Origin of the sequence: Paenibacillus solisilvae, assembly GCF_042656405.1 — a bacterium.
GTDB lineage: Bacteria > Bacillota > Bacilli > Paenibacillales > Paenibacillaceae > Paenibacillus_Z > Paenibacillus_Z solisilvae.
This window is the reverse complement of sequence record NZ_JBHSOW010000081.1, coordinates 1-57,671: the sequence shown is the minus strand read 5'-3', so window position 1 is coordinate 57,671 and position 57,671 is coordinate 1. Positions and strand designations below refer to the sequence as shown.

The following is a 57,671-nucleotide window of genomic DNA, read 5'->3' as shown; positions in this document are numbered from 1 at the left end:
GATGGAATCGAAGCCCTCGGCTATGAGCGCCGCGATGTCTGCCAGAATTTGCGCATCACGCTTCTCCCCGCCGTCCAGTTTCGTCAGAAGGGGCTTTTGGCCCCCCCTTTCAAACGGTTCAATTTCTTCTCCGCCTGGAAGCATCGATTTCGTAAATTCAACAATCTCCCTGGTTGAACGATAACTGCGTACCAGGCAGACTAGGCTTGTTTCGGCTTCGCCGAAAAGGCGGAACAGCGGCGAATCGGATGCGGCCAAACTTGTAGCCTGCATGTAGATCGCTTGCCCGAAATCGCCGAGCACCGTCATCCGGGCACGGGGAAACAGCTTTTTTAGATATTCATATTGAAACGACGAATAATCCTGACCCTCATCAACAAAGACATAACGGATTTCCGTGTTCGTCCGGACGCCTTCGATCAGTTCTTTTACATACAAATACGGAGTCGCATCCTCGTGGAACAACTCGTTCCGGAGCAGCGTTTCCTTGGTTTGCCTGCATATTTCAGGCCACAGCAGAGGGATGACGGCCCCATTCGTTTTCTCCCGATAAGCGGCTCCGCCCTCAAACAATTGGCCATATATGCCTTTGACATCTACAAACGAGAATTTCTTCACACCTTTCCTTAGCGGTTTAAAGCTTTCATTCACGATCCTTCGGCGGAGCAGATCTTCCTCCCTCACGGCGAAGTCAAAATCGCCTTCGTCTCCCCGGCGCTTGTTGCTCATTTTCTCGCGAACTGCGGCGTAATGTTCCGCAAGGTCTAATAATTCCTTCTCTTTATGCAGCATTCCGAAGACTTCCACGTACTGCTCGGTGTCGAGATAATTTAACTCTTCCTGTACCCAAGGCGCTTCCCGTTCCATGCGTTCCAGCGAAGCCAGTTCATTCAGCAGCCATTCCTGCAAGAGAACGACACGATTGAGCAACGGCAGGGAACGGTCATAACCGTAAAATTTCGCTCTCATTCGCTCCGCGGTAATCAAATCGCGGTCCCGAATCCGAATACCGTTGAATCGCATGCCTTCCCGTCCCAGCCACATTCCATAGTTCTGCAGGGCTTGCAGGAAAGCCTCGGAAGCTTTATACTCGATCCCCTGAAGACGAGCCTCATACCCCGGCACTCCTTGTGCGGTCAGTACATATTCGATCTGATCAAAGGGATCCTCTGGCCGTAACGAGGAACCTAGCCAATAGTCGAGATATTCTTGAAAAGTCGTCTGCTGCATATTCTCTTCACCGAGCTCCGGAAGGACGGTGGAGATATAACTGGTAAACATCGGATTCGGTGAGAAAAGAACGATCTGATCAGCCCTGATCGTCTGGCGGTGTTTGTACAGCAAGTACGCCACCCGCTGCAATGCCGCGGAAGTCTTACCGCTGCCGGCCGCCCCTTGTACGATAAGCATCCAGCTTTTGTCATTGCGGATGATGGCGTTTTGTTCCTTCTGGATGGTTGCCACGATACTCTTCATTTGCGAGTCCGCACCTTTGCCGAGCACTTGCTGCAGCAATTCGTCTCCGATCGTTTCGCTCGCGTCAAACATGTTGCGGATTTGCCCGTTTTGAATCTGAAACTGCCGTTTGAGCTCCATCGTCCCTTCGATTCGTCCGGCCGGCGTGACATAAGACGCCAGGCCGGGGGAGTAGTCGTAGTACAGGCTCGCGATTGGCGTACGCCAGTCATAGATCAGAAAGCTCAATCCGTCTTCGTCGACGAAGGAAGATACGCCGATATAGATCTGCTCGCTGAGGTCCAGGCCATCCTCCTGAAAGTCGATGCGTCCGAAATAAGGAGAAGGGAGCAGACGGTTCATGCTTTTCCATTGCTGCGTCAACAGCTTGTGGCCGCGCTCCCGTTCGGCCAATACCGCGGACTGCTGGTTAATCGTGTAAAAGGTCTCTTCGAAATCTTCGTGCGTGCTTGTGTTGATCGTAACTTCTTCCCAAAACCGCTTGCGGATGTCCGTAGCCTGATCGCGCAGCCCGGCAACCTCCGGCTCCAGTTCGGCGATTCTCGCCTGCAGCTTGTTCCTGACCCGTTCCAGCCTTTTCTCTCACTAATTATAGCCTCACAAAAACCGCAATCGTTTTCATTTCTGTAATGAAACTGTAATGTTTCCTTCATGTTCCTTTCATATTACATGCCTATAATGGAAACATGACCCCCCTTTATTATATATTTTCTCTTGTGCCTGCGGATATTGCCGCAGGCCTCTTTGTTTTTAAGGGCTGCTTTACAGCGCCCCGTCAGACTAAGCTTGCGCCTTGGCTAATTTCTCTGTTAAGAACGGGATGACCCTTCCCCAGAAAGCGGGGTCCTGCTCCGACTGGCTATGCCCGTTTCCTTCCACGAATAAAGCATCCACCCGCCCTTGCAAAGCAAGCTCTCTCAGATCGCCGCAAGGAATATAGGGATCTTCCTTGGCATGAATCATCAGCATCGGAACCTGCCGACCCTCTTCATTGGCCGTCAACACAAGCGGAATCTGTGCTTCTTTGTATTCGTCTCTGCTGATTCCAGCTCTCAGCAGCCAGATCGCAGGTATGAGATACCCTAGTGGAAAAAACGGAATGTTCTTGCGCTTGAGCTCCGCCTTCAGCATCGTTTCAAAGCGAATCGGCATGGAGTCCGTTACGACTGCCCGAACGGGAAGACCGCGCCCTATTGCGAGCACCGTCCCAAAACCGCCAAGGGAATGGCCGAGCACCGCAATTCGATTGCTGTCGATATCCGGCAATGTCCGGACAACCGCTACGGCTGCTTCTATATCTGCGCGAAACATTAATGCCGATGGCGCTTTGATCGGATCACTGTCGCCATGGCTTCGGGCATCATACATAAATACAGTGAAACCCGCCTCAAGCAGCGGCTTCGTATAACGAAGAACTCTGGAGCGGTTAGATCCCCAACCATGTGCAACAATTACTAACGGCTGCTTCGCCGGCTTCTCTGCAGGATCATTCCGCTCCAAATTATCAGTTACGGAGTAAACTGCCGGATGCAGCAGCCACCCCTGCAGTACAGATCCGCCGTTCTCAAAGGTTATCGTTTCATAGGCTCCCTCAGGCAGCACATTATTCTCTCGAAGTCTGGGCTGCTGACTCTTTGCTCCAATTGTCCATATGAGCCAAATAAGAAGCGCGGCTATCGCCGCGCTTATCGTTCCTGCTATAATCATTCAATCACCGCCTAGAGTGATTTTGCCGCTTCTGCGAATTGGCGGGCTTTATCCGTCAATAGATCGAATCGGCCGGTTCGCACCCAATCCAAATTCACGAGCTTACTTCCCATGCCGACTGCACATGCGCCTGCTTTAAAGTAATCCGCGATATTATCGAGGTCCACGCCCCCTGTTGCCATCATCGGGATTTTATCGAGCGGCGCCCGAATTTCCGCTAAGTATTTCCAGCCTAATGTCCCCATCGGGAACACCTTAACCGCTTCTGCACCTGACTTCCAGGCACGTACGATTTCAGTTGGCGTCATGACGCCGGGCCAGACAGAAACCCCTTTTTTCAATCCGTAATCGACGACAGCTTCATCAAGGTTAGGCGATATGAGAAATTCCGATCCTGCATCAACCGCTTCTTTGGCCATATCCAGATCTAGCACGGTTCCCGCTCCGATTGCAGCTTGATCCCCGTATTTCTCACGCCAGCGGCTGATCATTCCGGCTGCGCCTTCGGTATTCATTGTAATTTCCATCATTGTTATCCCGCCGGCAAGCAGCGCTTCTGCTGCCTTGTCTGCGTATTGATCTTCAATATTACGAAAAATAGCAACTACCTTTTCTTCCTTTAGTCTTTCCAGCATTTTACTCACTTAAGCAACCTCCCGTCGAATAGTGGTACCAACGTCTATTTTAGTCTGAATCTGGCGATGGAATCAATCTGTATTCTCCCAGTACTCCCGCAGCAGCTTCAAGAATACATTGGGAAACGCCAATTCATTCATTTGTTCCGGGCCGATCCAACGATAATTCAAGGGCAATTCCTGCTCAGCAGCAACGGCAGCAGCGCCAAGCTTAAGCCCTGCCGCGTCACTTGGTTCGTATAAAGCGCGCTGTTCAAGAAACGCCGTTACTCCTGCCACGCCGCCGGCTGCTGTCAAATGAGAATTATCAGCTGCGGTGAAGGCACCAAACTCCGACTTGAACACCTGGAGATCCCATACAATATGGCTAAACACATGCTCGGCTTCTCCCCGCCACCCTGTAGGCCTCACAAGAACGCCATCCTCTGCCGACAATGTCCGGCATAGAAAATCCGCCTGTAGGGCATGCTGTTCCAGCAGTCCGCCGCTTTGCTCTTCAATCACAGCACTCGCGGCTGTTCCTGCATCAGCAGCTTTTCGGCCTCGACCGCTGCGCGGCGGCTTAACAGCACCGCCGGCTCCAGGCTGGGGAGCCAGTACATGCGGAAGCTCCCACATCTTGGCCAGCAGGCCGCTCTGCGGACGCTGCCTAACGAGCACTTTACCGGCATCCTTGCCCTTCCCGATAATAAGTGCAGCAAGCCGTGTCTCCGGACGGGGCGGCTTTGCCTTCGTCTTAATGGGCAGCGTATGCTCCATTCCTGCCCTTCTTCCCTCACAATGCACCATAACCGGGCAGGTCAAGCAGCCTGGGGACTTCGGCGTACATACAAGAGCCCCAAGCTCCATTAAAGCCTGGTTGAAATCGCCTGCCGAACCTTCAGGGATAAGTGATGCCGCAAGCTTCTCGATCTTCACGCGAGTCGCAGGCTTGGCGATATCGTCTTCAAGAAGAAAGTAACGGGAGAGAACCCGCATCACGTTCCCATCCACCGCAGGCTCAGGCCGGTTGAAGGCAATGCTCATAATCGCACCTGATGTATAGGGACCTACTCCTCTGAGCGCCGCAACAGATTCCTTGTCATCAGGAACAATTCCATCATGCCGGCTCAAAACCTCCTGCGCACCGGCCTGCAAGTTTCGTGCCCTTGAATAGTAACCCAGACCTTCCCAGCACTTTAGCACTTCAGCCTCAGGCGCCGTTGCCAAGTCCGTAATCGTCGGGAACTTGTCCATGAACCGCTCATAATAGGGAATAACCGTGTCTACCCGCGTCTGCTGGAGCATGACCTCCGACACCCAAATCCGGTAGGGGTCTCTGTTCATCCGCCACGGAAGAATGCGTTTGTTGGCAAGATACCAGCTCAGCAGCTCATGACTAAAATATAGTGCGGCTGTCGTCGTCATCTACAGGAACACCTCTTTCTTCTAAAAACTGACCGCGGTAGGAGCTTCGGAATATTTGCCGGTATCTGCTGGGCGACAGCCCGGTAACCTGCTTGAATAAACGAGATAAATAATGATTTTTCATACCCACCTTCATCGCCACGCTGCTAATCTGATCCGATGTTTCTTCCAGCAGCCTCTTCGCCCGCTCCAGCCGTCTGATATTTACATAATGAATAGGCGAACAGCCAACGAAATTCTTAAAGAAGCCGATAAAATAATTCGGATGCAAATAAACAAGCCGGGCCAGCTCTTCAACTCCGATGTTTTCTGCCAGATGTACATCGATATACTCGAGTACACGATCTATTTTTTCCAAGGTTTCATTATCTACCAGAGCCTGCTCGCTTAAATCGCAATGCTCCAGATAACAGGCTATAATATCAAGTAGTGCGGACCGCATACGGAGCTCTCTTGTTATTCCTCTCGAATGGTAGGCTTCAATTAGTTTGGTAAATAAACCTATCATTTGATCTTTATTCTCAGGAATAACACATATTGGTAATTTGAACAATTCGAAAACCTGCATATCACCAAGCGAAGCGCGAAAATGACACCAAAAAATTCCGATAGACCGCTCACTGTTACCAAATGTCTGAGGCGTACCCGGAGGCAGCAGCACGAGATGGCCGGCCCGCACGTCGAAGATCCGGTCGTTTAAAATGATTTGTCCTTCTCCTTGATAGACATACCACAAACGATAATAATCAATAGAATCCTCGACGACCAGGCCTGGCTTCGTATTTGAAAACGCCGCCATAGACACTTCTGCGCGAAAGCTGTGAAAATAATTCTGGATGATTGTCTGATAGGTAGTTTTCATTGCATCTCCAAATCTGATAAAGTAATTATTTCTGATAAATTAATAATTATATTATACGGACAAACAAACCAAAATGATATGTCAGTGCCTGGTTGCAATGGGTTCCAGCTTCATTTTATACTTGATTTCATCAAGGTTTCCATGTAGTTATTTGATATATTGGGAGGATTTGCTTGTGACTGACAATCTACCGGCAGCCCGTGTGCCCCTTTATGCTTTGACCTCGATCTTGCTTGCCCTCTTCTTGTCAGCCTGCGGGAATTCCTCCTCTGAGCTGGCTGGCCCTTCTGAAACGATTCATGTATACAAAGCCAACTGCATCTCCTGTCACGGCAGCGATCTTCAAGGAAAAATGGGTCCCTCCACCGATCTGACGCAGGTTGGCAGCCGATTATCAAAGGAACAAATTACCAATCAAATTCATAACGGCGGAGAGCTCATGCCCGCCTTTAAAGGCAAGCTGACTGCACAGCAAATCAAAGAGCTGGCACAATGGCTCAGCGCCAAGAAATAACTTCCGGTCAGCATAAAAAACCCGTTTTCACGAACGGGTTCTGCCAACAATATTGAGCCGTCCCAGATGTACAATCCGCCTCTAGCCCCGTCTGGACCTGATTGTTCGTGCCGATGATGGCTGTGATTCATGAGATATCGGGCCCGCATAAGTCCATCTCGACTCCCCCATATCCGGGTTCAGGGGGAACAGCTCTCCCTTCAGAAGCGGGAGGCCTCCGCCCCATATATCATTGAAAATCCCGTCAAAAGGAACAAACTGACCGCTGGCAAACCTCCTTCGGCCACCAACACTCTCCCTTAATTCTCTCATTCCTGATCAACTCCCTTTACCCATGGTTTATTCCAATTATGGGCAAATGGTGACAGCTCTAATCCCGCTTTCTAATTGTCGATCCGTTCAACCACAACAAATGCCGAAGCAAGGGAATGGTCATGCGTAATCGTTACATGGATAACCGTTCCGTTCATACTGTAACCAAGACGTTCCCAAGCATCCTCGCTCAGCCTGCAAACCGGCTTTCCGGCTTGATCACGGATAACCTCAATATCGTGAAAAGCCAGCCTGCTTCCCAATCCGCAGCCGAAAGCTTTGGATACTGCTTCCTTGACAGCGAATCGCCCTGCCACGAACTCGATCCGCCTGCTTCCGTTTACAGCAGCAGCCATATGCTGCTCCGCAGCCGTCAGAATGCGCGTAATGAAGCGGGGACCCGCCTTGCCATCAAGCAGCTTTTTTACTCTTTCCAAAGACGTAATGTCATGTCCGATTCCGACAATCATTCATTTCACCAGCCTATTCCGCTTTAGTAAAACCAAAATTTTCAAATACAGACTGCCCCTCATCGCTTGTCATATAATCCAGCAGCGCCCCGGCTTTATCCTGTTGTTTGGAAGCCGACACAACGGCTCCCGGATATATAATAGGATCATGCGAATGCTCATCAACCTGAAGCACTGTCTTCACCTTGTCTGAGGTTTGAGCATCCGTCTTATAGACGAACCCGGCATCCGCATTACCCGTCTCTACATAGGTAAGCACTTGCCTTACGTCTTTGCCATATACAATCTTGTTTTGGAGCATATCCCATATCCCTTCATCCGTCAACGACTGCTTCGTGTAATCACCTGCTGGAACAGTCTCCGGGGTTCCGACGGCTATACGCTTATAACCGGACTCCGTTAATGCCTTCAGGTCCGCTGGCATCCTGCCTGTCTTCGGAACAATGAGAACCAGCTCGTTTCGGACGATTGGAACACTTGGTAAGACAAGCTTCCTGCTGAATAAGGATTCCATCTGTTTCATACCGGCAGAAAGGAATAGATCGACTGGAGCTCCCTGCTCAATTTGCTGCTCGAGCGTGCCGGAAGAACCATAATTAAAGGTGATATGTACGTCAGGATGAATCCGCTCATAGTTCTCTTCAAGCTTGGTTAATGCGCTCTTCATACTAACGGCAGCCGAAACCGTAATCTCCGCTGAGGCCGCTTCCTTGTTATCGCCGCAGGCCGAGCTTAACATTCCGAATGCTGCTATCGATAGAAGCACAATAATTCTCTTGGCATACATGCTTGCTTTCATTGCACCCTCCCCTATTCATTCCTTGCAAACGTAAAGAAGCTTTATATAAAGATACACCCTCCGCTGCTGCCGGATAGCAGTTTTTGGAGGGTGTATCGAAACGGTCATTTAGAACATGCCATTTATTAAATACCTGGAATCGGTTCGCGTTTATGCGCCGTCTTCACGTACTGCTTCTCCAGCTTCTCACGGGCAGCTTCACTTACTGCCTTCCCTTCAAGATAAGAGCTGTTCTCGTCATACGTAATGCCCAGCTCATCCTCATCAGTCTGTCCTTCCCATAAGCCGGCAGTTGGCGCCTTATGAAGAACACTGTCCGGTACCCCTAGGCTTGCAGCGAGCTGACGAACTTGGCGTTTGTTCAGCGTACTAAGCGGCGTGATGTCCACCGCACCGTCGCCCCATTTGGTATAGAAACCTGTGATTGCCTCAGAGGCATGATCCGTACCCACTACAAGCAGGTTAAGCTCAAATGCCAGCGCGTACTGCGTAACCATGCGGGTGCGGGCTTTCACATTTCCTTTACCGCCTCGGCTGATATGACGTGAAATGCCGATCGATTTCAAGCTGTGCTCGACTTCAATTGCGATTTCGTCAACAGCTTCTTGAATATTGGTCTCTACACGATGTGTTAAGTTGAATGCATCAGCTACCGCATAGCTGTCCGAAATATCCACCTGCTCGCCGTAAGGCTGGAAAACACCCAGTGTCATGTAAGGCTGGCCGGTCTCAGCGCTAAGCTCATCCGTTGCTTTCTTACATAATCCGGCAGCTACTGCGCTGTCAATCCCGCCGCTGATGGCGATCAACAATCCCGTCGTACCAGATTTGCGAACATACTCCTTGAGAAAATCAACCCTTCTGCGAATTTCCGCTTCCGGGTCAATCTCAGGCTGAACGCCAAGAATTTGAATAATATCCTGCTGCAAGCTCATCCAATCACCTCTTATCTTATCGGCAAAACCGTTCGAAAGCAGAAGTGAGATCTGCTGCGATATCAGCTGCCGAACGATTCTCAATTTGGTGGCGCTCGATAAAATGAACTAGTTCTCCATCCTTCATGAGTGCAATCGACGGTGATGATGGCGGATATGGAGCAAAGTATTCACGCGCTTTAGCTGTTGCTTCTTTGTCTTGACCGGCAAAAACCGTAAATAGATGATCCGGTGTAAGATCATTCTGCAAAGCTTGAGCAACGCCCGGACGACATTGACCTGCGGCACATCCGCATACGGAGTTCACAACAACAAGCGCTGTTCCTTTCGCGCCCGGAAGCTTTGCTTCCACTTCCTCCGGTGTGCGCAGCTCTTCGATACCAAGACGTGTTAAATCGTCACGCATCGGCTGAACCATATCAAGCATGTATCGTTCGAAAGACATTGACATTTTATAACCTCCCAAAAGTTTTTGTGCAGCTTCGTGCCATGATCCGAGTATTTCGGATCATTAAACAAAAAACCGCATCGTAAGCATAAATGGTAATTAAAAACATCGTATTTATAATTATTATTATAACGCTACGTGAATTTGAAAGCAAAAGAAAAAGCAACCTAGGCTCTCGCTTCGATTGCTTTTCTCAAAGCCTTAGGATTGCTTCTTCTCAGAGGCATCTTCACCAGCTCGATAGGCGCTGTTTTTATCGGGATGCTGGAAAATTCCTGCCTGTGGCTCAATCTCCTTCTCAAAGAAATCCCGATTCTCACTGGTGAGAAATCCGATATCCTTAAAGGGATGAACCCATTCGTCACCCGCCATAATGGCAGGGTCCGTATCCTCGGTCCACTGACTAAGCGGAGAGTCCGGGGATTCATACTGGTGGTCGCCAATTACAATTCCGCTGCTGTTCACAAACGGCGCAGCGGGACCTCTTCCCGTTCGAAATTTCGGTAGAAAATTAATTTCATAAGGATCGAGCTCGGGATCATCCGGGCTTGAATAGGGTTCTCGGCTCATCGATTTCCTCCTAACCGGAAACTTGGCTGGCGGCAGTCTTCGGGCAGTACTTAAATTGAAGGACGATTCGGGCCGTCCAGCTTCTTATCAAAGCCTTCCGATTCCGGGGCCTTATCTGCCTGCTTCGACCGGTTGTTGAAAGCACTTTGCTTGGATGACGACTTTGAACGTGCCGATTGCTGATTCTGTTCCATAATGGGCACCTCCTTCTTAGGCGTAGTATGCGCCGGGAAGAGTTCTGCTATCCATTTCTTGCTTGGAGCAGGGCACCCAGACCAGCCAGGGCAATGAAGATCCATTGGAGCCGGGTAAGTCCTAATATTAACAGCGGAACCGCACTTGGAGGGTAAACGGTGAACAAGCTGACAAGCAGCCCGCCATAGCCTAGACCAAGGGCGCAAAGCTGCGACGATTTACCGCTGCCAGGAACCGCCGCTTCAGGTGTGCGAATCAGCACGATATAGATGACAATAACCAAGCTGGCATAAGGCAGTAAATAGGGGGTTTGCCATAAGAGCTCCCATACGAAGCAGCCTGGCAGAACCGCATAAGGAAGGATATCGAGTAATTGAACCATAGGAATCCTGCGTCTTCGGATTAGGATCAATAGATAAATTACAGCTGCAAGAAGTAAGGCCGCTGCATCCGAAGCGCTTCCGCGCAGCAGAATTAATGAGCTTGGCCGATTCCAAAGCAAAGACGGATCATCGATTAGAAAAGCCAGCTTCCAGCCAATGAGCGAAATTAGACACATATTCGTAAGCGCTGCCATCCAGAATAGCCTGAGCTCGGATTCAAGAGCAATGCGCCAGAACCAAACCCGCAGTGCGCAAAGTCCGGCAGCAACCGATAAAATCGCGGTTAACAGTGCGCCATCCAAACGAAGAGAACCAACCGGAAGCATCTCAGGCACGCTCTCCCCTCCATTCGGAGGAGGCTGCCGCTTCATGCTCAGCACTATGCTGGAGGGAGAATGCCACAATAAAAGTCGTTCCTTTCCCTTCTATGGACTCTACGCTGATTTGTCCGCCGTGGCGCTCTACAATACTGAGGCAAAGCGGCAGCCCGAGACCGGTTCCGCGCATTTTTGTCGTATAGAAAGGTTCGAACAAATGCTCCTGCTTCTCTTGAGGTATTCCGCAGCCGTTATCGATTACGCGCAGTTCCACGCGGCCTGGAAACACCTTCGTCCGAATCCGGAGAATCCCGTTCTGATCCATAGCTTCCATTCCGTTACGCGCTAAGTTAAGAAGCAGCTGCTTCATTTCTTTCTCATTGAGCATGAGTAAAGGAATATCTTCGGACAGCTCAAGCTCGATCAATTGGCCGCGCATGTTGGCATCTGACCATAGAAGCGGAAGGATTTCGTTGACAATATCATGCAGGGAACTGCTTTCCTTCTCGATCAGCCTGTTCTGGGCGAGTGATAGAAAGTCGTTAATAATGCTGTTCGCCCGGTCCAGCTCATCCATGACGATTCGGAAATATTCCTGCTGATGATCCGGACTTCGCTCGCGCATCAATTGAACAAATCCCCGTATGACAGCCATCGGGTTTCTGATCTCATGGGTGATGCTTGCCGCCATTTGTCCAACCATACTAAGTCTCTCCATCTTACCCATTTCGTCACGAAGACGGTTAAGCTCCGTAATATCGTGCGCAATAATGGCAGCACCGGTTATGGTGTTATTCTCCATGTCTCGAATGCAAAACCCTGTTTTCAGCAAAATCTTCCCTTGCTCCTGCACGATCTCCGTTGATGTTTTGTGACCGTTCAAGGCCTGCTGCAACAGCCGGCCGACCACATCTTTATCGATATTCTCGTACATGGTCATAAAAGGCTGGCCGATCAGCTCTTGACGGCTTCGTCCGCCAATTTTATTTTGTAAAATATGTATAGCCATTTCATTAATATGTGTAATAATTCCACTTTCATTGACAAAAATAACACATAGAGGAGTTTCTTCAATAAACTGCTGCAGCTTCTGGACTTCAACCCTATATTTATCGGATACGTTCTTCAGCTGACGGGGGAGAGCTTGACGCTCCATATAGTCTTCAATCAATGAAACACTAGCCCACATCGTTACCAAATATAATAAGAGATGCAGGGTAAACTGATAATAATCGTTCAATGAGAGCTTAATGCCTTCTGAGATAACGAGTGCAATAAAGGAACAGGCTATTATAATAAGAGACAGAGAGGTTAATAACAAAGCGACTCTTTTTCTGCGTTCTCGAGAAGTCTGCATAAACAATCTCGAAGCCATATAGGTAACCGGTAGACAGAGCACAGCAAAACCAATGATCCCCACCCAATCCGAGACGCTTCCAGCCCAAACCAGCTGGTAGAAAAGATAGACGGCGCTCACCGCCAGAAAAACAGTAACGCCTCCATACAGAGAGCCGGTTAATAATGGAATAAACCGGAAGTCAAGATTGAATCCATGAAAATCCGAGCTTGCCGCAACAGCCAGAATGGCAGCGCCCCCGCACAGAAAACTGATTACAATAGAGATAAATCGTTTTGACTTTGCGTGGTCAAACCATAGTTGAAAGGTAAATACAGGCAACAAAGCAACGATCATTTGGAACAGCAGCTGCTTCCACACAAATATCCGATCTCCCTCCTTGCTTCATCGCCATCCTATTTCACCAAATTATTTCCTTATCATTCCGATTAAAACATAGGACTATAAAATTTACAATCACTGAAATTATTGGATGATTGATATACTAATATTCCTAATAGTGTTTATATCGGCCAAAATGATATGATGAGGTAATGACACAGAAAAGGAAGATCGCAATTGAAATATGATGTTATCGTTATCGGCGGCGGGTCCGCCGGTCTAATGGCCAGTATCGCAGCCAGCGAAAGCGGCAATCAAGTGCTGCTCATCGATAAAGGAGACAAGCTCGGCCGCAAGCTGGGGATCTCCGGCGGCGGTCGGTGCAATGTAACCAACAATAAAGAACTGGATGACTTAATTAAACATATCCCCGGTAACGGGCGGTTTCTGCACAGTGCATTCTCCACCTTCAGCAATCGGGATATTGTTCATTTCTTCGAGAATCTCGGCATTGCGCTTAAAGAAGAAGATAATGGGCGCATGTTCCCTGTCTCAGATAAAGCCAAGACCGTTGTGGATGCTTTGGTGAGCCAAATCAAACGTCAAGGTGTCGCCATAAGGACCAACAGCCCCATTCAAGAGATTCTCTATGTGGAAGGGCAGGTATCCGGCGTAGTCCTCCGGTCAGGGGAAATGATTCCTGCCAAGCGGGTAATCGTTGCCTCCGGCGGGAAATCCGTTCCCCAAACGGGATCAACAGGTGATGGATATGCATGGGCGGAGAAAGCGGGCCATACCATCACAGAGCTGTTTCCAACCGAGGTCCCGCTTACTTCGAATGAGCCTTTCATTCAAAGCAAAGAGCTCCAAGGGCTCTCCCTGCGGGATGTCTCGCTGTCCGTATGGAACCCAAAGGATAAGAAAATCATCGAGCATCAGGGGGATATGCTGTTCACGCATTTCGGTATATCCGGCCCTATCGCGCTGCGGTGCAGCCAATTCGTTGTGAAGGCGCTGAAACAGTTCCAAGCCGGGAACATCATCGTATCGATTGACCTGCTGCCGGATCGAAGCTTGGATCAGGTCTATACCGAATCCTTGCGCCTTGCTGAGGATGAGCCGAAGAAAGCAATTAAGAATGTTATGAAGGGTTATATTCCTGAGCGGCTCATTCCCATACTGCTGAGCAAAGCTGAGCTCTCTGAGAATCTGACTTACGATAATATCCCTCGGCAAAACTGGATGAAGCTGGCCGGCTTGATCAAACGTTTTCCGATTCGCGTTTATGGGACACTTTCGATTGAGGATGCATTTGTTACTGGCGGCGGCGTCAGTCTGAAGGAGATCAATCCGAAGACCATGGAATCCAGGCTCATGAGCGGGCTATATTTCTGCGGCGAAATTCTGGACGTGCACGGTTACACAGGGGGCTACAATATTACAGCCGCCTTCTCAACCGGCTACACTGCCGGTCGGCATGCGGTGTCATCTTTAGAATAAGCGGACGCTGTAAGCTTCCCTTAAGGGCGCTTAAGAGCTTGACGATTCGCTTTTTCGAATAAGCTCTTGAAGCATATTTTCCATTCGTTTCAGCTGCGACTGCATCTCCACATTTTCCTGCTCAGCCTGATAATTGATGGCAAAATCGATCATCGCTTCATGCTTATCCCGCGCTGCTTGGCGGTTCTGACTCATTAGAATGATCGGGGCTTGAAAGCCGGCAAGAAAGGAAAGCACCAGGTTCAGCAGAATGAACGGAGGCGCATCAAAATGAGGAAGCGCCGGGACGCAGTTCCATATTACCCAGAAGGCTAGAATTAAGAAAAACATGACAATGAAATTCCAGCTCCCGCCAAAGCTCGCTATTTTGTCGGCAAGCATATCAGGCCAGGTGCTTTTCTCTTTCTGTTCCATGTTAAGACGGGCTTTAATATTTCCTTTATACTCATGAATAAGCTTCTCTACCCGCTTCATGGTCTCTAGGTTCTTGTCGCCGGCCTCCTGCTCTTCATTGTCCAGCGTATCAATAATGGATATATCCACGTCGACATCGACATCCGTTACTTGCCGCTCCTTATTCGTATCCAGCATGTTAACCCCTCCTTATCTACCCATTAAACGCAGGGCGCTTAGAAGGAAACAATAGACGCAAAAAGGGGCCGTGCTCGTCAAAACTTGACTGCACCGCCCCTTTATTCAACCTGCAATTAAACCTTTACGTATGAACATCGCCGGAAAAGTAGCCATAGGTTCCATCATCCGGATCAAACTCTTCCCGTTCTTCCGCCGCGATCAAATCTTCATTCACGACATGCGCAGGGATCTGAATGGCATCAAGATCGTATGCATCGTTCGTAATGACAGTGTCCGTAATCGGCGATTGCATCGCAAGCTGTCCGCCATGAGCCTGTGCAATCTCCAGCGCAGAGGTCAAATCGCTGCCCTGCAGATGAATATGCACCTCCTGCCCCTGCCTGATAACCGGCTCATAGCCGAGCTCTTCCAAGGTCTGTGCAGCCATTGCTGCCATGTTCTCATCGCCAAATTGAAATAATAGCGAGGTTTCATCCTGCATGGGGGTACATTCCTCTCCAACTAAAATGTTCCATTCCCGTATAGAATACCCCTCGCTTCACAGCCTCATTCATTGAACTTCTTTTCCATGCGCGGTGAGTTCGATACGCCATTGCCCCCAGTCGATCGGGTGTGCAGTCTGAAAGTTTGGAAGCGGGTTCTCACCATGAATGACAATCAGCGGGCGGGGTTCGGCAGCCATATGCTTCAGTACGGACCAGAATGTTAAATCCCCCATACCCAGCATCGGAAGCTGGCGCGCAACGTTCTGAAATAGAACGTCGATCGTTGTTGAAGCTGTTACCTCCTGTAAAGTTGTTCGTTCCACAATGCCGATTCCGCCATTCGAGCTTTGCGGTATTCTCTGCAGATGAAACATCATCGCTTTGGCCATGACCGGCACCGTTTCCGCATCGGGGCCGGCAAGCCACAAGCGCAGTCCCTGCTGATCTGCCTTCTTTACTTCTGCCGCTGCAGAGAAAGCTTCCCATGCATGAGCCCCCGCGGCCAGCTGCTTCTCATTAATTACACTGCGGAGCGGCCAAAGCGATGCCAGCTGCTTCGCAGTAAGCTGGCCAAGACCGCGAAAATCCTCGATGCCGGGAAAGTCCTCCGCTATGATCCATGAGAGCTTCGGAGGAATGTTCGTCCGCTTCGAGCAGCAGGCAAACCAATACAGCAAGGCAGCCAGTATGGTCTGATCAAACAGATCGTATTCAAACCACAGCACGATCTCGAGCTCATCCTGAACCGCCTGCTCTAATTGAGCCAGCTGCTCACCGGATTCCCGGATATAGAAGGCGCTTGGAATCCCAAGTTCCGCCTCAAGCCAGGCGCTCCGCTCCTTAATGGCTGCCGGAAGATACCATTCTCCGGCTGCCGGACCATCAAGCCATGTCTCCCGCCATGGAAGGATCAGTCCTTCCATTCCACTCTCGCGAAGCAGATTAGCAGCGCTGTCTCCATTCGTTACATGCAGCATCATGATTCATTTCCTCCTTTTTTCTTGGGCTTCAAGAGCATGAACGCAGATTGAAACTTATTAACCGCTATCCATATCAGCACAGCAGGTGCTGCTGAGAGCGCGCCCCCTATACCGTAGCTTTGCAAGCCGCTGATTATACTCAGCAATGCAACACTCGGGACGACCAGCCAGAAGCGTACCCGTTCAGCCGATTGTCTCATGGCAGTGTCCGTAAAGCGAAACTGGGCGACATAGGTCTCAGCCATGATATCCCGCCAATGCGACTGCACCCAAGCCGACAGCAGGAGAGGAAGAATAAGAACAAGAAAGGGCTTCAGCCCGCCGGGTGATAACATAAGCGCGAGTGCCGATACGCCCACGAAGCTAAACCATAAGCGGATTAAACTAAACCTCCGGATAAAAGCTTTCATAATCATCTCCGACAGGATGGTTTCCGCATCAAACCGCTTGAATATCCGGTTGGAGCTGCGCAGCACCAGCGGGCGGTTCAAACGGATGCGCGGCTTCCGTTCCATAACACCCCGGAGCAGAAGCTGCGTGCTTGCGAGCCTGGCCTTATGCTCCTCCTGCACATCCGAATCAAAGGTATCGCCGGCCCTCAGTTTAATCCGCATGAAAACAAGGAGGACCACAACACCTATCAGCATCGGAAGCAGCAGCCCGATCCAGTCCAAACCGACAAGAACAATCGGAATGAAATAAGTCACGGCAAGCAGCGCCATAGCAGTCAGCTTAACCGCCCATTTGCGGAATCCGTGGAACCGGGCATCTATTAAATTCCGCCATATTGCGCCGATTAAAGCCCATATCCAAGTATAGACGAACATACTGACGATAGACGGAGCCGCCAAATGGTTAATGGAGACCAGGAAGGGAAGCAGCAGCACATATACTAGTGCGGTAATTAATGCCAGTATGAATGCCGTATACCCGGCTCCCCGAAGTACTAAACCACGTCCCCACTTCCCCTTCTGAAGCAGAATCAATACATCCGCCTCTTCCGCAAAGGTTCGCAGCCTTCCTAAGAAAATCACGATAAGCGGCACCCTCTCCCCTGCCCATATCGGCAGATCAACGAGCCATTGCGGAGGATGCTGCCAGATATCAATGTACAAGCCTCCCCCGATCCATAAACCGGGGATCATGACGTACAGCCATACCGTCCAGTCCAGCGCTGTGCGCCACACCTTCCACTGCTCCCGCCAAAATCGCAGCAATCTTCGGCGGAAGAGCTTCGCAATTGTCCAATTTCCTGCAGCTTGAGATTCCATTGAACTCCCCCCCTTATGTCAACGCATAGAAGCAGTCAGTGAGCGGCGAGTCAGGCTTGCAGCCGGCCAGCTCCCGGACCTGCTCAAGCGTTCCCTGGGCAACGACCGATCCGCCATTAATTAGAATGATGCGGTCACATATTCGTTCGGCTGTATCAAGCACATGCGTACACATAAGCACGCCTGCCCCGCGGCGTCGTTCTGCCTGCAGCAGCTCGAGAAAATCCCGCGTAGCGCGTGGATCGAGACCGACGAAAGGCTCGTCCACGACATAAACGTCAGGCTGCAACAGGAATCCGATGATAAGCATCATTTTTTGCTGCATGCCTTTGGAGAACCCCGTCGGAAGCTTATGCCGCTCATCCGAAAGCCGAAACCGGTCCAGCATCAGCTCCGCCCGCCGGAGGAAGGTTTGCTCATCCAGCTCGTAGGCCGAGGCCGCAAGCTGCAGATGTTCCCAGAGCGTCATATATTCATACAGCACAGGCTGTTCAGGCACATACGCATAACGCTTCTGGTCACCTGTGAACGCAACATTGCCCTCCACATGACGGATCAATCCGAGCAGCGACTTAATCGTCGTACTCTTCCCGGCGCCGTTAGGTCCGATTAGACCGACAAGCTCGCCAGCCTCTATTGAAAAAGAGACATCGCGGATGACAGGGGAGCTTGCTTCATACCCTGCCTTCCGGATGTCTACCTGTAATACGCTCATCATTATTCCTCCACCCGGCATAAGCCTGCTATCTGCTCATGTATACGAATGTCGGGTTGGTAAAGTTGCCTGTCCTTGAAATTATTCAACATGAAAACGTTGAACAGACGCTTGAAGCTCTCCCGCAATTCGCCTAAGCTCACCTGAGGATAGACGAATTTGAATGAAGCGTAGGCTTATGCTTCTTTATTGACATAATCCGACATATATTTAACAGATGAACAAATTCTCATAATTTTCTGTAGAATTTTTGTCTTTGTTGTAGCAGATACTTCCAATTTCGCTTCCTTCATTCAATTTGAGATGATATAATTGATCAAAGATGAATATTTATGAATGGAGTTGCATGAACTTGTATGATTTTTTCACGTTTTCTCCACAACCCATTGTCATAATTTCAAATCAGCACAAAGAATGGTTAGTGAAAGACATCAATTCCGCCTTCCTAACTTTAAGCGGTTATATGAAGGATGATTTAATTGGCAAATCAGCCTCAATCTTATCGCACAGCTCTCCCTTCTGTCAGGTATTAACCCGTTTGGCTGCCCTGCAGAAAGCCAAAACCGAGGACAGCACGCTGGAATGCGAGATTTCTACCCGCTCCGGCCAATGCTTGACGGTATCTCTGCAGATGAGCCGAATTCGGTCGGTCAGCGGCGATCATCTTTTTGCGGTCGTAATTGTAGATATTTCGGAAAAAGCATGGATTGAGAACATTATTTTAGACCAAAAGGTCGAAGCTTCCATGCTGCTTACTGCAGATGGTGTGATCAAATCGATTAATCGCTATTATTCACCGGTTCGATTCAACGTCTCCCGATTGCTGGAAGGATCGGTAGCCGACTTCCTCCTACAGAAAGACAAATTCAGAATTTACCGTTTTTTTGAAACATTGAAAGCAAATAAAACCGAAGGGCAGACATCCTTTACACTTACCCTCTTCGGAGATCAGTTCACATCAACCGTTATCGCCAAACCTTTCTATCGATCAGATGGAAACTTAAAATGCTATGCCATTGTATTTACCAAACTCGCTCTAATCGATCCTTTCGAAGACCCTTCCTTCAAACTGCGTTTATTAATGACAGAGAAAAAGATATCCGTAACACAGCTTGCTCACACCACAGACATCTCCTTGACAACTATATCTAAAATCCGCAACGGAAAAATAAAAAAGCCTCAACGTATAACCGCCGATTTAATCGCCGGGAAACTGGGAGTCGTACCAGGAGAAATTTGGAGTTGCTTCAGATAATCACTTTAATAAATTAAAGCATAAAACGGTTAAAGTTTAACCTTTTAAACAGGTAAAGCTTAAAACGGCTAAAGCTACCATCCTGCTGCAGCTCCATTCATTTCGCTGGCAACCTGCCCTGAGCGAACCGGTGGATGAAGCAAGATGTTCTGCTGAGGCCGTTTTCTTGTGTCATTTATCTCTGCAGCCAGCATCAATGTTTCCGCCCTATGCTGAATAAACAAAAAACCGCTTCTTTCGCAGATACGAAAGAAGCGGCCAAAGCCAGTACATATGATTGCGCTCGAATTTCAAACTTAATTCCGGTAAGACTTAAGTGCGTCATTCAATGATTTCGTCTGCCCGTAGACATCCTGATAAATACGGAAGAGACCTGCATAGGCTTCTACAGCGGATGGTACCGGCTTATAGGTAGCCGCCCGTTTCACAAACTGGTCCGCGCAGGCATCCAGACTATCGAACCAGCCGCAGCCGTAAGCGGCCAGCATCGCTGCCCCTAGGCCAGGACCTTGTTCATTCTCAAGCGCGACCACGTCCGCATTGAAAATATCAGCCTGCATCTGCAGCCAGACCGGATTCTGCGCGCCCCCGCCGATCGATACAATCGTATCCACGGTTTTACCTGCCTCGCGGAACAATTGAACGGACTCGTTCAATGAGAACGTAATCCCTTCCATAACGGAACGTGCAAAATGAATACGTTCATGCGAACCATCAATGCCGATAAAGCTGCCGCGGATGACCGCATCGGGATGAGGAGTTCGCTCGCCCACGATATAAGGTGTGAACAGAAGTCCGTTCGAGCCCGGACGAACTTGATCAATGCCGCTCAGCAGCTCATTAAAGGACTCGCCTTTGGCAAAGGTATTCTTAAACCAAGTTAAGCTGTACCCTGCAGCAAGCGTCACGCCCATTGCATAAAAAGCATCCTGCTTACCGTGATTGAAGAAATGCACTTTACCCCGGAAGTCATTGCCGCTGCCATTCTCATAAGAGAGAATGACGCCGGAAGTACCGATGCTGCACATCGTCAGCCCGTCTTTTAGAATGCCGGAACCGATCGCACCGCAAGCATTATCCGCTCCGCCGGCAAATACCTTCGTTGCGGTACTGAGTCCTGCCCCTGCAGCTGCCTCAGGCAGAATCGTACCTGCTAAACCATGCGATTCGATAAGCGGCGGACAGAACGAAGCAGGCAATCCGAAGGCTTGCAGAACCGCACCGCTCCACGCTTTGTTTGCAACATCAAGGAGCAAGGTCCCCGCTGCATCGGAGTAATCCATATGCAGCTCGCCGGTTAACTTGTAGCGCACATAATCCTTAGGCAGCACGAACAGTTTGGCTGCAGTGAAAACCTCAGGCTCATGCTTACGCACCCATAAGATCTTAGGAAGCGTGAAGCCCTCGAGCGCCGGATTACGCGTAATGCTCAATAGATCGCTTCCGAGCGTCTGTTCGATTTCACGGCATTCCGCCGTGGTGCGCGTATCATTCCACAAAATGGCGTTGCGCACCGGATTACCCGCTTCGTCCAGCAGGACAAGTCCATGCATTTGACCGGAGAAGCTGATCCCTTCAATAGAATCAGCAGGTACACCAGCCTTCTGCACAACATCTTGAACGGCTCCAAGCGTGCCGTCCACCCAGTCGTTCGGACGCTGCTCACTCCAGCCTGAATGCTCGTGGAAGAGCGGATAATCACGAGATGCTTCTGCGATTATCGCGCCGCTCCGATCAAGGAGCAGCGCCTTTACCGCACTTGTGCCGAGGTCTATCCCAATGACATAAGACATTTGAACAGATCCCCCTTACACGCTGTAGATGACTTCGTTAAGTACCAATTTGATACGCTCTTGGCGACCGGATTCGTTACGGATGCTGTTGTTCTCAAGCGCATATTTCTCAAGTGAATGAAGGGTAGCTTTACCTGAAACGATCTCAGCGCCGATACCTTCTTTGAAGCTGCGGTAACGGTTGTCCACGATGCTGTCGATGACTTTGTCTTCAATCAATTTCGCTGCTGCTTTTAGTCCCCAAGCATAAGTGTCCATACCCGCGATATGAGCAAGGAACAAATCATCGTCCTCGAAGGAACCGCGGCGTACTTTAGCGTCGAAGTTTATGCCGCCTTTGCCGATACCGCCTGCTTTGATGACTTCGTACATGGTAAGTGTGGTGGAGTACAGATCGGTAGGGAATTCATCTGTATCCCAGCCGAGCAGCAGGTCGCCTTGGTTCGCATCAAGCGATCCAAGCATGCCGTTAATAGCGGCAACGCGGATTTCGTGCTCGAATGTGTGGCCAGCCAGTGTTGCATGGTTCGCTTCAAGGTTCAGCTTGAAGTAGTCTGTCAGGTCATACTTTTGCAAGAAAGCGATTGTAGTTGCAGCATCGAAGTCATATTGGTGCTTAGACGGCTCTTTCGGCTTAGGCTCGATTAGGAATTGAGCGCCGAATCCGATTTCTTTGGAGTAAGCAATCGCCATATGGAACAGACGTGCAAGGTTATCCAGCTCAAGAGCCATATCCGTATTCAGCAGTGTCTCATAGCCTTCACGGCCGCCCCAGAATACATAGTTCTCAGCGCCAAGACGTTTACCAACTTCAAGACTTTTCTTCAGCTGAGCGCCTGCATAAGCATATACATCAGCATTGGAAGTCGTTCCTGCGCCATGAACGAAGCGCGGGTTCGTGAACATATTCGCTGTATTCCACAGAAGCTTAGCTCCTGATGTTTTCATATTTTGCTTCAGAAGATCAACGATAACATCGAGGTTCTTGTTCGTTTCCTGCAGCGTGTCGCCTTCCGGAGCGATGTCACGGTCATGGAAACAGTAGTAAGGAATGCCTATTTTATCAAGGAATTCGAAGTTCGCTTCAACGCGCGCTTTGGCTTGATCCATGGCATTGGCATGATCCCATCCGCGAACGGCCGTGCCTACGCCGAATGGGTCAGAGCCGGCACCCGTGAACGTATGCCAGTAAGCGACTGCGAAACGAAGATGCTCTTCCATGGTTTTGCCAAGTACAACTTCCTTCGGATTGTAATGCTTGAATGCCAAAGGATTATCGGAGCCTTTACCTTCGTAAACGATCTTGCCGATGTTCTTGAAATACGTCATTTGAGTACGAACCTCCTAAAATGTGGTGGGCAATGCCCGATTTGTATGAAAACGTTCTTATAGCTATCTTAGCACCTTATAACTTGGTTTGTCTATTAAACAAAGTAAGTTATTTGATGAAAATTTTCACACTTAAATAAATCCTTATGGCTGTATTTCATTACCTTTAAATTAAGTTGCGCACAAATCACCCCTTATAATCGCATTGTAAATATGTCAATAATATAAATACCTGTAATCGCTATCATTAGATAAATCCGCCTATCTCTCTCCAGTATTAAGCCGCGTGGACTTGGCTCGACTGAAACAAATAATGCATTATCTGTCCCGCTCGTGTTAAAATCGTACCCATATCAATCAAGATGAACGGACGGAGGAAGGCAAGGCATGCAGAAGACCGGGGATTTGGCGCTCGTTAAGAAAATCAATACAGCCATTGTGCTGGAAGCCGTTCTGAAGAACGCGCCTCTCTCACGTGCACAAATATCCGAGCGGACCGGGTTGAATAAAGCGACCGTATCCAGCCTGATACAGGATTTAATCGACAGCCATCTCGTTGTCGATATCGGGCCCGGACAATCCAGCGGCGGCAGGAAGCCTTACCTGCTGCTCTTCAATTCACGGGCTGGCTATGCCATCGGCATTGATCTTGGGGTCAATTACATTCGCGGAATCCTTACGGATTTGGAAGGTGCTGTTATCGCAGAGCAGGAGCTTCCCCTCAGGACGCACGAGGTCGATACCGTACAGCAGCAGCTCTTCAGCTGCATTAATAAACTAAAAACCGTTATTCCCGAAAGTCCGTATGGGCTCGTAGGCATCGGAATTGGAGTTCCCGGTCTAGTTGATGAGAAGGGCTCCATCCTGTACGCACCCAATCTGGCTTGGAAGCATATCCCGCTGCAGAAGACGATTGAAGAGCATTTCGGCGTTCCTGTGACCATCGATAATGAAGCGAATGCAGGCGCGCAGGGCGAGCAGAGGTTTGGCGCGGGAAGAGGCATCGCCAATCAAATCTATGTCAGCGTCGGGATCGGGATTGGGACGGGCATTATTCTGAATAAAGAACTATACAAAGGCGCCGCCGGGTTCTCCGGCGAGCTCGGTCACCTCTCCATTGACGTAAACGGCAAACAATGCCGCTGCGGCAACCAAGGCTGCTGGGAGTTATACGCTTCCGAGAAGGCACTTCTTGAACAAGCGGAATCACTTGGATATACAGAGCTTGAAGCGCTTATCGATGCGGCTGAGAATGGCGATGAGCGGGTTCGCGCTCTCTTTCACTCCATAGGAGAATGGCTCGGTGCCGGGATTGCGAATATCGTTAACGTTTTTAACCCGGATGTCGTCATCATCGGCAACCGGATGAGCCGTGCTGAGGCTTGGATAGGCAGCGCAGCGAGGGAGACTGTAGCGAAGCGTTCACTCGGGCAGCTTCATGAAAGACTTCGTATCCTATTCGCAGAGCTCAACGATCAGTCTGCCGTGCGCGGAGCCGCTTATTATGCCATCAGTCATTTCTTCATTAAAATCAAGAGCGTGCATTAAGCCGATAAATCCAATAAAAAGAAAAAGGAGCAGGCACCGAATCGTCGTCATCCGGGCCCTGCTCCTTCCTATTTTCAATCAGGGCAGCCGATCAAGCTCGGCGCTCCAGATCAGCCGTTCTTAAAAGCTGCTATTCTTATCCGTTTGTAATCAGCAAACCAAGCCAGAAAAAGTGCCGGTTAGAAAATGTCGGTCGAAGAACAATTTAAATGAATGACTGCGTCTTCTTAAGTATTGTCTTTTTTCAAGTAACTGCGAAATGAATTTTCATGGTAGTTGAATGGCTTTACGAAAAAATGATTTGTAAACCAAAATAAAAAAAGCCCTAAATTCAGGACTTTTTAGTCTAAGTGAGAACTTATTTTTTCTACTCCCAGAGCTCGAACTGTTGGTTCATGTTTTCTCTGGTGATCTTCCGTTTCTGTAATACACTACTTGGTACCACTTTTTATATAATGCCTTAGCCACATTTATCTGCGCGATTTCATGAAATGGAGTATACAACGATCGAAACTTCAGTTCTTTATTTGAGCCAACAAGATGCCCAGGTACTTCGACGGGAATTAACCATCTTGTAGCACGCACATTTTAGTACGCCAAGTGCTCGAAGCTCTCGGAGACATGTTCGCACTCGCTTCTAATGTTTCCACAAGCAAATCCGCAGTCCTCTGCGTATCCACTGGTTGGACTTTCGCAATAAACTTTACAGAAACCGGTCAGTAACCTATCCCCTCATCGTACAATTTCATTATTATACATTTATAGGAAGTATGCTGTCTGCGTTGTATTCAACAAGAAAAGTCATCCCCTCAACAGCAATTACTGCTGGAGGGGATGGCTTTTCGGCTAACGTTTAATCGATATTAGCTATCAGGCAGATTCTGCTTGCTGCTCGGAATTCGCCTGTGAATCTTGACCTTCCGCTGCAGCTTGCGATGCAGAGGTCACCTTCTTGCGAGTCACGCTTTGGCGTCCGTCGATGCTAACCGGAATATCGCCATCCACAGTCACTCTCCGGACAACACGGTGCTGGTCGCCGTAATCGTTAACCGCATAGTGCTGTGTAGCACGATTGTCCCAGATGACCACATCGCCAGCCGCCCAGCGCCAGCGCACGGTGTTTTCAAGCCGTGTCACATGCCCCTGCAGCAAGGAGAGCAGCTGCGCTGAATCCGCAGAAGACAGTCCAACGATTTTCTTGGCGAAATGTCCGAGTATGAGGGTGCGCTCTCCTGTTTCCGGATGAACGCGTACAAGCGGGTGCTCTGTTTCATACAGAGTGGAGACGAATACTTCTTTGTGGCGGCGCAGCGACTCCTCTGACACTTTATTCCGGTAGGCCGCATAATCATATTCATTCGTATGGACAGCCCACAAGCCATCGACTAATGTCTTCAGCTCAGCTGGCAAATTCTCATAGGCAGCCGCTGTATTAGCCCATACCGTATCCCCGCCGGCGGCAGGAACGACAACAGCTCGCAGAATGGATGCCTGCGGGTAAGCATCGACAAAAGTAACGTCCGTATGCCAGGAATCCGCGCGGCCGCCATGATCGGAGTTGAGCTCCAGGACATATTCCGTCCCCTGCTTGATCGGCACCGTCGGATGAGCAACCGGATCGCCAAACACCTGGGCAAGCGCTTCCTGCCCGGCATCGTCAAGATGCGTTTGACCGCGGAAGAAAATGACCTTGTGCTTAAGCAGCGCTTGGCGAATTTCAGCAACTGTCTGCGCATCCAGATCACTGGAAAGCTTGACACCCCGAATTTCTGCTCCAATCCGCCCTGCAACCGGAAGAATCTCCAAACCCGCTTCATCTGCTTGATTTACCTCATTGTTCAGCTCAACTTTACTCATACCTTTCGCCTCCTTTAATTTGCGGAGCCCAAAGACTCCGTAAGTCCTTCACAGCTTGTGACTTATACACCTGGCTGTTGTCCGCCATCGACTACGACTTCTGCTCCGGTAATGGATCTGGCTTGTTCGGATGCAAGGAACAGGACGATGTCTGCAATTTCTTGAGGGTCGATAATGCGTCCAAGCGGAATGCCGGCAGCACTCTCGGCTTTATATTGATCAACTGAAATCCCTTTGGCATCGGCCTGCTGCTGCGCCAACACCTCTGCTCGTTCAGTAGCCGTCAAACCTGGAGAAACCGAATTAATGCGAATGTTGTTCTTCGCAAGCTCCTTGGAAATGCCTTTGGCAAAATTCAGCAGAGCTGCATTTGTCGTCCCGCCCGGCAGGAACAAGGGAGAAGGCGTTCTCCCGGCTCCGCCGACAATATTAACGATACTGCCCTTCTGCTTCTCTATAAAATGAGGCAGCACTGCTCTTACGGTTCGAATATAACCGAGCAGCTTCAAATTCCAAGTATCTGTGAAGGCCCCGTCAGTGAGGGACAGGAAGGATCCCGCCTTTGCCGAGCCGGCGTTATTAATCAGAATATCGATTTGTCCAAAATGGCTAAGGGCCGTCTCTACCGTAAACTGTACCGTTGCTGCATCCGTTAAATCTCCGGCAGTGATAACAACCTTTGGAGCGCCCTTCACCTCTGCTTGCGATTCGATAACATGTTTAGCCTCTTCAAGCTTCGCCTGATTGCGGGAAACAATGAGCACATTAGCCCCTTGTCTATAGAGCGACTTAGCAATCGCCAACCCGATCCCTGCGCTTCCTCCGGTAACAATCGCGGATTGACCTTCCAAATTTAATCCCATAGACGGTTCTCCTTCCTCTATTCACTCAGCAGCAAATCATACTGCTGTTCACGAGCCGCCGGATGAAGCGGACGCTTCAAGCCCAAGTGGTCCCTTAATGTCGTCCCTGTGTATTCAGTACGGAACAGCCCTCTGCGCTGAAGCTCCGGCACGACGAGATCGACGAAATCCTCAAGCCCTCCCGGCAGGTACGGCGCCATAATATTAAAGCCGTCGGCAGCGCCGTTTACGAACCATTCTTCCAGCTGATCGGCGATTTGAACGGGCGTTCCTTTGATTTCACGGTGGCCCCGGGCACCGGCGATCCGCTGGTACAGCTTGCGGATCGTTAAGCCTTCCCGTTCCGCCAAGTCCTTCAGCAGCGTAAATCGGCTCTTCCCGCCGTTGATCTGCGCAAGTTCCGGAAGATCCGGCAGCGGTCCGTCCACAGGGTATGGCGAGAGATCGAAGCTGATGAGATTGGACAGCAAGCAAATGCCCGCCTCCTGCGGGATCAATTCTTCCAGCAGCGCCTTCTTCTCATCGGCTTCCGCCTCCGTCCGGCCGATAATCGGGAAGATGCCGGGCATTATCTTCAGGTCATCCGGCAAGCGGCCGTATTTCGCCAATCGCCCTTTCACATCGCTGTAGAAGGCTTGCGCTTCCTCAAGCGTCTGCCATGCCGTGAAGATAACTTCGGCTGTACGGGCGGCCAGCTCTTTGCCCGGCTCGGATGAACCGGCTTGAATCACGACCGGATGGCCTTGAATCGGCCTTGCCACATTCAGCGGGCCGCGTACCGTGAACCATTTCCCCTTATGGTTTAGCGTGTGCAATTTACTGCGGTCAGCGAAGGTTGCGCTTGGCTTATCATAGACGAAAGCATCATCCTCCCAGCTGTCCCACAGTCCAGTCACCACATTGAGGAATTCCTCCGCGCGGTCATAGCGAAGAGAGTGCAGCAGATGATTGTCTTGATTGAAGTTGAGCGCTTCTGCCGGGTTGGCTGAAGTCACAACATTCCATGCTGCACGGCCTCCGCTTAAATGATCGAGCGAAGCAAACTTGCGAGCGACATGAAACGGTTCATTGTAAGTCGTCGATACGGTTGCCGCGAGCCCCACATGCTCCGTAACCGAGGAAAGGGCGGATAACAGCGTAAGCGGCTCCGGTCTTACGGTTACCGTCTGGGCAACAGCCTCGGGATACTTCTCCGAGACAGCGTAACCGTCAGCCAGAAAGAGCATATCGAACTTCCCGCGTTCCGCCGTCTGCGCCAGCTTCTTATAGAATTTGAAGCTGAGCACCTCGGAGGCTTCCGTATCCGGATAACGCCATGCCGCCACATGATGCCCCGGGGTCATTAAGAAAGCGCCCAATCTAATTTGTCGTTTCTCGTTCGCGCTCATTGCGGAACCCTCCTAAGAGTTATTTGCGATTCTACTTGGTATACTCCCTGTTCAGCAAAAAACTCACATCGGAAGCATAAGCTAAGAGTTATTTGCGAATCTTCTTGGCACACTTCCTGTTCAGTTAAAAACTCAATTCAGAAATAAGCTAAGAGTTATTTGCATTCATCTTGACCTGCTTCCTGTAAGTTAAAAACTCACTTCAGAAGCATATGCTTGGAATGTTCCTTTAGCGGAGTATTGATTAACCGGTCTGGTTAAGCCAAAATGCTCACGCAGCGTTCTTCCGGAATATTCGGTGCGGAACAGCCCTCTGCGCTGCAGCTCGGGAACGACCTGCTGAGCAAATTCCTCTAATCCGCCCGGCAGATACGGAGGCATCACATTGAAGCCGTCGCTTGCTCCATTGATGAACCATTCCTCAAGCTGATCGGCTACTTGAACCGCGGTTCCGGCAAATGTCCGGTGGCCCCGGCCTCCTGCAAGGCGATGAATCAATTGTCTGATCGTCAGGTTGTCTCGCTTTGCAAGATCGGCAACGAGCTGGAATCTGCTTTTGTTTCCGTTGATTTCGTCCAAGCTCGGAAGCTCCGGCAGCGGACCGTCAAGCGGATAGGTAAACAGATCCACCTTCAGCATATTGGACAGCTGATTTAATCCGTACTCCGGCACAGTCAGCTCATTCAATTCAAGCTCTTTCTCCTTGGCTTCCGATTCGGTGCTGCCGATGACCGCGCAGATGCCGGGCAAAATTTTCAACTGCTCCGGCTGACGGCCGTATTTGGCCAGTCTTCCTTTCACATCTGAATAGAACTGCTGAGCTTCCGCCAAAGTCTGCTGTGCCGTGAAGATCGCCTCCGCATATTGAGCGGCGAATTCTTTGCCATCCTCCGAGGAACCGGCCTGCACGAGAACCGGGTAGCCTTGTGGTGATCTTGGAATATTGAGCGGACCGCGCACCTTGAACTGTTCGCCGGCGTGATTGATTTCACGCACTTTGTCGTTATCGGCAAAAGCGCCTGTGCCGCGGTTAATGACGATCGCTTCGTCCTCCCAGCTGTCCCAGAGGCTCGTTGTCACCTGCAGAAACTCTTTGGCGCGCTCATAACGCTTGCTGTGCTCAAGATGTGAATCACGATTGAAGTTCTTTGCTTCAAATTCACTTCCGGAGGTCACAATATTCCATCCCGCCCGGCCCTTGCTGATATGATCGAGCGATGCGAATTTGCGCGCCACATGGAACGGTTCATTATAAGTGGTGGATACCGTGCCGATTAGTCCAATCTTATCGGTTACAGCTGCCAAAGCCGACAGCAGAGTGAATGGTTCTAATCCGACAAAAGCGCCGTGCTTGATATTCTGACTGACCGCTAAACCGTCAGCCAAGAAAAGCGAATCAAACCTCGCTTCTTCCGCCAGCTGTGCCAATCGCTGAAAATAACGGATATCTGTAATGTTGTGAGGCTCCGTTTCAGGATGCCTCCATGCCGCTTCATGATGACCGGCATTCATCAGGAATACATTTAAATTCATTTGTCTTTTCGATTGGCTCATCCTCATTCACTCCACTTCATCTGTGTGTTCTTCTCTTAAGCACCTTCGTTATAAGTTTGCTTCCAAGCCGATAAACGTCTCTCAATATAGAGAAGGATATAGTTGACGCCGAACCCGATCACAGAGATCGTGAGTATGCCTGCATACATCTGCGTAATTTGAAAACTGAATTGAGTATATTGAATCAAATAGCCGAGTCCGGATTTGGCCCCGACCATTTCCGCCGCAACGAGAACGAGAATAGAGCTTGCGCCTGCCTGCCGGATACCAATGAATATAGTCGGCACCGCAGCCGGGATAATGACTTTACGAAACAAAGCAATCGGGGATAATCCCATTGATCGTGCTGATTTAATCAAGAGGGGGTCAACATTCTTCACGCCGCTGATCGTATTGAGCAGAAGCGGAAATGTGCAGGCATAGAAGATAATGCTGATCTTCGAAAATTCACCCAGACCGAGCAGCAGGATAAAGACCGGTAATAGGGCCAATGCCGCCGTATTACGCATAACCTCAAGAAGGGGATTGAGATACTCCGCCACCACTTTGAATCTCCCGATAGCCAGACCAAGCGGAATGCTTACGATGATCGCCAGCACGAATCCGCTGAAGGAACGAATCAGGCTTGCCTTCGTGTGATCAACCAGATCGCCGGAGAGCAGAAGTCCCCACCACGCGCGCACAACTTCCGAGAACGGAGGCAAAAAGGTCATATTAACGATGCCAAGGCGCGGAGCCGCTTCCCATAAACCAAGAAATGCAAGAATGACAATCGAAAATTTAAAAGCTTTATGCAGCTTGATTAATGTCCAGCGCACACAAGCCAGATTATCCCGTTTCTCCTTCTTTTCATTCTCATAGCGAACCAATACTTCTCCTGTACTTGCATTAGCCATCTTTAGCAACCCCTTTTCCGCTCGATTTCAGACTGCCCGCTTCCAAGCTTTTGCTTTTCTCCTGCTCCTGCGCCCTCGAAACCTCATCCTTCAGCAGATCCCAGACTTGATGGCGAAGACTGACAAATTCGGGATTTGAGCGCAAATCCTCTTCAGAGGTTCGTGCATCAAACGGGATATCGATAACCTTCTTGATTCTGCCTGGGCGCGACGTCATGACGGCAACACGCTGACCCAGATACACAGCCTCTTCAATCCCATGCGTGATGAAAATAATCGTCTTTTTCGTTGCTTCCCAGATCCGCAGCAGCTCGCTTTGGAGCGTCTCCCTGGTCTGGGCATCAAGAGCGGCGAATGGTTCATCCATGAGCAGAACCTCAGGATCGTACGCCAAGCTGCGCGCGATCGCGATACGCTGCTTCATTCCTCCGGAGAGCTCATGCGGATAACGGTTCTCAAATCCGGAAAGCCCTACCAGCTTGATATATTCAAGTGCGATTTCTCTTCGTTCCTTTCGGCCGACACCTTTGGTCTCCAAGCCGAACTCCACATTGGCCAGTGCAGTCTTCCAAGGAAACAGCGCATACTGCTGGAAAACGATCCCCCGGTCCAGATTAGGACCGGTAATCGGTTTGCCGTCTAATAGAATTTGACCGCTGTTAGGCTTCGTTAACCCTGCAAGCAGATCAAGCAGCGTCGATTTGCCGCAGCCGCTCGGGCCGACAATAACCATAAATTCCCCCTGCTGCACATCCAGGTTAATATCTTGTAGCGCAGATACGGGCTGGGAATCCTCTTTGAGATGTCCCAAATTCCGTTTGACCCGAAATGACTTTTGCACATTCTGAATGCTGATCTTTGCCGTCATAATTATGCACCTCTCCCGTCTTCAAGGATTTATTTTTCATTTAGATAAGGGTTAAATTCATTGGTAAACAAGTCCTTTGCCTTCAATTCGCCTTCCTTGATCGTGCCTTCCTTGACCAGCCAGTTAATCCAATTGTCGAATTCCTTATCGGCAATAAGACCGCCTTTACCCGCTATACCCGTGCTTTTCCAGTACTTCACCGTTGCGGTATCTTCCTTGCGGCCTCGTTCATTGATGATTTTATTGAAACGGGCAACAACCTCATCCCTTGGCGTAGTGCGGGCCCATTCGATCGCTTTGGCTGTCGCCTCTACGAATTTGCGTGTCGCTTTAGGATTGTTCTTAATAAATTTATTCGTCAGCACATAGCTCCCCGCGCTGAAATTACCGAACAAATCCCGGTCCTTGAATAAAGGATGAATTCCGCCGCGCTCCAAAGCTTTATCGCGAAGCACGCCTCCAAGTGCAGCAACATCGATCTGATTCGCCCGAAGCGTCTGTTCAGAGGTAACCGGCGGAACGACGACAAGCGTCACTTGATCGATCTCTTCGGTGGTCAATCCCGCTCTGTGCAAGTACTCTTTGATAACAAACTCATGATGGGCGCCAAGCGTATTCACTGCGATTTTCTTCCCGATCAGATCCTTGGCTGTCTTAATCGGACTTCCATCGAGGACGTAATACCCTGTCCAGGTGTTGTCATCAACCCCGTAATAAGAGATGACGGATTTGATCGGCGCTTTTGCCGCCAGCAGCTTCACGATCGCGCCGTTGAAGGCTCCGCCAAAATCGGTGTCGCCTGTAACGACGGATTGAATATCCTGCGGTCCGCTGATTGTACTCCCGATGAACTTCAGTTTGAGCGGCGCCAGATAACCTAAGTCTTCTGCCAATTCCGGGTATGTCACCGACCCTATTCCGCCTTGATAACGAAGCTCGCTGACCTCCAGGCCCCCATTATTGGTTGAACTTGCTGCAGACGATTTCTCTTCCGCGCAGCCGGTTAGCAGAACTGAAGTAACAAGTAATAGAACAGATGCTGCACCTGCGAAATTCCGGATTGAATGTTTCATAACGATAGCCCCCAATGATTTTTGATATAAAAAAAAGACGCATACATCCGCTGTCTGCAGATGATGGTCTCTCCGGTTATCCGGTCGAAGTTATAAATTTATAAACTTAAATACCTATCGATTTACTATGATTTAGACATGATAATACCTTCTATTCTGTCGGGTGTCAACCCCTTTATTGCAAATTTTATCAAGAAACATTTTGTAGCAAAGCTCACCGTTATAGGCTTGTAATGTCAATTGTTATGTCTATTAATGAAGGGGGAATTTTCATCGTTGACATGAGTGCCCTCTGTCGATAAGTTTTAATTCCAAGCGATTTAGTTGGAATAAATTGTGCTGCCGGTTAATCGAAAGACAATTGCCCAGCTGCAGTTAGGTCTCCTTTTTTGCGCTTAGCAACCACAAAGAACCCCAAGGACTGTGCATCCCGGGGGCTCTCTGATCGCTTTACGATATGCAATTAACGCGTAATTCCGATTGTAACGATCTCACATGGCCCGACCGGCAAGGATAATTGCCCGGCTGCGTTCTGCCCGATGCGGGCGCCTCGCTCTTCCAGAATATTGCTCTTATAGGCATCGACATAAGGCAAATGATTCGTTAACGTTAATTGTGCCGCTTGCGGGCTCATATTGAACCAGCGCAGCATCAGGTCACCTGTACCTTCGCTCAGCTTCATCGACGAGAATGCCAGTTCAGCGCTCTCGAATGCGTACGGAGCAAAATTTGGCGCAAGGCTTCCCTCATGAACAGCAGTCTGGCAAACGGTCCAAGGAACCTGCATTTGATAGGCTTCTGCATAGGCGCCTGATTTCAAACCATCACCGTCATGCGGAATCAATTCCATGCTCACGGTATGCTCTCCAAGACACTGCGCTTCAGGTGTAGGGAACAAGCCCCAGTCGCCAAGCTCGCCTACGCTGCGCAGCAGCGTAACTGCAATCGTATTGCGGCCGTCGCGCAGAACCTCATATTCGTTTAAGCCCAGATTCGCAACGGTTAAGCCCGCTTTCCCAGCCTCGCTGACATCGACGAATGCCTGCTGATGCTGCGTGTTGCTTGGATTCTCCCACTCCGCTGCCGGTTCAATGTCTCGGACCGGGATCTCGAACATGGAATCAACCTGATGTACATTTGTCTTCAGATCTGTCGGGAATAATGCCCGGATGCGGTGATCCTTCGCTTGATTGTTGAAGGAAGCCTCGATTTGAACGCCTTTGCCGCTCTTGCTTAAGCTAATCACCGTACGAATCGTAAGCGGCACGAGGGTGCTGGACCGCTGCGCTTTCCGGTGAGGGAAATACACGCATGCGCGCTGTTCTTCGTCCAGCCTCTCATCAGCCGAAGCCGGTATTTCCCATTCATGAACCACTTCAACCGATGCTTGGTAAGGCGTATCCGCAAGCACGCGGATGGCTGCCGGCAGTCCTTTTGTCGTCAGCGCCGTCTCTTTGTCCGGCTGTTTGTACATGTATTCGTTCCCGATATCGCCCGTGTTCTCATACACGCCAAGATCACGGAATGTCCGGCCGCTCTTCTTGTCCGTCAAAGCAAACGAGCCGTCATCCGCGATCTCTATCTTCAGATGCTCGTTCTCGATCGTACGGCCACCGCTTAAGAGCGAAGCTGCATTCACGGACTTCCCGCTGCTGCGAACCCATGCATAGGTGCGCAATCCGAGCGCCGGCACTTGTGCGGCTTCGAAGGTCAGAATCACTTTACGGCACATATACGGCTGGCGGAACTTATCATCCGGCAGATCATAACCGAACTGAAGGCCGCGGTCTACCACCGAATATGGAACAGCAGTTCCTTCCTCATCTACCAATACACGTCCCGAGATATCCAAGTCCCGCATACGCCCGCTTGCTTCCTCCAGGGTATAGCCATCACGGAAATACAGGCGAGCCGCGTCCAGCTCAATCGTTACAACACCTGTACGTTCCGAGCCCGTTGTATTGAACACAACTACCGGAAGCGCATCGATGCCGGCTTGCGCAAAGCGGGATGTATCTACGGCATCGGCAAGAGATTGTTTCATCTCGTCAACGATAGCTTCCGCCACATGGCGGCTTTTCTCGAATCGGGTAACCATCTCACGGTGAACCTCGTCCACGCTGCAGCCGCAGATGCTGTCATGCGGATGGTTCTGCATGAGCGTCTTCCAGGCGTAGGTGAACAAATGATGAGGGTACGCTTCGCCTACACCGGCCAAATGCGCCATGGAAGCGAGCGGTTCCGCTACCTTCTCGAGCATCGCTTGGCCGAGCTGGTTCATCTGCTTCAAATAAACGCGGGCGGACGCCGTATTGACGAGGGTTGACCAGCCGTCCGTACGCTGACTGCGGAGCTCTCCGCGCACGGAAGACAAATCACGGTCTAACGAGCGTTCCAGCGCATTCAAATAATCGATGAAATTGGAATGGACGAAAGCCGTATCCGGGTACAATTCACGGGCTGTCCGAATGGCTTCAGGCAGATCCAATTGAATCGGCTGATGATCACACCCGTTCATGAACAGCAGCTCGCCTGTCGAAGCATATTTCTCGGCATCCGCCAGCTTGCGGGTCCAGTATTCTTTGGCTTCTTCGATTCCCGCCGGCACTTCATTGCCGTTGGAGTACCAGTTCGCGAACAGAATGCCCAATACTTTTGAACCATCCGGCCCTTTCCACTGCAGCTCCGAGAACGAAGATTCATAATCGCCGTCCGATACGGTATTGTTGAATCCCGTCGGCTTCACGCCGCGGCCGAATATGGCATTATTAATGCCTGACTGCAGCATCAGCTGAGGAGTCTGTCCGACTAGTCCGAACGTATCGGGGAAATAGCCGACCTTGGATACGCTGCCGTACCGCAGTGCATCCTGATGCCCGATCTGCATATTGCGCACGTTCGCTTCTCCGCTTGTAAGAAACGCATCCTGCAGAATATACCATGGACCGATCAGGATACGGCCGTCACGAATATGCTTAGCCAAGCGGTCCTTCTGGTCAGGGCGCACTTGAAGATAATCCTCCAATATGATGGTCTGCCCGTCCAAGTAAAAGCTCCGATACTCCGGATCCTGATCCAGTTTATCAAGCAGCGTATCTACCAGCTTTACGAGGCGGACATGATGCTTCTCATAAGGCAAATACCATTCCCGGTCCCAGTGGGTATGAGAAATGATATGCACCGTTCTCTTGTTATTCATCTCTTGTCTCCTCCTACTCACCAATAACCTCAACATCGACTTCATGCGGACGATAGACCGCTAACAGGCCGCCCTCCGAATCTGCAGCAAACAACACTGAGCGCTCCTTCTCAAGCACGAAAGCATAGCTCTTCCCTGAATGGGTATCCTTCACTTCAATCGGTACATCCCAAGCATATTCCGATACGAAAATATATAAGAAACCTTCTTTAAACTTCAGCTTCCGGCCGTATACGCCGGCAATACCGCCGCCCTGCACCCATTCCAGTCCGCTGCCGCAATCTGCAGCTGCAAGCGCGTAGCGGTACAGCTCCGCCACCGATTCGGAGCGTTCATTGAGCTCGATTGGAAGCGGACTCCAGATCAGTCTTCCTTGTCCGATCGGGATATCAACCACTGCGTCGCCGATTGCACCGGAAGCGCCGTGCCTTGCAGATCGAACCTCTTTGCTCGCCTCAGCGATCTTGCGATGACTGAAGGAGACTGGAATTTCCGTTCCTTGCAGATTCAAGATTTCTTCCCGGCGTACATTGTGAAGCTCAGACTCGCCAAGCAAACCGGTTAACCGGTCCGTCTCTTTCCAATATGCATTTATTCCGAGCGGTCCGGAAGCAAGCAGCGTCGCCCCTGTATGGCTGACGATATGCATCAGCTTCTCCCAAGCTGCGTCATCAATATTGTGGGCACTCGGAAGAATAATCAGCTTCGCCGGATTCGCTTCAAGCGCATCCAGATGATACTCCGATGCTCCCCGGAAAGGCATATTCAATTGGTAGGCCATCACCCGTGTCATCCGTGTTGTCGCTTCAAACGCTAGTTTGCGATTCGAGAAATCATTGGAATAAGGGAAAATCGCCGCGATTTCTTCAAGCTCGCGCTCCTGGAACAAATCCCGGATTTCAGCCATGAATCGTCCGAATGCATAGGATACATCCGCTTCCGGCTTCTCCGTACCGTCTGCCCGCAGCGCGCCGATATGCGATTCATTCGCATTATCCATATAGAAATTCGTATTCCAGATCCAGTGGATGGCGCCTGCTCCGCCTGTCGAGAAGGCATAAGCGTACTTGCGTTCAAGCAAGCTCCGCAGCTCCTGCTCCGTGCGTTTGGCGCGGCCTTCCGGGGTTTCCACATACATAATGCCTGTCTCTTGAATGACGTTCGGCTTATTCGCTGTCTTCGCAAAGATGCCGTCCCAAATCAGATAATCATTCAGCCACCAGGAATGAACGGTTGTATAATCAACCGCTTCCTCATAGAAGAACGGCGATGGACGCTGCGCACCTAACGCTTCATCTTGTCCGACCGTCACCAGATGCTCCGGCACCAGTTCCTTAATCGTATCGTAGAGCTGCTTGGCCCATCGGTTATGCATCTCCATGGAGAACAGGCAGTAATCCAGCCAGCGGGTGCCCTTCTTGCCGCGGTGCATATCCTGCACGTCGAAGTTGATTTCCTCCGGCGCAGGGACAGACGCAGCCGCAAAACTTGGAAGCTGCTCCGGCGTCATATTCCACCGCTCTTGCAGCACAGCAATATCTCCATGACGCTGCTCCAGCCATTCCACATAAGCTTCCTGCTCGAACCGGTCATGGCAGGAGCGGGGACCGTCGGAGAAAATCAGAGCCGGATCGAACATCGAAGGCTCGTTAATCAGATCCCAGTCCACATGCGTAGTCGCCCGGTGGCGCGACACGATGGAGCGGATAAACCGCTTCTGCGCTTCAACGCTTTGCGGATCCAAATAGGGGTTAACCCCTTCCCAAGTCTCCGGCGTGAAGGAGAAGAAGGTAAACGTCACCTGCAGATCATATTTCTTTGCGGTCAAGAAGAAGGCGTCGATGGCCCGGAGCACTTCTTCAGATGCATGGCCGTCGACCTGCATCACATTGCGGTATGCCGTCCAAATCCCGGTGCGGATCCAGTTGATGCCTGCTTTGGCCATTTGCGCCATGTCGCGGTCCCAGACATCCGCATTAGGCAGAAACAGGAATTTGCGGGCGACATCCGATGTCATATAAGTCATCCCGACAATAGGCAGGGGCCGTCCATCTTTTATGAAATAATCCCGGTCGCATGTGATCGGACTCCCGCCGGCAAGCAGCAGCGGATCATTTCCCCAGAACCCTTGGCGCAGAATCCTTACTTCACCATCCCCGGCTGTTGCCGTGCAGGTCACGCGGTATAGACCGCTTTGAATATCCAGCGGAACCGGAATGCGCATATAATCGATTTCACTTGTAACTTCTGCTGTAAACCGGTGTTCCCACAGCTTTTCTTCCTGCAGCTCTACCTTCATCTCGAAAGTCCAACAATCCTTGCGTTTCTCTGCAGCCGAAGATGCGACCGCCCGTTCAATACGCTGTGTCTGCAGCGTGAGTACGGTACGTTCTCCTGCTTCGTAAGCCGCATAATTCGGCTTCAGCCACAGCTCGGTTACCGCCTTCGCACAGAATGCCGACCACGCAGCCAAGGCTTCCAGCCCGCCCTGCTTCAGGAAGTCTGCCTTAAGCCCTGTATTAACGAACAACCAGCGTGAGCCCGCAAAATCGCCGCGATAATTCTCCCAGAGTACGACAGGCGCCGCAATCTCGCGGCCTTCGGCGCTGACCCCTTTAAGCAGCGGGTAAATTTGGGTGCTCATCGTTCCTGCTGCACCCATCTGATGCGGTAAATCACTATTCCGTGTCGTATGCGGGACAAGATTCCAAGCAGCTTGAATGTCAAACAACGACTCTTGGCCGGCAAGGAGCGGAATACGATCCAATGCCGCAAGTGTCGTTACAGATGCCGCGTCGACACGCAGCATTTCATGAATATACAGCTCGCGGTGATACGCAGTCTGCACAGGTTCAATATGCCAGATGCCTGTTTCTTCGCGTACCGGCTGCCTAAACGGCGCACCTCCGATGCTCACAAGGCCGCAGCCGCTTCTTAAGAAAGCAGCGATCTGTGGCCATGCGGATTTCGGGAAGTACGGCGCATGGAGGTTGATGAGGCATCCGCTCTGTGCATTGCGGAGCGCATCCGAAAGTCCCTTCGCATCGACGACAGTGCCGATGCGGCCCAGGCTCTGAGCCGCATCCTCTGCGAATGACGGGTGACCCGGGAAAGCCGGGTCATAGAATATGATTACCGGCCCTCTCATAGAATCCCTTCCTTCATCGCCTTATATACGAGCTGCGAGAATAAGCTGTTCGACCACGCGAACCATTTTCTCGTGAAGATACTCGGATCATCGGAGTGGAAGCCTTCATGCATATAACCGGTATCCGCATCCGTCGCTTCAAGCATAGCGATCATAGCAAGCTTCTCTTCCGCTGTAGAAGCCGTAATTCCCTGCATCGACAACGCCATATGCCAGATATATCCCTCAGGTGTATGCGGACTGCCAATCCCTTTGGCCACTTTGCCTTCGTAATAGAACGGATTCTCTTTGGACAGGGCGAACCGTCTTGTATTCTGGTAGACTGGATCATCCGAAGATACATAGCCAAGATAAGGAATCGACATAATGCCCGGCGTTCCGGCATCATCCATCAGGCAGTAGTTGCCGAAGCCGTCTGTCTCATAGGCATAGATAGGTCCGAAGGTCGGATGACGATAGATCCCGTACAATTGAATGCCATGATCGATATCTGCTTCCAGCGCTTTAAGCTCCTTCAGGAAATCCGTGTCACGGAATATCCACTCTGCGAACTCCTGCATGTGCCGAAGTGCCACAACCGCGAACATATTCGCCGGAATGTTGTAATGGAAATCACACACATCATCACTAGAACGGAATCCGGACCATACCATGCCTGTATAGTTCACCGGCATCCCCATTCCGTTATTGCGCAGCGAATCCGTCGGGATTCCGTTATCGCGCGTGAAACGGTATGGCGATTGCTCCGCATGATGCTGCTCCGTCTTGAACAGATCATAGATCAAGCGCATAGCGGATTTGAAGCCCGCATCAAAAATATCGGTTAAACCGGTTTCTTTCCAATAGGCATACGCAAGACGCATGGAGAAACACAAGGAATCCAGCTCGAACTTCCGCTCCCAGACCCAAGGCGACATGTCCGTGATGTCTGCCTTGTTCCAATGCCAGTCGTTGGCGGATTCATTGAACGCGTTGGCATAAGGATCAATGTGAATATATTGAATATGGCGCTTAATCAAGCCGCCCAGAATACGCTGCAAATCAGCATCGTCCTTGGCAAAAGGCACGTAATGCATCACCTGCTCGACAGAATCGCGGAGCCACGAAGCCGGAATATCCCCGGTAATGACGAATGTAGTTCCGTCATCCAATAATTTGGTCGTCGTCTCCAGCGTATTCGGAAAACAGTTCTTGAATAATTGCAGCAGCTTCGGACGATGCGCAAGCTTCACTTCCGCTTCCTGCAGCACTTCTTGAATAGCCTTCGGCATCGTTAGCGTCGGCATCGGAATTTTTGGCAGTCTGAATTGTTCCATGGATCATATCCCCCTGTTTATTACTCTTTTACCGCACCAATGGTCAAGCCTTGAATGAAATAACGCTGGAAGAACGGATAAGCAAATATAATCGGTCCGGTCGCCAGCACGACCATCGCCATACGCGCGGTATCCGCCGGCAGAGATTGAAGCACACCCGTACCCAGAGACGGATTATTTGTATTTTGCAAAAGGAACTGCATGCTGTTCTCAATGCGCATAAGCATCGATTGCAGCGGTACGAGATCCGGATTGTCGATGTAGAGTAAAGCATTAAACCAGTCGTTCCAGTAACCGAGCGTGCTGAACAGGCCAATCGTTGCAAGGCCCGGGAGCGACAACGGAAGAATCAGCTTAATGAAGATTCCAAATTCGCCTGCGCCGTCGATTTTCCCCGATTCGATAATCGCCTCTGGAACTGACGTCGTGAAGAAGGTCCTCATGATCATAATGTAGAATGCATTCCCTGCAAGGGGCAGAATCAGCGCCCAGAGCGTATCTTTCATACCGAGCAGTTGAGTCACTACGATATAGGTCGGAACAAGTCCGCCGTTGAATAACATCGTGAAGAAAGCGAAGAACCCGAAGAAATTGCGATATTTGAAGCTCTTTCTGGAAATAGCATAGGCAAACAGCGCCGTCAGCACTAAACTGATAATCGTCCCCACAACCGTTACGGTGATGGTTACGCCATAGGAACGAAGTAATTGATCCCCTGCCTTGAACACATACCGGTAAGCATCCACGCTCCATTTCTCCGGAATGATCCAATATCCGTTTGCAGCAAGTGTTTTCTCATCTGTGAATGAAATGATCGTTACGAATAGGAAAGGGAATACGCAAGCAAGGGCAAAAATTCCAGCTATAAAGTTAAAAATCACATTCCATACCGTCGGCAATTTATGAAAATCACGAGGTTTGTTCGAGTTAGCAATCGTAGACACAGCCATTTCCTCCTTTCGCCTGAGAATGAATTAGAACAACGCATTGTCTTTATCGAATTTTCGTACAACATAGTTAGAAATCATAACGAGCGCAAAGCCGATAACGGATTGATACAGACCGGCCGCTGTACTCATTCCAATCTCACCTGTTGATTTAAGACCGCGGTATACATACGTATCGATAACGTTCGTCACCGAATATAGTGTGCCTGAGTCCCGGGTAACCTGATAGAACAGTCCAAAATCGGCATAGAAAATACGGCCGATGGCAAGCAGTGTCAAAATCGTCATAAGCGGTTTGAGCATTGGAATCGTGATATTCCTAATTTGCTGCCATTTGTTCGCGCCATCGATCATCGCTGCTTCATAGAGCGATTTGTCAATGCCCATGATAGCAGCCAAATAGACAACGCTGCTGTAACCGACTGATTTCCATAAGAAAACCACTACGATGATAATCGGCCAGTAGGTCTTATCCGCATACCATTGGATCGGATTGATACCGAACCAGGAAGCGATATGATTAACCATTCCTTTATCAAAGCTCAGGAAGCTGAATACGAAATAACCGACAATAACCCAGGATAAGAAGTAAGGCAGGAACATCCCGGTTTGATAAACCTTAGCCAGCTTTTTATTCGCAATCTCCGCTAATATAATCGCCATCGCAACCGACAGCACAAGACCTAAGATGATGAAAAAGATGTTATACAGCAGCGTGTTACGCGTAATGATATAAGCATCATTCGTGCTGAATAGAAACTTAAAATTCTGCCATCCGACCCACTTGCTGTCTACGATGCTTGCCCAGAAGCCATGGCGGCTGTAGCGATATTCCTTAAAGGCGATGACCATGCCTGCCATCGGTAAATAAGAAAAGAACAGAAACCATATGGTAGCCGGCAAAGCCATCAGCAACAGCACTTTATTCTTGTTGAGATCCTTGAAGAACCCGCCGATCTTATTCATTACAATCACCTCTCCTTACATATTGAAATGAATCAGGCGAATGTTGAACATTCGCCTAATTCGGATGTTTGCTTGTGTTATTTGTTATTCGCCGCTTTCCATGCATCGATTTGGCTTTGCGCTTCAGCAATAATCTTATCAAGGCCTGCTGCTTTGAATTTCTCTGTTGCACTCGGAATGAATTTATCAGGATCAACCGTTCCTGTCATCAGCGATGCCCAGAACTCTTCTTTGACGTTCTGTACGGCTGCGATTTCGCTTGTTACCTTCGTAGGATCGAAGTTAAATCCAAGCAATGGCGCTTTTTCACTGGACTCGTTGAATTTCTTGAATTCATCCCATTTCGTTACAGGGTCGTTCTTGTCACGGTACGTAATCATTACATTACCAAGAGAGAAGGTTGGCATATCGTAGTTTTTTGATTCTGGCAGGTTCTCCATGGCGTCGTCGCCGACTTTTTTGTAATGCACGCCTTCGATACCGGAATCAACCATATTACGAAGCACAGGATCTGTATTGAGCAGATTCAAGAATTCCATTGCTTTCTCCGGGTATTCCGAGTTTGCAGATATCGCCTGCATCGAACCCATTACCGACCAGTTGTAAATCAGAGCCGGGCTGGCAGGTTTGGATACAATCGGATAACCTAAGCTCGCGGACCAAAGGTTGTCGGCAAGCGGCTGATTCGTTGCTTTATCCGTAAACCATTTGCCTGTTGCCTGTACATCTGTCAAGGAATTCAAAGTTGCGGCTTCCGTAGGAATGTAACCGGCTTTGTAGTACTTGTTCATCGTTTTGAGCGCTTGCTTCATTTCCGGCGTATCAAAGATATTAACGACTTTGTAGCCGGCGTCGCCAATCTTCACAGCCATCGGCATTTGCTGAATGATGTAGTCGTAAGGAACAACCGGCATAAACGACTTATCTGCAGCCAATGCGAAAGTACCAGGCTCGTTGGCTTTAATTGTCTTCAGCAGCGGCTCCAGGCTCTCGAGCGTATTCACACTGTCGATGTTTAATTTGTATTTATCGACGAGGTTCTTATTGAAACGCCATACATCCTGAGCTGGAAGCTCTTTGTTTGCAGGCACGCCATAGTTGTGGCCGTCAATCTTGGAGCCTTCCAAGAATGCTGGATCTAACGCTTTTACGATGCCTTGTCCATATTTCGGCAGCAATTCATCAATCGCTGTAAATGCGCCTTTACGTGCATTTTGTACGTAATCAAACGCCCATGATGCCGTGAACATGATGTCCATCGGTGTACCTGAAGCGGTCATGACCTGCATTTTTTGCGAATAATCGCCCCAGTCTATCATGTTCATTTTGACTGTAACGCCGATTTTCTCAGCTGTATATTTGCTAACCTCCGCCATGACGCGATCCGTATCTTTTTGCGGAGTTCCAATCGTGTACCAGATCAGTTCCACCGGTTTCTCAGCGCTTCCCGCTTCCGATGAATTATTGCTTGCTTTCTTTCCCCCGCATGCACTTAGTGTAAGTGATACCGCCAGCAGCAGGATCAGGGTTACCATATAGCTTTTTCTTACCTTGCTCATTTTCTCTTTCCTCCCTGTGATGTTCTTCGTTTAACATACCCCGATGGGGATACTTTTACTGTACCTAATGAAAGCCGTTTCAAATAGGCGACAAACTAAATGAAACCTGTCCAAACTAAAGAAAAAAGACCGCTCTAAGATGAATTAGAGCAGTCCTTTATAGTCGGTAGGAGAAATCCCTACATATTTTTTAAATTGCTTATAGAAATATCCAGTCTCCCAATAGCCCACATTCCTTGCGATTTCATGCACCTTCAAATTGGTGGTCTTCAGCATTTCTTTGGCTTTCTCGATGCGGTATTTGTTGATGTATTCCGTGAATGTCTCACCCGTTTCCTTATGGAACAGCTGGCCAAGATAGACCGGATGAATATTATACTGGATTCCAAGCAGCTTAAGCGAGAATTCCTCGGAGTAGGATTTATGGATGTAATTCAATACCTGCTGCACGACGGGGCTCTTTATATCCGAAATCAGGAAGTCTATCGTCATGTCCGCAGCCTCCTGGATGGTTTTGCTCAGCTCATCTATGGTTTCTGCTTTCCTGACATTCTGGAAAGCTTCATAAAACAGATCCGGCTCCTCCGTGTGACGAATCGACTCCAGTTCCACCTTGAAGCGCACGATCATTTCGAGCGCGACATTCTGAATATCCTGCGGCATGACGCCCGGCAAAGCCAGAATAAGCCGGAAATCGTCTTGAATTTGCTGATGAAGGGTTTCTTTATCCTTCGAAATAACGGATTTGGCATATGCACCCCAGTCCAGCGTAAAATCAACACGATCCAGCTCTTGGCGGATGGGAAGCTGACTGTAATCCATCATGTCCTGGTCCGGATAAATCCAGAAGTACTCCTGTGTTTTCTTGGCGTTGTAATAGCTGACTCCAGCGTGGTCCATAAGACTCTCTACACTGCCGACCGATATCCGCAGCGGCCGGTAATTCGTCAATCTCTCGTGAATGCCCTTCAGGATTTGATTTAATTCCTCCAGGCCCCGCTCCGCATCATCCATTAAAGCAAGCAGCACCAGATCCCCATCGATGTCGCGGAATAATGTCAGTCCTTCATTGTGCTTCACCTGTCTGTCTATCAGCTCGAACACTTCCGCTTGGCCCGTCTCCGTCCTCAGCACTGCAGCGGCAAGGTATGGATGCTCGATGTTAATTCCAAGCAGATCTGTACGCTCTTTGAATTCGGCAGCACCGATCTGACCGGTTAACCAGCGGTGCATGATATTATCCTTCAGAATCTGCGTACTAAACCCGGAAATCATCCGCCTTTCCTTGAATGAGCTTAATTTTTCAACTGTATTGCTAAGCGTTGCTCTTAGCTCTTCCACGTTAATCGGCTTTAGCAGGTAGTTCTCAATCCCCAGGCGCATACCCTCCTTCAGGTAGGCGAACTCATCAAACCCGCTTAGCACAATCACCTTCAGGTCGACATGAAATTCCCTTGCAGCACTTATAAGCTCAAGTCCGGTCATCACAGGCATCGAAATATCGGTAATTAGAATATCTACAGGCGTCTGCTTCATCGCATTCAGAGCCTTCTGTCCGTTGTCGGCATGCCCTACGATTTCTAAGCCAAGCCCCGCCCAATCGATTATGTCGTACAAACCTTCCGTAATAAATGGCTCATCATCTGCAAGAAACACTCTATACATCATGACCCTCCTGATCTTCGATGTCCGGCAGCCGCACCGTTACGGTTGTTCCTGCCCCAAGCTCGCTCTCGATGCAAAGACCGAATTCCGCGCCGTAAAGCAGTTGAAGACGCTCATTCACACTGCGCAGACCAAACGATTCCCCTTCAGCAGCTTCTGACGACAGTGTATATTCCAGCTCTTTCAGCCGGTCAGCCGGAATGCCTTTCCCGTTGTCTATAATTTGCACCTGAAGTCCCTTCTCAAGCCGAAGAGCCTTAATCGCAATTTGATTACCGGTACGCTCGCTGCAAAGACCATGAACGATATAATTCTCGACAATCGGCTGCAGCGACATCCGCAGCACTTTTTTCCTCCCAAGATCATCTGCGCACTCAATCGCGTAGGAGAACTTGTCCTTATAACGGATGCGGAAGAGCTCCAGGTACAAGCGGCAGGCTTCAAGCTCATCCTTCAAGAGATAGACGGATTTCTGCTGAACGAAGCTTCGGAATAGCGCCGACAGGCTGTAGATCATTTCGCCGACATCCTGCGCGCCCTGCGAGATCGCACGCATTCGGATCACTTCGAGGGTGTTATATAGAAAATGCGGATTGATGCGTGCCTGCAGGGCAGTCAGCTCCGTTTCCTTCTGCTTAATATCCGCCTTATATTCCCGGTCGATATATTCATTGAGAACCTCAAGCATATCATTAAAGCTGTGCGATATTTGCCCCAGCTCATCTTCCCTTGGGTCTTGAATCCTCGCGTTCAAGTCTCCCTGCTTTACCTTGCGGGTGAAACGTATGATTTCATTCGTCCGTTTGGCGAATCGGAAAATAAACAAGGAGGGAATGACAATCGCCACAAAAATACAGCAGGCGCTGATCGTCAGAATCGTATTGCGGAGTCCCCGGTAGGAGGCCGCCATTTCATCTGTTGAGATGAGGCCAAGAACGATGAACCCGCCTTTATTTTGCGTCATTTTCGTCACATATTCATGCTGAACCAATTCACTGCTCTCGTATAACGAGTTTATTTTGTCCAAGCCCGGATAAGTCTTGCCGTATATTTGGCCTAAGGAATCAAACAGCACGCCGCCCTCAGTCGTCAAAACGAGAATTCTGCCCTTCAGATCGCCTTTCACATTAGAAATTGCTTTCCATATGCTGTCCGATTTATAATAGACGACCAGCTGACCGATATTTTTGAGCGATTGCATATCATTCACCTGCATCCGGATCGAATACAGATCCGCTTTCGGCAGCTTAATCGCTTTTCTGATCCATGGGTTAGGCAATGTCAGGCTGCCCCCTTCCAGCGCCATTGCATCCGGAATGTAAGTGTTCCCGGCGCCGGTCTTGAGCAGTTTTAACTGTTTATAACTGTTAAACGCATAGATGGATTGCTGCTCCGCGCTGTACAGAATCAAGTTGCTGATATCCGCATCATCTTCCATATTGTTCTTGAAATACTGAAGCGCGTCCGGTCCCGCATTGTTCGAATTGAGATAATACTGATTCAGATTATACTGGACGTACTCTTGAAACGGGTGCATCAGCAAGTAGGAAACGCCCGTGGATAGCGACGAATTCCGATATACCCCTTCAATCATAGCCTGCACGGATTCATGCTTGGCAGTCATATTATTGTTGACGCTCTCCATCGCTTTCTTCTGAATGTCAAGTTCCCGGTTAATGACCGTCCCCGACATCGAACGAAACATCAGATAAGAGAACGTAATAATGGTCAGAATCGTAATAAAGGAGAAGAGAAGAATCATCTTCATAAACAGATTATTTTGAAAATAATTGCGGTAAATGTTGCTTAGTCTCATGCTGCCCGTCCTCTCTTACCTTTATCAGGCCACAATTATAACACGAGTTTCGTGCAATCCCTAGATTGGCTCCTTGAACAGCAAAAAGAGCGCTCCCAGGCCTTCAGCCTTTGGATCGCTCTTGCCTTGCGTATTAGTCTAAGGAAGATGTATTGCTGTTAATTCTCCTTCGGCGGACGATTGTAGCCATTCGGTTCATAGGGCTTGAATTCGTCCAGCCATTTCATCTCCAGCTTGCGAAGGGAGTCTCTGTATGCCAATACAGCAGTGCGATTAAGCGCTGTCGTGCCTATCTGCATCAAATCTTTGTAATCATTCCGAACTTCCTCACCCAGCTTGAGCTTCTCAAGCTCCTCAAACACAAAATGGGCACCGGCCTGTTCCTTATACTCCTTCTGAAGCGCGCTATTGATATGACTTCCCATATCAAGTGTAAATTTCTCGCGCTGCCAAGCAGAATCAAGAGTTGGCGATGACGCAATATAACGTTTGCCGTTCTTCTCGTTCACAATTTGAAATACGCCCATGGAGCGCTGCTTCATCCCGTATTCATTCTGCAATTCTTTCCGTCTGTTCATTGCTTAATCCTCCCAAAAGTATTGCGCCGGCTCTGCCTGTTACGAACTTAGACAAGTCGGCATAGAGCAGAAACGCCTTCAAAACGCCAGGCTGGTAATAGATATAACTAGACATTCAGCCAATAAACACTGCCGTCGCTTTCCCGGCCTAGAAGGTTGTAATCGATCAAATATCGCCGTAAATTGACATATTCCTTCTCCATGAAGCGTCCCAGAATTTCGTTCACTTCCGGCTCTTTGTACTTGCGGCCCTTCTTGAAGCAGGTCGCTACATGGCGCAGCAGAGCAATTTTGCGTTTTTCCTTCCTTGGCAATCCTGTAAGCGGGCCTTCCAGTCCCTGTGGCAAATATTTCTTCAATAACGCATTATATTCATCATTCGTCAATGCATATCTTTCGTCCACTTGCGGCGCATTCCGATGAACAGGGATAAATTTAGTACCTGAAGGAAGTCCGCCGTCCATCAGCTCCATAATAGCCAGGAACAGCTTAGCCTGCTTCGCTTTCTCTTTGAGGGCAAAACGGTGATTGCGAATCGTGGAGGCACTTCCGCCGCCGGTCAGCTTAACGGTCTCCGCATCGCTCATGCCTGAAGCGAACGCTTCAATCAGCTGCTTCTGCAGATCAGTCAGTCCTGTTGCTTTCTTATCCAGCTGGAGCAAATAATCCAGCACTGAATTATGCGTACTGCTTATATGGTACTTCACAGCCTTATGAGCCTCGAAGAAACGTTTCTGGGCCGGGTACACAACACCTTCTTCAAACTGCTCTCCACAAATCAAACAATAATAGCTTTCCGTCCCATTGTCATAAATAAACCCTTGTTTGAGCTCTGACAGTGATGCGCTAAAGAAATGCTCAGATACGTTCATATTTCAAACAGCTCCACTATTCGTTTGCTAATTATATAGACATTATATAATTATGTTTGGTTTAATTCAATAGACATTTCTTGTTCATATCTAATAAAAGAAGAATGACGATGATCCAACCTTTAAGCTGCTTGCTTAAAGACTCGATCATCGTCATTCTTGGGAAGAACATATTTCTTTTTGTTTGGCTTTACCTTTGTAACCGGCTTAACTCCGTTCCAATTCCCTCTCTGCAGCCTCGGGTCCATGCTTCCCTGCTGCAGTTTCTTCTCCATCCTCTTTCGCGCCAAGCTCTTGGTCATTCTGATCACTCCTAAACGTTTTGTGAAGCCTTGCTTCCTGATTGATCTTCGCAGCAAAACTCGCTTCGGAAGCATGTGCTTAAGTTTTGTGAAGCCTTGCTTCCTCCTATAGAATACGTCACTTGAACCTGATGGTTCAAGTATTTTATGATATCAACCCATTCTATGGCAGATTGCTAATATTCTGATTTCATTTATTGCATAACTCACGGGATAATAAAAGGAATCAATTAAAGCATCATAAAGGCAGGGATAAACAATGGCAGGAAGCTCGTTCGGAGAAGCTTTTCGAATATCAACCTTTGGTGAATCGCATGGCGAAGCGGTCGGTGTCATTATTGACGGTGTTACCCCGGGCGTCGAGCTGGACGAACCCTATATTCAAGTTCAAATGGACCGAAGAAAGCCAGGACAATCCTCTGTAACTTCACCCCGCAAAGAATATGACCGCATACGTATTCTCTCCGGAGTCTATGAAGGAAAAACAACGGGAACGCCGATCTGCATTCTTCTGAATAATACAGATATGCGCCCTGAAGCTTATTCCGATATTCAGCATTCCTTCCGGCCCGGTCATGCAGACTACACGTATCTGCAGAAATACGGCTTACGTGATCATCGAGGGAGCGGACGCGCTTCAGGACGGGAAACTGCCGGCCGGGTCGCTGCCGGTGCTGTTGCCCGGAAGCTGCTGGAGAGAAGAGGCATAAGCATAGTTGCTTACACGAAGGCTATTGGAGGCATTGCTTGCGAAACATTCGTAGAGAGTGAAATCGAGCGTAACGCAGTCCGGGCTTGTGATCCGGAAGCCGCCCTTCAAATGATTCAACGAATCGAATCGCTGGCAAGGGCAGGGAACAGCTGCGGCGGTATCGTTGAATGCCGGATTCGAGGCGCCGTCGCCGGACTCGGCGAGCCTGTATTCGATAAACTGGATGCCGATCTGGCCAAAAGCATGTTATCCATCGGAGCCATCAAAGGCATTGAATTCGGAGCCGGCTTTGCAGCAGCCGACATGCTTGGCAGTGAACATAATGATGAGATGAACGCAGACGGATTTCTCAGCAATCATGCCGGCGGTATTATTGGCGGAATCAGTACAGGGAATGAAATTATTTTCAGAGTCGCCGTAAAGCCTACTTCCTCCATCTCCATTCCGCAGCATACGATTAATACAAGTGGAGACGAACAGCTAATCGTGACGGAAGGGAGGCATGATCCCTGCATCTGTCCAAGAATCGTTCCTGTAATTGAAGCTATGGCCTGTCTGGTGCTCGAAGATCATTATAAGCGTCATGCCGCATTGCTGGATTAGAATAGAACTATTTTACTCACATATCCCTAACAGCAGCAAAAAAGCGTCAGAGCCGCAGACTCCAACGCTTCCTTGATTGCTTTTATTCTCTTCTCTTCTCTTCTATCATACTTTATCTCTGCGGTCAGCAGGCAGCAGCAGGGTTAGAAAGCCGAAGAGCGGGAGAAAGCTTGTATAGTTCATTACACGTGTCAGCCCCCATAAATCCGCTGCTTCGCCAATGACGACTGCGCCCAGGGCCCCCATACCAAAGGCTAATCCGGTAATAAGACCGGAAGCCATTCCTACCTTGCCGGGAACGAGCTCTTGAGCGTAAACGACGGTGACGGAGAAGCCGGAGAACAGAACAAGTCCCATGACGAATATGAGCGGATACACCCATGCGAGCGGCAGATGAGGCAGAAGAAGAGCAAAGGGCGACGAGCCCACAATCGAGCATAAAATAACCTTCTTCCGGCCAAAACGATCCGCCAGCATGCCGCCAAAGAATGTACCGATTACACCTGCAGCCGAGAATAAAAAAATGGGAACAAGAGCTGCCTGATTCGTGAGATTATAGGTATCTCTAAGAAAAAATACAAAATAGGTGGATATCCCGCTGTTGTACCATGATCGTGCAAAGACGAGCATAATCAGAATAAACATCGCATACCCGATAACCTTTCGTTCACGCTTGTCATTTTCATTCATTGCTGTCTTCGCTGCGCGTTTCACAGGCTTGCCATAGAGGTTCAGCCGCTCTTTATACCAAGGAACAACCCGAAGCAGAATAATGATAGCAGCGGCTGCGAGCAAAGTGCCCCATATCGCACCGGTTTGACCTAGCGGCAGAAAAATAAAGATGGTCATAAGCGGCGCAAGTGAGCTGCCTAAATTACCGCCCACCTGATAGATGGATTGTGCTAACCCCCGCCTGCCGCCTGCCGCAAAATAAACCACCCTAGAGCCTTCCGGATGAAAGATAGCTGATCCAAGTCCTACAAACACGACCGCTAGTATGACAAGCAGAAAACTGGGAGCAATTGAAATGCCCGCCATCCCGATTAGGCTGAGCCCCATCCCCGCCGGAAGCATCCAGGGCGCCGGCCTTCTATCCGAGAAATAGCCAACGACCGGCTGCATGATGGATGAGGTCATACTTAGCGTAAAAGCGATCCATCCCATTTGTCCGTAAGACAAATGGAGCGATTTCTCCAGAACCGGAAACAGTGCCGAGACGACCGCCTGCATCGTATCGTTCATCAAGTGGACCGAGCTGATCGCAAACAAAATGACATAAATCGTTCCCGTTTGAACGGCTGCCGTTCGTGTTGAAGCTACTGACATTCTCTTAACCGCCTTCCATCATCGTAAAGTCAGATTTCGATACTATAAAGTCTACCAGCAAAGATATCATACAATATAAGAGGAGACAATTAACTTGCCAATTAATTGTTCATCCCCGCTAGGAATTGGAAATGAAAACGTTGACATGATTTCATGCGACCGTTATGCTTTGAGTAGTATTTACTAGCCCGACTCTATGAAATAATCGCTAGACTCAGCCCATGCTTCCGATGCAAGTTTTTGCTCGCGAGGAAGTATAGCTAAGAAGTTATCGCAAAAACTTTTAGGAGGAACAATACCCTTGTTAGCTAACGATAATTTAAATAGCCGCCGCCGATACTCCTTCCTGAAGCGGGTAACGCTGATTGGCTGCACGGCTGCCCTGCTAAGCGGATGCTCCGTTCTTCCTGCAGAAGAAGAAACGCTCCAGCCGCCGCTTATCGCAAAGAAAGAGCAAAAGTATGAAACAGCAGCAGTTAAACGCGGAAATATGCAGTTATATTTATCTTCCGTTGCAGTTGCGGCTTCTGAAGAAAACAAATCAGTCGCATTCGCCGAATCAGGCGGCCTGTTGAAGAAGATGCTTGTCGCAGAAGGCGATAAGGTATCTGTGGGAACTCCAATCGCTGAACTGGATACCGGTGATTTGCCGACGAGAATCAAACTCCAGAAGCTGACAGTTGAACAGAAGCAAATCAATGTCACCGATGCTGTCAAAAACAACAACGATCAGAATACCATTCGGCTGTATCAAATCGATCTCGACCGTGAGCAGCTCGTGCTCGACTCTTTGGTCAAGGAATATAACAAATCGCTCTTATTCTCGCCAATCGAAGGCGATATCACGTATTTGAACGGGATCAAGCCCGGTCAGACAGTTGAAGCACAAGCGACGATTGCGGTCATCTCCAACCCGAATCATGTTAATTTTGTATATGAAGCAACTGACGTTAAGAAAATCGCAAATATAAACGTAAATGAACCCGTCGATTTTACTATCGATGGCAAGAAATATAAAGGCACTGTCCTGCAGACTCCGAAAACTGCACCTAAGACGTTGGATATCAAGCTTTCAAACCGTAATGTCAAATCATTAATTTTGGGCCTCTCAGCTCCTAAACCGGTCATCAAAATCGGAGATTACGCCGACTTCAAGCTGTTCATCGAGAAACGCGATAACGTGCTCATTATTCCGCGTAACGCTCTCAAAAACACGTTTGGCCGTTATTCGGTCAGCACGATCGAGAATGACCGGGTGAAAGAACTCGATGTTCAAGTCGGCCTCATTACCTCATCCGAGGTTGAGATTATCCAAGGCCTGAACGAGGATCAGAAAGTGATCATCAGCAGCTAAAGAATTAAAGAAGCGCTTTGAAGCCAAACGTGCATGATCTGCACGTTCGGACTCCAAGGCGCTTTTCTATGGGGTGCTGCTTATTAATTAAATCCCTTTTAGTGTGAAAGTAAACTCATACGGGCGATTAGCCAAGATCATATACTGCGGATGCGGCTTCGCACCCCAGCTGTCGTCTCCGCCTACTCCCATTTGCTTGTAGTTGATACGGACAACCGTTTTGCTGCTTGTCGGAAGCTTATATACATGATCATTCGCTTCCAGCTCAAATGGGGTATACGGAAGGGCATTCAGCTCAAACTGAGGCGCTCCGATAATCGCAAGTCCCGCCCCGGCCGCATTCGTGATAGAGGCATGGCGTACATCCATTTTATTCCCGCATTCCTGCGGCCTGATATACGGAGCGAATTGATCCGCTACTTTGCCTTTATACCTTCCCAGCTTCGCACCGGTCTGGCGGTCCCAGTAGGATTCATGAGGCCCCTTGCCGTACCACTCCAGCTCATCAAAGGAACCGTTTAATACAAGCATCATACCGATCTCCGGTATTTCAGGCAGATTATCGCCAGGCGTCAGCTGCTGCTTCACTTCAATTTCTCCGTTACCGCGTACGATGTAGGTGACCGTACAAGCCGAAGTATTCGTTGTCGGCAGTGCATAGCTGGCAGTAATTATGACGCGGTCCTCCAGCTTCTCATAGGACAGCTGCAGCAGACGGCGCTCTTCTCCGGCCGAACGCCAAGCAGCTGATTTCTCATGCTGCTTGCTGCCGCGGTCATTATCCGTATAGGCGCGCCAGAAATTCGGAGCAAGCGGAGCCTGCAGCAGTTCCAGCCCATTAACGATAAACGATGAGAGACTGCCCGTCGCTTTGTCGAAAGCAGCCGCGAATTGATTGCCTGTTACAGTGAGCGACTGTCCCTCTTCCGATAACGAGACAGCCGGGCCGGACTCCAGACGGACGATGCGTGCCTGCTCCGGTTCAGCCTTCGGAAGCACAAACTGCTCAAATGCCGTTTCATGGCCGGCTTCTGCCCAATCTGTTGCTTCTTGGGTCAGGAAGCTGACTGTGAGTACAGCTTCGCCCCGGAATTCGCTGCGATCCGGGAGTGGAATCGTAATTTCTGCTGTTTCGCCCGGCTCAGCTGCCGCCTCCAGTGTCCCGCTCTTCACAGCAGCTCCATCGACCGCAACCGTCCACTGCAGCGTAAAAGCATTCAGGTTCGTAAACAGCCATTTATTCCGGACACTCAGAACCCCTTGAGCCAAATCAACCGCGGTAATATCTACGTTCTGATAACATTTCTTCACCTCATACAGCTTAGGCGATACGGTCCGATCCGCGAAAATAATCCCGTTGCCGCAGAAGTTGCCGTCATGCGGGTTTTCGCCAAAATCGCCGCCGTAAGCCATATAGGACGTGCCATCATCCTTCGTCGTCCAGATCGCTTGATCGACCCAATCCCAGATGAAGCCGCCCTGCAGAACCGGATAACGGTCGAACAGCTCGGTGTATAGATGAAGACCGCCGACAGAATTCCCCATGGCATGGGCATATTCACATAGAATAAACGGCTTTTTGCCATTATAAAGCGCATATTCTTCAACTTTAGCCGGACGTGTATACATTTGGCTTTCGACGTCTGATGCCGCATCTGATTCCCGCCACATGGTTACCCCTTCATAATGAACGATCCGGGTCGGATCCGCCTCGCGAAGGAAATCATGCATTTTCAGAAAATTATCGCCGCCGAACGACTCGTTACCGAGTGACCAAATCAGTATGGAAGGGTGATTCTTATCCCGCTGCAGCATCGAATTTGCACGGTCAAGCACATTGGCCGTCCATTCAGGGCGGCTTCCGGGAACGGTCAGCTCGCCAAGCTCCTTCTGTCCATACTGCCAGCTGCCGTGGGTTTCAAGATTCGTCTCATCAATGACATATAAACCGTACTCATCGCAAAGGTCATACCAGAGCGGATGATTCGGGTAATGGGATGTGCGGACAGCATTAATGTTATAAGCCTTCATCAGCTTCACATCCGTAAGCATTTCCTCATAGCTGATCGCTCTGCCCGTATTACAGGAGAACTCATGACGGTTCGTCCCTTTGAAGACGATCCGCTTCCCGTTAATAAGCAGCAGATTATCCTTAAGCTCGAATTTACGGAATCCGACGCGGCTGCTGACAGCCTCCACGAATTGTCCCGCTTCATCCTTCAAGGTAATCACCAGCGTGTAGAGATTTGGAAGCTCCGCACTCCATTTTAGCGGGTTATTCACATCCGCCGACGCCTCTATGTCAAGAGACGCTTCACGGTTAACAGACAGTTTAACGTTAATCGGCTGCGCTAATACAGGCTTCTGACCGCTGTCATACAACTGCGCTTCCACCTGCAGCGTGCCAATGGTTTCTTCATAATAATTCTCAACCTGCACGCGAAGACGAAGCTCTGCATGCTCGTAGTTCTCATCAAGCTCCGTGGTCACGAAGAAATCGGCAATATGCGCCTTCGGTGCTGTATAGAGATAAACATCGCGAAAAATCCCGCTCATCCGCCAGAAATCCTGATCCTCCAGCCAGCTGGCATCACACCAGCGGTAAACTTCAACCGCGAGCTTGTTTTCACCTTCACGCAGATATGGCGTCAAGTCAAAATCAGCCGGCGTAAATGTATCCTCGCTGTATCCGACAAGATCACCGTTCACCCATACGTAGAAGGCTGATTCCACCCCTTGGAAGCTGATGAATACCGGTTGTCCCTGCCAGTTCTCAGGCACCGTGAAATACCTGACATAGGATCCGACCGGATTGTAGTTCGTTGGCGCAAAAGGCTGTTTGAGCCCTTCGTCCTTCACTTCCCACGGGTAACGAATATTCGTATATTGCGGGTAATCATAACCCTGCAGCTGCCAATGAGCCGGGACGGTAATCGAGTCCCAGCCGCTCGTATCAAACTGCTCCTCATGAAAACCAACGATTCTCGCATCCGGTGTTTCTGCCCAAGAAAACTTCCATGTACCGTTCAGCGACAAATAACTGCGGGCTGATTTGCGGTCACCGCGGAGCGCCTCCTCGACGGATCCAAAGGATTGAAGCGTTGCACGCGCTTTCATTCGGTTAAGCTCAAACGTTTCGGGATTATTATTCCACTCCGGGTAACCATTCGCAGGTGGTGTATGCACATATTTCTGCCGCAATTCAGAAGCACCTCTTCTCATAAAAATAGCTCTATAAAGTTACTTTATAGGACGATACTAACGGTCGTATATAGAATAATAAGGTTGCGGTATATTAAAATAGGGTATTTTGATAAACACTTCCCGCTTAAGGGGACAAAAGAGGCGGCAAGCAGAGCTGCAAATCGGTAAGTAGACAATATTCAAGAAAATCGTTAAAATGAGCGTTAACTGACCCCTTTGGAATGACGGATTATTGGCAAATCAAGAAATTTAATTACACTTTGAATATAACAAGGAGGGTGAACGGCCTATGCCTTCTCCGCAGGAAATTCCGATAACCAAACTCGATGCTACGGATCGCAAAATCATCGCGATGCTTCATGAAAACAGCCGGATTTCTTATACCGACCTGGCTAAAGAAATCGGGCTATCCAGAGTTGCCGTGCAAGCACGGGTAAACGCCCTTATGGATGAAGGAGTCATCGAGAGATTCACTATCGTTATTAATCCGGAGAGAATCGGAATCTCTATCTCTGCCTTTTTTAACGTCGAAGTGGAGCCTCAATTCCTCCATGATGTAGCGGATCAACTATCCATGGAGCCCTCAATCACCAGCCTGTACCATATGACGGGGCCAACCAAACTCCATATGCACGGATTGTTCGAAGATCATCAAGAGATGCAGGACTTTCTTAAGAACAAGCTGTATATATTACCGGGAATCATGAGCGTCGATACACAGATTCTCATTAACCGCTTTAAGAGCCGGATGGGAATGCGTTTGTAACCATTATGAAGCTGTTTGTGCTGGAAATATTGATATTCCGCATGCGCTCCTATGACCGGAGCCCTGAATAGGAATACATAACTCTAAGCGCACCCGCCGTGCAGCGTTAAAGTTCAACCCGCTCCTGATCGCCACTATTGCTGCACCCTGCAGCCTTATCATCTCTCAACTATTAAACGCGCCATTGTTAGATCCATAATGAAATGCCTAGGATGGCTGTCTCCTCGAAAAGGCGGCTGCTCCTCGAATAGGTGGCTGTTCCTCGAAAAGGCGGCTGTTCCTCGAAAAGGCGGCTGTTCCTCGAAAAGGCGGCTGTTCCTCGAAAAGGTGGCTGCTCCTCGAATAGGTGGCTGCTCCTCGAATAGGTGGCTGCTCCTCGAATAGGTGGCTGCACAGGATGTAAACCCTGTACAGCCACCTCATCTCTTTCTTCCTATCAATGGTTTAGCTGATTGGACACCCGGACCTATACTGGAATTCGTACAGTTAAAAGAGTGCCAGCCGATAAAAGCTGCCTCTATACTGCAATCCATACAGTTAAATCGCCTCAATTGAGCTTTATGGAGCTGAAATGGGCATTATGAACTGGATATTTGGACCTCTGTCAAGAAAGTGGACACCCACATAAGGCACTTAACGTGCTCGTTTGTAATACATCGAT

At 49.5% G+C, this 57,671-nt stretch carries 48 protein-coding genes (1 of these 48 running past the window's edge); 7 read left to right on the top strand and 41 right to left on the bottom strand.

Annotation, left to right across the window (positions count from 1 at the left end):
- The 5 genes from helD to ACFPYJ_RS22780 all read right to left on the bottom strand — a co-directional run.
- Nucleotides 1-2,049 carry the 5' portion of an RNA polymerase recycling motor HelD gene (gene helD / locus ACFPYJ_RS22800; protein WP_379190537.1) on the bottom strand. The gene continues 333 nt to the left of window position 1, outside the view, so the window shows 2,049 of its 2,382 coding nt (coding positions 1-2,049); the start codon lies at nucleotides 2,047-2,049; the stop codon falls past the left edge of the window.
- 207 nt (nucleotides 2,050-2,256) lie between these two features.
- On the bottom strand, nucleotides 2,257-3,183 hold the full coding sequence (locus ACFPYJ_RS22795; protein ID WP_379190531.1) for an alpha/beta hydrolase: 927 nt from the start codon (nucleotides 3,181-3,183) through the stop codon (nucleotides 2,257-2,259).
- 11 nt (nucleotides 3,184-3,194) lie between these two features.
- Nucleotides 3,195-3,827, bottom strand: coding sequence for a bifunctional 4-hydroxy-2-oxoglutarate aldolase/2-dehydro-3-deoxy-phosphogluconate aldolase (locus ACFPYJ_RS22790; RefSeq protein ID WP_379190530.1), 633 nt, complete (start codon nucleotides 3,825-3,827; stop codon nucleotides 3,195-3,197).
- 63 nt (nucleotides 3,828-3,890) lie between these two features.
- Complete coding sequence (gene mutY, locus ACFPYJ_RS22785) at nucleotides 3,891-5,225, bottom strand: A/G-specific adenine glycosylase (RefSeq protein WP_379190529.1); 1,335 nt, start codon at nucleotides 5,223-5,225, stop codon at nucleotides 3,891-3,893.
- Nucleotides 5,197-6,087 (bottom strand): helix-turn-helix domain-containing protein, encoded by an 891-nt coding sequence (locus ACFPYJ_RS22780; protein ID WP_379190528.1) that lies wholly within the window; start codon nucleotides 6,085-6,087, stop codon nucleotides 5,197-5,199. The genes mutY and ACFPYJ_RS22780 overlap by 29 nt, the downstream gene beginning before the upstream one ends.
- A 175-nt stretch (nucleotides 6,088-6,262) precedes the next feature.
- On the opposite strand from ACFPYJ_RS22780, the gene ACFPYJ_RS22775 reads away from it, so the two are divergent.
- Nucleotides 6,263-6,601 (top strand): c-type cytochrome, encoded by a 339-nt coding sequence (locus tag ACFPYJ_RS22775; RefSeq protein WP_379190527.1) that lies wholly within the window; start codon nucleotides 6,263-6,265, stop codon nucleotides 6,599-6,601.
- 81 nt (nucleotides 6,602-6,682) lie between these two features.
- Here the strand turns inward: ACFPYJ_RS22775 and ACFPYJ_RS22770 are convergent, their stop codons facing one another.
- From ACFPYJ_RS22770 to ACFPYJ_RS22730, 9 genes are all read right to left on the bottom strand, one after another.
- On the bottom strand, nucleotides 6,683-6,913 hold the full coding sequence (locus tag ACFPYJ_RS22770) for a hypothetical protein (protein ID WP_379190526.1): 231 nt from the start codon (nucleotides 6,911-6,913) through the stop codon (nucleotides 6,683-6,685).
- A 71-nt stretch (nucleotides 6,914-6,984) separates the two neighbouring features.
- Entirely contained in the window at nucleotides 6,985-7,383 is a 399-nt protein-coding gene (acpS, locus tag ACFPYJ_RS22765; protein ID WP_379190525.1) for a holo-ACP synthase, read from the bottom strand.
- 13 nt (nucleotides 7,384-7,396) lie between these two features.
- Nucleotides 7,397-8,182, bottom strand: coding sequence for a molybdate ABC transporter substrate-binding protein (gene modA / locus ACFPYJ_RS22760; RefSeq protein WP_379190524.1), 786 nt, complete (start codon nucleotides 8,180-8,182; stop codon nucleotides 7,397-7,399).
- A gap of 125 nt (nucleotides 8,183-8,307) precedes the next feature.
- Nucleotides 8,308-9,117 carry an ammonia-dependent NAD(+) synthetase gene (nadE, locus tag ACFPYJ_RS22755; RefSeq protein ID WP_379190523.1) on the bottom strand — a complete coding sequence of 270 codons (810 nt, stop codon included), beginning with the start codon at nucleotides 9,115-9,117 and terminating at the stop codon, nucleotides 8,308-8,310.
- A gap of 16 nt (nucleotides 9,118-9,133) precedes the next feature.
- Complete coding sequence (locus tag ACFPYJ_RS22750; protein ID WP_379190522.1) at nucleotides 9,134-9,568, bottom strand: BrxA/BrxB family bacilliredoxin; 435 nt, start codon at nucleotides 9,566-9,568, stop codon at nucleotides 9,134-9,136.
- 198 nt (nucleotides 9,569-9,766) lie between these two features.
- Complete coding sequence (locus ACFPYJ_RS22745) at nucleotides 9,767-10,135, bottom strand: DUF3905 domain-containing protein (RefSeq protein WP_379190521.1); 369 nt, start codon at nucleotides 10,133-10,135, stop codon at nucleotides 9,767-9,769.
- Nucleotides 10,136-10,185: 50 nt separating this feature from the next.
- Complete coding sequence (locus tag ACFPYJ_RS22740) at nucleotides 10,186-10,329, bottom strand: hypothetical protein (protein WP_379190520.1); 144 nt, start codon at nucleotides 10,327-10,329, stop codon at nucleotides 10,186-10,188.
- A 47-nt stretch (nucleotides 10,330-10,376) separates the two neighbouring features.
- Nucleotides 10,377-11,048, bottom strand: coding sequence for a hypothetical protein (locus ACFPYJ_RS22735; RefSeq protein ID WP_379190519.1), 672 nt, complete (start codon nucleotides 11,046-11,048; stop codon nucleotides 10,377-10,379).
- Nucleotides 11,041-12,747, bottom strand: a complete 1,707-nt coding sequence (locus ACFPYJ_RS22730) for an ATP-binding protein (protein WP_379190518.1) — start codon at nucleotides 12,745-12,747, stop codon at nucleotides 11,041-11,043. Before ACFPYJ_RS22730 ends, ACFPYJ_RS22735 begins: the two co-directional genes overlap by 8 nt.
- Nucleotides 12,748-12,945: 198 nt before the next feature.
- Here ACFPYJ_RS22730 and ACFPYJ_RS22725 point away from each other — a divergent pair, with 198 nt between their 5' ends.
- Nucleotides 12,946-14,208 (top strand): BaiN/RdsA family NAD(P)/FAD-dependent oxidoreductase, encoded by a 1,263-nt coding sequence (locus tag ACFPYJ_RS22725; RefSeq protein WP_379190517.1) that lies wholly within the window; start codon nucleotides 12,946-12,948, stop codon nucleotides 14,206-14,208.
- A gap of 30 nt (nucleotides 14,209-14,238) precedes the next feature.
- Here the strand turns inward: ACFPYJ_RS22725 and ACFPYJ_RS22720 are convergent, their stop codons facing one another.
- From ACFPYJ_RS22720 to ACFPYJ_RS22700, 5 genes are all read right to left on the bottom strand, one after another.
- Nucleotides 14,239-14,799 carry a DUF1003 domain-containing protein gene (locus tag ACFPYJ_RS22720; protein WP_379190516.1) on the bottom strand — a complete coding sequence of 187 codons (561 nt, stop codon included), beginning with the start codon at nucleotides 14,797-14,799 and terminating at the stop codon, nucleotides 14,239-14,241.
- Between the two features lie 124 nt (nucleotides 14,800-14,923).
- Nucleotides 14,924-15,283 carry a hypothetical protein gene (locus ACFPYJ_RS22715; RefSeq protein ID WP_379190515.1) on the bottom strand — a complete coding sequence of 120 codons (360 nt, stop codon included), beginning with the start codon at nucleotides 15,281-15,283 and terminating at the stop codon, nucleotides 14,924-14,926.
- A gap of 69 nt (nucleotides 15,284-15,352) precedes the next feature.
- Nucleotides 15,353-16,267, bottom strand: a complete 915-nt coding sequence (locus ACFPYJ_RS22710; protein WP_379190514.1) for a hypothetical protein — start codon at nucleotides 16,265-16,267, stop codon at nucleotides 15,353-15,355.
- Nucleotides 16,264-17,538 (bottom strand): ABC transporter permease, encoded by a 1,275-nt coding sequence (locus ACFPYJ_RS22705; RefSeq protein WP_379190513.1) that lies wholly within the window; start codon nucleotides 17,536-17,538, stop codon nucleotides 16,264-16,266. Before ACFPYJ_RS22705 ends, ACFPYJ_RS22710 begins: the two co-directional genes overlap by 4 nt.
- Nucleotides 17,539-17,551: 13 nt before the next feature.
- On the bottom strand, nucleotides 17,552-18,253 hold the full coding sequence (locus ACFPYJ_RS22700) for an ABC transporter ATP-binding protein (RefSeq protein ID WP_379190512.1): 702 nt from the start codon (nucleotides 18,251-18,253) through the stop codon (nucleotides 17,552-17,554).
- A gap of 352 nt (nucleotides 18,254-18,605) precedes the next feature.
- Here ACFPYJ_RS22700 and ACFPYJ_RS22695 point away from each other — a divergent pair, with 352 nt between their 5' ends.
- Nucleotides 18,606-19,508, top strand: a complete 903-nt coding sequence (locus ACFPYJ_RS22695; RefSeq protein WP_379190511.1) for a PAS domain S-box protein — start codon at nucleotides 18,606-18,608, stop codon at nucleotides 19,506-19,508.
- A gap of 296 nt (nucleotides 19,509-19,804) precedes the next feature.
- Here the strand turns inward: ACFPYJ_RS22695 and xylB are convergent, their stop codons facing one another.
- Both xylB and xylA read right to left on the bottom strand, forming a co-directional pair.
- Nucleotides 19,805-21,301 (bottom strand): xylulokinase, encoded by a 1,497-nt coding sequence (gene xylB, locus ACFPYJ_RS22690; protein WP_379190510.1) that lies wholly within the window; start codon nucleotides 21,299-21,301, stop codon nucleotides 19,805-19,807.
- Between the two features lie 15 nt (nucleotides 21,302-21,316).
- Nucleotides 21,317-22,630: a xylose isomerase gene (gene xylA, locus ACFPYJ_RS22685; RefSeq protein ID WP_379190509.1), complete on the bottom strand. Its 1,314-nt coding sequence runs from the start codon at nucleotides 22,628-22,630 to the stop codon at nucleotides 21,317-21,319.
- A 387-nt stretch (nucleotides 22,631-23,017) separates the two neighbouring features.
- Here xylA and ACFPYJ_RS22680 point away from each other — a divergent pair, with 387 nt between their 5' ends.
- Entirely contained in the window at nucleotides 23,018-24,178 is a 1,161-nt protein-coding gene (locus ACFPYJ_RS22680) for an ROK family protein (RefSeq protein ID WP_379190508.1), read from the top strand.
- An 870-nt stretch (nucleotides 24,179-25,048) separates the two neighbouring features.
- On the opposite strand, the gene ACFPYJ_RS22675 is transcribed toward ACFPYJ_RS22680, so the two are convergent.
- From ACFPYJ_RS22675 to ACFPYJ_RS22590, 18 genes are all read right to left on the bottom strand, one after another.
- Nucleotides 25,049-26,035 (bottom strand): TauD/TfdA dioxygenase family protein, encoded by a 987-nt coding sequence (locus ACFPYJ_RS22675; RefSeq protein ID WP_379190507.1) that lies wholly within the window; start codon nucleotides 26,033-26,035, stop codon nucleotides 25,049-25,051.
- Nucleotides 26,036-26,097: 62 nt separating this feature from the next.
- Entirely contained in the window at nucleotides 26,098-26,898 is an 801-nt protein-coding gene (locus tag ACFPYJ_RS22670) for an SDR family oxidoreductase (protein ID WP_379190506.1), read from the bottom strand.
- Between the two features lie 17 nt (nucleotides 26,899-26,915).
- Complete coding sequence (locus ACFPYJ_RS22665; RefSeq protein ID WP_379190505.1) at nucleotides 26,916-28,286, bottom strand: LLM class flavin-dependent oxidoreductase; 1,371 nt, start codon at nucleotides 28,284-28,286, stop codon at nucleotides 26,916-26,918.
- 189 nt (nucleotides 28,287-28,475) lie between these two features.
- The gene (locus ACFPYJ_RS22660) at nucleotides 28,476-29,840 is read right to left on the bottom strand and encodes an LLM class flavin-dependent oxidoreductase (RefSeq protein WP_379190504.1); all 1,365 of its coding nucleotides are present in this window, start codon (nucleotides 29,838-29,840) and stop codon (nucleotides 28,476-28,478) included.
- 35 nt (nucleotides 29,841-29,875) lie between these two features.
- Nucleotides 29,876-30,736, bottom strand: a complete 861-nt coding sequence (locus ACFPYJ_RS22655; RefSeq protein ID WP_379190503.1) for an ABC transporter permease — start codon at nucleotides 30,734-30,736, stop codon at nucleotides 29,876-29,878.
- Nucleotides 30,729-31,604 (bottom strand): ABC transporter ATP-binding protein, encoded by an 876-nt coding sequence (locus ACFPYJ_RS22650; protein ID WP_379190502.1) that lies wholly within the window; start codon nucleotides 31,602-31,604, stop codon nucleotides 30,729-30,731. The genes ACFPYJ_RS22655 and ACFPYJ_RS22650 overlap by 8 nt, the downstream gene beginning before the upstream one ends.
- A 29-nt stretch (nucleotides 31,605-31,633) precedes the next feature.
- On the bottom strand, nucleotides 31,634-32,677 hold the full coding sequence (locus ACFPYJ_RS22645; RefSeq protein ID WP_379190501.1) for an ABC transporter substrate-binding protein: 1,044 nt from the start codon (nucleotides 32,675-32,677) through the stop codon (nucleotides 31,634-31,636).
- Between the two features lie 463 nt (nucleotides 32,678-33,140).
- Nucleotides 33,141-35,876 (bottom strand): alpha-mannosidase, encoded by a 2,736-nt coding sequence (locus ACFPYJ_RS22640; RefSeq protein ID WP_379190500.1) that lies wholly within the window; start codon nucleotides 35,874-35,876, stop codon nucleotides 33,141-33,143.
- A gap of 13 nt (nucleotides 35,877-35,889) precedes the next feature.
- On the bottom strand, nucleotides 35,890-39,024 hold the full coding sequence (locus ACFPYJ_RS22635) for a beta-galactosidase (protein ID WP_379190499.1): 3,135 nt from the start codon (nucleotides 39,022-39,024) through the stop codon (nucleotides 35,890-35,892).
- Nucleotides 39,021-40,340 carry a glycoside hydrolase family 125 protein gene (locus ACFPYJ_RS22630; RefSeq protein WP_379190498.1) on the bottom strand — a complete coding sequence of 440 codons (1,320 nt, stop codon included), beginning with the start codon at nucleotides 40,338-40,340 and terminating at the stop codon, nucleotides 39,021-39,023. The genes ACFPYJ_RS22635 and ACFPYJ_RS22630 overlap by 4 nt, the downstream gene beginning before the upstream one ends.
- Nucleotides 40,341-40,360: 20 nt before the next feature.
- On the bottom strand, nucleotides 40,361-41,275 hold the full coding sequence (locus ACFPYJ_RS22625; protein WP_379190536.1) for a carbohydrate ABC transporter permease: 915 nt from the start codon (nucleotides 41,273-41,275) through the stop codon (nucleotides 40,361-40,363).
- A gap of 39 nt (nucleotides 41,276-41,314) precedes the next feature.
- Complete coding sequence (locus ACFPYJ_RS22620; RefSeq protein ID WP_379190497.1) at nucleotides 41,315-42,253, bottom strand: ABC transporter permease; 939 nt, start codon at nucleotides 42,251-42,253, stop codon at nucleotides 41,315-41,317.
- A 77-nt stretch (nucleotides 42,254-42,330) separates the two neighbouring features.
- On the bottom strand, nucleotides 42,331-43,812 hold the full coding sequence (locus tag ACFPYJ_RS22615) for an ABC transporter substrate-binding protein (RefSeq protein ID WP_379190496.1): 1,482 nt from the start codon (nucleotides 43,810-43,812) through the stop codon (nucleotides 42,331-42,333).
- Nucleotides 43,813-43,956: 144 nt separating this feature from the next.
- On the bottom strand, nucleotides 43,957-45,477 hold the full coding sequence (locus tag ACFPYJ_RS22610) for a response regulator (protein WP_379190495.1): 1,521 nt from the start codon (nucleotides 45,475-45,477) through the stop codon (nucleotides 43,957-43,959).
- Entirely contained in the window at nucleotides 45,470-47,293 is a 1,824-nt protein-coding gene (locus tag ACFPYJ_RS22605) for a sensor histidine kinase (protein ID WP_379190494.1), read from the bottom strand. The genes ACFPYJ_RS22610 and ACFPYJ_RS22605 overlap by 8 nt, the downstream gene beginning before the upstream one ends.
- A gap of 158 nt (nucleotides 47,294-47,451) precedes the next feature.
- Nucleotides 47,452-47,871 (bottom strand): GIY-YIG nuclease family protein, encoded by a 420-nt coding sequence (locus ACFPYJ_RS22600; RefSeq protein ID WP_379190493.1) that lies wholly within the window; start codon nucleotides 47,869-47,871, stop codon nucleotides 47,452-47,454.
- Between the two features lie 107 nt (nucleotides 47,872-47,978).
- Nucleotides 47,979-48,743 (bottom strand): DUF2087 domain-containing protein, encoded by a 765-nt coding sequence (locus ACFPYJ_RS22595; protein WP_379190492.1) that lies wholly within the window; start codon nucleotides 48,741-48,743, stop codon nucleotides 47,979-47,981.
- 122 nt (nucleotides 48,744-48,865) lie between these two features.
- The gene (locus ACFPYJ_RS22590; RefSeq protein ID WP_379190491.1) at nucleotides 48,866-49,045 is read right to left on the bottom strand and encodes a hypothetical protein; all 180 of its coding nucleotides are present in this window, start codon (nucleotides 49,043-49,045) and stop codon (nucleotides 48,866-48,868) included.
- Between the two features lie 259 nt (nucleotides 49,046-49,304).
- Here ACFPYJ_RS22590 and aroC point away from each other — a divergent pair, with 259 nt between their 5' ends.
- On the top strand, nucleotides 49,305-50,360 hold the full coding sequence (gene aroC / locus ACFPYJ_RS22585; protein WP_379190490.1) for a chorismate synthase: 1,056 nt from the start codon (nucleotides 49,305-49,307) through the stop codon (nucleotides 50,358-50,360).
- A 105-nt stretch (nucleotides 50,361-50,465) separates the two neighbouring features.
- Here aroC and ACFPYJ_RS22580 read toward each other — a convergent pair whose 3' ends face one another.
- On the bottom strand, nucleotides 50,466-51,686 hold the full coding sequence (locus ACFPYJ_RS22580; RefSeq protein ID WP_379190489.1) for an MFS transporter: 1,221 nt from the start codon (nucleotides 51,684-51,686) through the stop codon (nucleotides 50,466-50,468).
- A 301-nt stretch (nucleotides 51,687-51,987) separates the two neighbouring features.
- Here ACFPYJ_RS22580 and ACFPYJ_RS22575 point away from each other — a divergent pair, with 301 nt between their 5' ends.
- A complete protein-coding gene (locus tag ACFPYJ_RS22575; protein ID WP_379190488.1) occupies nucleotides 51,988-53,040 on the top strand; it encodes an efflux RND transporter periplasmic adaptor subunit in 1,053 nt (350 codons plus the stop codon).
- An 87-nt stretch (nucleotides 53,041-53,127) separates the two neighbouring features.
- On the opposite strand, the gene lacZ is transcribed toward ACFPYJ_RS22575, so the two are convergent.
- A complete protein-coding gene (lacZ, locus tag ACFPYJ_RS22570) occupies nucleotides 53,128-56,241 on the bottom strand; it encodes a beta-galactosidase, LacZ type (protein ID WP_379190487.1) in 3,114 nt (1,037 codons plus the stop codon).
- A gap of 292 nt (nucleotides 56,242-56,533) precedes the next feature.
- Here lacZ and ACFPYJ_RS22565 point away from each other — a divergent pair, with 292 nt between their 5' ends.
- Nucleotides 56,534-57,010: an Lrp/AsnC family transcriptional regulator gene (locus ACFPYJ_RS22565; protein ID WP_379190486.1), complete on the top strand. Its 477-nt coding sequence runs from the start codon at nucleotides 56,534-56,536 to the stop codon at nucleotides 57,008-57,010.
- Nucleotides 57,011-57,671 lie beyond the last annotated feature (661 nt).

Bases quoted from the DNA above. Each gene is read 5' to 3' on its own strand.
- ACFPYJ_RS22780 (WP_379190528.1), bottom strand. From the start codon at position 6,087: ATGAAAACTACCTATCAGACAATCATCCAGAATTATTTTCACAGCTTT.
- aroC (WP_379190490.1), top strand. From the start codon at position 49,305: ATGGCAGGAAGCTCGTTCGGAGAAGCTTTTCGAATATCAACCTTTGGT.
- ACFPYJ_RS22745 (WP_379190521.1), bottom strand. From the start codon at position 10,135: ATGAGCCGAGAACCCTATTCAAGCCCGGATGATCCCGAGCTCGATCCT.
- ACFPYJ_RS22640 (WP_379190500.1), bottom strand. From the start codon at position 35,876: ATGAATAACAAGAGAACGGTGCATATCATTTCTCATACCCACTGGGAC.
- ACFPYJ_RS22610 (WP_379190495.1), bottom strand. From the start codon at position 45,477: ATGTATAGAGTGTTTCTTGCAGATGATGAGCCATTTATTACGGAAGGT.
- ACFPYJ_RS22670 (WP_379190506.1), bottom strand. From the start codon at position 26,898: ATGGGATTAAATTTGGAAGGTCAATCCGCGATTGTTACCGGAGGAAGC.
- ACFPYJ_RS22655 (WP_379190503.1), bottom strand. From the start codon at position 30,736: ATGGCTAATGCAAGTACAGGAGAAGTATTGGTTCGCTATGAGAATGAA.
- ACFPYJ_RS22720 (WP_379190516.1), bottom strand. From the start codon at position 14,799: ATGCTGGATACGAATAAGGAGCGGCAAGTAACGGATGTCGATGTCGAC.
- ACFPYJ_RS22580 (WP_379190489.1), bottom strand. From the start codon at position 51,686: ATGTCAGTAGCTTCAACACGAACGGCAGCCGTTCAAACGGGAACGATT.
- ACFPYJ_RS22700 (WP_379190512.1), bottom strand. From the start codon at position 18,253: ATGAGCGTATTACAGGTAGACATCCGGAAGGCAGGGTATGAAGCAAGC.
- ACFPYJ_RS22630 (WP_379190498.1), bottom strand. From the start codon at position 40,340: ATGGAACAATTCAGACTGCCAAAAATTCCGATGCCGACGCTAACGATG.
- ACFPYJ_RS22680 (WP_379190508.1), top strand. From the start codon at position 23,018: ATGCAGAAGACCGGGGATTTGGCGCTCGTTAAGAAAATCAATACAGCC.
- ACFPYJ_RS22740 (WP_379190520.1), bottom strand. From the start codon at position 10,329: ATGGAACAGAATCAGCAATCGGCACGTTCAAAGTCGTCATCCAAGCAA.
- ACFPYJ_RS22605 (WP_379190494.1), bottom strand. From the start codon at position 47,293: ATGAGACTAAGCAACATTTACCGCAATTATTTTCAAAATAATCTGTTT.
- mutY (WP_379190529.1), bottom strand. From the start codon at position 5,225: ATGACGACGACAGCCGCACTATATTTTAGTCATGAGCTGCTGAGCTGG.
- ACFPYJ_RS22665 (WP_379190505.1), bottom strand. From the start codon at position 28,286: ATGAGCGCGAACGAGAAACGACAAATTAGATTGGGCGCTTTCTTAATG.
- ACFPYJ_RS22660 (WP_379190504.1), bottom strand. From the start codon at position 29,840: ATGAGCCAATCGAAAAGACAAATGAATTTAAATGTATTCCTGATGAAT.
- ACFPYJ_RS22750 (WP_379190522.1), bottom strand. From the start codon at position 9,568: ATGTCAATGTCTTTCGAACGATACATGCTTGATATGGTTCAGCCGATG.
- ACFPYJ_RS22590 (WP_379190491.1), bottom strand. From the start codon at position 49,045: ATGACCAAGAGCTTGGCGCGAAAGAGGATGGAGAAGAAACTGCAGCAG.
- ACFPYJ_RS22600 (WP_379190493.1), bottom strand. From the start codon at position 47,871: ATGAACAGACGGAAAGAATTGCAGAATGAATACGGGATGAAGCAGCGC.
- ACFPYJ_RS22595 (WP_379190492.1), bottom strand. From the start codon at position 48,743: ATGAACGTATCTGAGCATTTCTTTAGCGCATCACTGTCAGAGCTCAAA.
- ACFPYJ_RS22705 (WP_379190513.1), bottom strand. From the start codon at position 17,538: ATGGAATCTCAAGCTGCAGGAAATTGGACAATTGCGAAGCTCTTCCGC.
- xylA (WP_379190509.1), bottom strand. From the start codon at position 22,630: ATGACGTATTTCAAGAACATCGGCAAGATCGTTTACGAAGGTAAAGGC.
- ACFPYJ_RS22615 (WP_379190496.1), bottom strand. From the start codon at position 43,812: ATGAGCAAGGTAAGAAAAAGCTATATGGTAACCCTGATCCTGCTGCTG.
- modA (WP_379190524.1), bottom strand. From the start codon at position 8,182: ATGAAAGCAAGCATGTATGCCAAGAGAATTATTGTGCTTCTATCGATA.
- acpS (WP_379190525.1), bottom strand. From the start codon at position 7,383: ATGATTGTCGGAATCGGACATGACATTACGTCTTTGGAAAGAGTAAAA.
- xylB (WP_379190510.1), bottom strand. From the start codon at position 21,301: ATGTCTTATGTCATTGGGATAGACCTCGGCACAAGTGCGGTAAAGGCG.
- ACFPYJ_RS22645 (WP_379190501.1), bottom strand. From the start codon at position 32,677: ATGAAACATTCAATCCGGAATTTCGCAGGTGCAGCATCTGTTCTATTA.
- ACFPYJ_RS22770 (WP_379190526.1), bottom strand. From the start codon at position 6,913: ATGAGAGAATTAAGGGAGAGTGTTGGTGGCCGAAGGAGGTTTGCCAGC.
- ACFPYJ_RS22620 (WP_379190497.1), bottom strand. From the start codon at position 42,253: ATGAATAAGATCGGCGGGTTCTTCAAGGATCTCAACAAGAATAAAGTG.
- ACFPYJ_RS22795 (WP_379190531.1), bottom strand. From the start codon at position 3,183: ATGATTATAGCAGGAACGATAAGCGCGGCGATAGCCGCGCTTCTTATT.
- ACFPYJ_RS22650 (WP_379190502.1), bottom strand. From the start codon at position 31,604: ATGACGGCAAAGATCAGCATTCAGAATGTGCAAAAGTCATTTCGGGTC.
- nadE (WP_379190523.1), bottom strand. From the start codon at position 9,117: ATGAGCTTGCAGCAGGATATTATTCAAATTCTTGGCGTTCAGCCTGAG.
- ACFPYJ_RS22565 (WP_379190486.1), top strand. From the start codon at position 56,534: ATGCCTTCTCCGCAGGAAATTCCGATAACCAAACTCGATGCTACGGAT.
- ACFPYJ_RS22675 (WP_379190507.1), bottom strand. From the start codon at position 26,035: ATGAGTAAAGTTGAGCTGAACAATGAGGTAAATCAAGCAGATGAAGCG.
- ACFPYJ_RS22710 (WP_379190514.1), bottom strand. From the start codon at position 16,267: ATGATGCTGCATGTAACGAATGGAGACAGCGCTGCTAATCTGCTTCGC.
- ACFPYJ_RS22635 (WP_379190499.1), bottom strand. From the start codon at position 39,024: ATGAGAGGGCCGGTAATCATATTCTATGACCCGGCTTTCCCGGGTCAC.
- ACFPYJ_RS22715 (WP_379190515.1), bottom strand. From the start codon at position 15,283: ATGCAGGATGAAACCTCGCTATTATTTCAATTTGGCGATGAGAACATG.